General features: G+C 60.6%; 41 protein-coding genes, 1 pseudogene and 1 riboswitch. Of the genes and pseudogenes, 16 read left to right on the top strand and 26 right to left on the bottom strand.

Annotated elements, in window-relative coordinates:
- Positions 1-4: 4 nt before the first annotated feature.
- Positions 5-1,954, bottom strand: coding sequence for an ATP-dependent helicase (locus U9R61_RS05635; RefSeq protein ID WP_322487843.1), 1,950 nt, complete (start codon positions 1,952-1,954; stop codon positions 5-7).
- Between the two features lie 184 nt (positions 1,955-2,138).
- Here U9R61_RS05635 and U9R61_RS05630 point away from each other — a divergent pair, with 184 nt between their 5' ends.
- Both U9R61_RS05630 and U9R61_RS05625 read left to right on the top strand, forming a co-directional pair.
- Complete coding sequence (locus tag U9R61_RS05630; RefSeq protein ID WP_322487842.1) at positions 2,139-3,179, top strand: zinc-dependent alcohol dehydrogenase family protein; 1,041 nt, start codon at positions 2,139-2,141, stop codon at positions 3,177-3,179.
- Positions 3,180-3,261: 82 nt separating this feature from the next.
- Entirely contained in the window at positions 3,262-4,770 is a 1,509-nt protein-coding gene (locus tag U9R61_RS05625; RefSeq protein ID WP_322487841.1) for a hypothetical protein, read from the top strand.
- Here the strand turns inward: U9R61_RS05625 and U9R61_RS05620 are convergent.
- The 5 genes from U9R61_RS05620 to U9R61_RS05600 form a co-directional block, all read right to left on the bottom strand.
- On the bottom strand, positions 4,767-5,633 hold the full coding sequence (locus tag U9R61_RS05620; RefSeq protein ID WP_322487840.1) for an SDR family oxidoreductase: 867 nt from the start codon (positions 5,631-5,633) through the stop codon (positions 4,767-4,769). The two genes, U9R61_RS05625 and U9R61_RS05620, sit on opposite strands and share 4 nt — an antisense overlap.
- A 45-nt stretch (positions 5,634-5,678) precedes the next feature.
- A complete protein-coding gene (gene rnc, locus U9R61_RS05615; protein ID WP_322487839.1) occupies positions 5,679-6,401 on the bottom strand; it encodes a ribonuclease III in 723 nt (240 codons plus the stop codon).
- Between the two features lie 5 nt (positions 6,402-6,406).
- Positions 6,407-7,648, bottom strand: coding sequence for a beta-ketoacyl-ACP synthase II (gene fabF / locus U9R61_RS05610; RefSeq protein ID WP_322487838.1), 1,242 nt, complete (start codon positions 7,646-7,648; stop codon positions 6,407-6,409).
- A gap of 112 nt (positions 7,649-7,760) precedes the next feature.
- Positions 7,761-8,624 carry a fumarylacetoacetate hydrolase family protein gene (locus U9R61_RS05605; RefSeq protein WP_322487837.1) on the bottom strand — a complete coding sequence of 288 codons (864 nt, stop codon included), beginning with the start codon at positions 8,622-8,624 and terminating at the stop codon, positions 7,761-7,763.
- 151 nt (positions 8,625-8,775) lie between these two features.
- Complete coding sequence (locus U9R61_RS05600) at positions 8,776-9,870, bottom strand: site-2 protease family protein (RefSeq protein WP_322487836.1); 1,095 nt, start codon at positions 9,868-9,870, stop codon at positions 8,776-8,778.
- 630 nt (positions 9,871-10,500) lie between these two features.
- Here U9R61_RS05600 and U9R61_RS05595 point away from each other — a divergent pair.
- The 8 genes and pseudogenes from U9R61_RS05595 to U9R61_RS05560 all read left to right on the top strand — a co-directional run bounded on the left by U9R61_RS05595 (position 10,501) and on the right by U9R61_RS05560 (position 22,920).
- Positions 10,501-12,588, top strand: a complete 2,088-nt coding sequence (locus U9R61_RS05595; protein ID WP_322487835.1) for a carboxypeptidase-like regulatory domain-containing protein — start codon at positions 10,501-10,503, stop codon at positions 12,586-12,588.
- Between the two features lie 62 nt (positions 12,589-12,650).
- Positions 12,651-13,022, top strand: coding sequence for a hypothetical protein (locus tag U9R61_RS05590; RefSeq protein ID WP_322487834.1), 372 nt, complete (start codon positions 12,651-12,653; stop codon positions 13,020-13,022).
- Positions 13,000-13,209, top strand: coding sequence for a hypothetical protein (locus U9R61_RS05585; protein WP_322487833.1), 210 nt, complete (start codon positions 13,000-13,002; stop codon positions 13,207-13,209). The genes U9R61_RS05590 and U9R61_RS05585 overlap by 23 nt, the downstream gene beginning before the upstream one ends.
- A 495-nt stretch (positions 13,210-13,704) precedes the next feature.
- Complete coding sequence (locus U9R61_RS05580) at positions 13,705-14,667, top strand: GGDEF domain-containing protein (RefSeq protein WP_322487832.1); 963 nt, start codon at positions 13,705-13,707, stop codon at positions 14,665-14,667.
- 436 nt (positions 14,668-15,103) lie between these two features.
- Positions 15,104-16,777: a hypothetical protein gene (locus U9R61_RS05575; RefSeq protein ID WP_322487831.1), complete on the top strand. Its 1,674-nt coding sequence runs from the start codon at positions 15,104-15,106 to the stop codon at positions 16,775-16,777.
- A gap of 570 nt (positions 16,778-17,347) precedes the next feature.
- Positions 17,348-17,494, top strand: a pseudogene (locus U9R61_RS05570) (zinc-ribbon domain-containing protein); the annotation flags it as partial.
- A 50-nt stretch (positions 17,495-17,544) separates the two neighbouring features.
- Positions 17,545-18,996 (top strand): tetratricopeptide repeat protein, encoded by a 1,452-nt coding sequence (locus U9R61_RS05565; RefSeq protein ID WP_322487829.1) that lies wholly within the window; start codon positions 17,545-17,547, stop codon positions 18,994-18,996.
- A gap of 318 nt (positions 18,997-19,314) precedes the next feature.
- Positions 19,315-22,920 carry a substrate-binding domain-containing protein gene (locus U9R61_RS05560; protein ID WP_322487828.1) on the top strand — a complete coding sequence of 1,202 codons (3,606 nt, stop codon included), beginning with the start codon at positions 19,315-19,317 and terminating at the stop codon, positions 22,918-22,920.
- Here U9R61_RS05560 and bcp read toward each other — a convergent pair.
- Complete coding sequence (bcp, locus tag U9R61_RS05555; RefSeq protein ID WP_322487827.1) at positions 22,909-23,376, bottom strand: thioredoxin-dependent thiol peroxidase; 468 nt, start codon at positions 23,374-23,376, stop codon at positions 22,909-22,911. The two genes, U9R61_RS05560 and bcp, sit on opposite strands and share 12 nt — an antisense overlap.
- Before the next feature lie 492 nt (positions 23,377-23,868).
- On the opposite strand from bcp, the gene U9R61_RS05550 reads away from it, so the two are divergent.
- Complete coding sequence (locus U9R61_RS05550; protein WP_322487826.1) at positions 23,869-24,927, top strand: 2-dehydropantoate 2-reductase; 1,059 nt, start codon at positions 23,869-23,871, stop codon at positions 24,925-24,927.
- On the opposite strand, the gene U9R61_RS05545 is transcribed toward U9R61_RS05550, so the two are convergent.
- The 14 genes from U9R61_RS05545 to U9R61_RS05480 all read right to left on the bottom strand — a co-directional run bounded on the left by U9R61_RS05545 (position 24,899) and on the right by U9R61_RS05480 (position 39,991).
- On the bottom strand, positions 24,899-25,642 hold the full coding sequence (locus U9R61_RS05545) for a response regulator transcription factor (protein WP_322487825.1): 744 nt from the start codon (positions 25,640-25,642) through the stop codon (positions 24,899-24,901). The two genes, U9R61_RS05550 and U9R61_RS05545, sit on opposite strands and share 29 nt — an antisense overlap.
- Positions 25,605-26,234 carry a sulfite oxidase heme-binding subunit YedZ gene (locus tag U9R61_RS05540; protein WP_322487824.1) on the bottom strand — a complete coding sequence of 210 codons (630 nt, stop codon included), beginning with the start codon at positions 26,232-26,234 and terminating at the stop codon, positions 25,605-25,607. Before U9R61_RS05540 ends, U9R61_RS05545 begins: the two co-directional genes overlap by 38 nt.
- 722 nt (positions 26,235-26,956) lie before the next feature.
- Positions 26,957-27,331 (bottom strand): 2Fe-2S iron-sulfur cluster-binding protein, encoded by a 375-nt coding sequence (locus U9R61_RS05535; protein WP_322487823.1) that lies wholly within the window; start codon positions 27,329-27,331, stop codon positions 26,957-26,959.
- 183 nt (positions 27,332-27,514) lie between these two features.
- Positions 27,515-28,864 (bottom strand): CheR family methyltransferase, encoded by a 1,350-nt coding sequence (locus U9R61_RS05530; protein ID WP_322487822.1) that lies wholly within the window; start codon positions 28,862-28,864, stop codon positions 27,515-27,517.
- Between the two features lie 2 nt (positions 28,865-28,866).
- Positions 28,867-29,919: a chemotaxis-specific protein-glutamate methyltransferase CheB gene (gene cheB / locus U9R61_RS05525; RefSeq protein ID WP_322487821.1), complete on the bottom strand. Its 1,053-nt coding sequence runs from the start codon at positions 29,917-29,919 to the stop codon at positions 28,867-28,869.
- 7 nt (positions 29,920-29,926) lie between these two features.
- A complete protein-coding gene (locus U9R61_RS05520) occupies positions 29,927-30,370 on the bottom strand; it encodes a chemotaxis protein CheW (protein ID WP_322487820.1) in 444 nt (147 codons plus the stop codon).
- A 3-nt stretch (positions 30,371-30,373) separates the two neighbouring features.
- Entirely contained in the window at positions 30,374-30,742 is a 369-nt protein-coding gene (locus U9R61_RS05515) for a hypothetical protein (protein WP_322487819.1), read from the bottom strand.
- A gap of 8 nt (positions 30,743-30,750) precedes the next feature.
- Positions 30,751-33,006 (bottom strand): hybrid sensor histidine kinase/response regulator, encoded by a 2,256-nt coding sequence (locus U9R61_RS05510; RefSeq protein ID WP_322487818.1) that lies wholly within the window; start codon positions 33,004-33,006, stop codon positions 30,751-30,753.
- A 12-nt stretch (positions 33,007-33,018) separates the two neighbouring features.
- The gene (locus U9R61_RS05505) at positions 33,019-34,878 is read right to left on the bottom strand and encodes a methyl-accepting chemotaxis protein (protein WP_322487817.1); all 1,860 of its coding nucleotides are present in this window, start codon (positions 34,876-34,878) and stop codon (positions 33,019-33,021) included.
- 18 nt (positions 34,879-34,896) lie between these two features.
- Complete coding sequence (locus U9R61_RS05500; protein ID WP_322487816.1) at positions 34,897-35,286, bottom strand: response regulator; 390 nt, start codon at positions 35,284-35,286, stop codon at positions 34,897-34,899.
- A 34-nt stretch (positions 35,287-35,320) separates the two neighbouring features.
- Positions 35,321-35,851 carry a chemotaxis protein CheW gene (locus tag U9R61_RS05495; protein ID WP_322487815.1) on the bottom strand — a complete coding sequence of 177 codons (531 nt, stop codon included), beginning with the start codon at positions 35,849-35,851 and terminating at the stop codon, positions 35,321-35,323.
- A gap of 193 nt (positions 35,852-36,044) precedes the next feature.
- Positions 36,045-37,085 carry a selenide, water dikinase SelD gene (gene selD / locus U9R61_RS05490; RefSeq protein WP_322487814.1) on the bottom strand — a complete coding sequence of 347 codons (1,041 nt, stop codon included), beginning with the start codon at positions 37,083-37,085 and terminating at the stop codon, positions 36,045-36,047.
- Positions 37,086-37,196: 111 nt separating this feature from the next.
- On the bottom strand, positions 37,197-38,816 hold the full coding sequence (locus U9R61_RS05485) for a PAS domain S-box protein (RefSeq protein WP_322487813.1): 1,620 nt from the start codon (positions 38,814-38,816) through the stop codon (positions 37,197-37,199).
- Between the two features lie 713 nt (positions 38,817-39,529).
- On the bottom strand, positions 39,530-39,991 hold the full coding sequence (locus U9R61_RS05480) for a CBS domain-containing protein (RefSeq protein WP_322487812.1): 462 nt from the start codon (positions 39,989-39,991) through the stop codon (positions 39,530-39,532).
- Between the two features lie 546 nt (positions 39,992-40,537).
- Between U9R61_RS05480 and U9R61_RS05475 the strand changes: the two genes are divergently transcribed.
- From U9R61_RS05475 to U9R61_RS05455, 5 genes are read left to right on the top strand one after another with little or no spacing between them, the layout of a single operon-like run.
- Positions 40,538-41,524: a glutaminyl-peptide cyclotransferase gene (locus U9R61_RS05475; protein WP_322487811.1), complete on the top strand. Its 987-nt coding sequence runs from the start codon at positions 40,538-40,540 to the stop codon at positions 41,522-41,524.
- A gap of 46 nt (positions 41,525-41,570) precedes the next feature.
- Positions 41,571-42,284, top strand: a complete 714-nt coding sequence (locus U9R61_RS05470; RefSeq protein ID WP_322487810.1) for an FKBP-type peptidyl-prolyl cis-trans isomerase — start codon at positions 41,571-41,573, stop codon at positions 42,282-42,284.
- Positions 42,284-43,393 (top strand): o-succinylbenzoate synthase, encoded by a 1,110-nt coding sequence (gene menC / locus U9R61_RS05465; RefSeq protein WP_322487809.1) that lies wholly within the window; start codon positions 42,284-42,286, stop codon positions 43,391-43,393. Before U9R61_RS05470 ends, menC begins: the two co-directional genes overlap by 1 nt.
- Positions 43,394-43,407: 14 nt before the next feature.
- Entirely contained in the window at positions 43,408-44,067 is a 660-nt protein-coding gene (locus U9R61_RS05460) for a DUF4230 domain-containing protein (RefSeq protein ID WP_322487808.1), read from the top strand.
- 12 nt (positions 44,068-44,079) lie between these two features.
- Positions 44,080-44,733: a DUF4230 domain-containing protein gene (locus tag U9R61_RS05455; protein WP_322487807.1), complete on the top strand. Its 654-nt coding sequence runs from the start codon at positions 44,080-44,082 to the stop codon at positions 44,731-44,733.
- Positions 44,734-44,751: 18 nt separating this feature from the next.
- On the opposite strand, the gene carA is transcribed toward U9R61_RS05455, so the two are convergent.
- From carA to ribD, 5 genes are all read right to left on the bottom strand, one after another.
- Entirely contained in the window at positions 44,752-45,879 is a 1,128-nt protein-coding gene (gene carA / locus U9R61_RS05450) for a glutamine-hydrolyzing carbamoyl-phosphate synthase small subunit (RefSeq protein WP_322487806.1), read from the bottom strand.
- Between the two features lie 305 nt (positions 45,880-46,184).
- Complete coding sequence (gene ribE, locus U9R61_RS05445) at positions 46,185-46,688, bottom strand: 6,7-dimethyl-8-ribityllumazine synthase (RefSeq protein WP_322487805.1); 504 nt, start codon at positions 46,686-46,688, stop codon at positions 46,185-46,187.
- Positions 46,672-47,919, bottom strand: coding sequence for a bifunctional 3,4-dihydroxy-2-butanone-4-phosphate synthase/GTP cyclohydrolase II (locus tag U9R61_RS05440; RefSeq protein ID WP_322487804.1), 1,248 nt, complete (start codon positions 47,917-47,919; stop codon positions 46,672-46,674). The genes ribE and U9R61_RS05440 overlap by 17 nt, the downstream gene beginning before the upstream one ends.
- Positions 47,900-48,511 carry a riboflavin synthase gene (locus tag U9R61_RS05435; protein WP_322487803.1) on the bottom strand — a complete coding sequence of 204 codons (612 nt, stop codon included), beginning with the start codon at positions 48,509-48,511 and terminating at the stop codon, positions 47,900-47,902. The genes U9R61_RS05440 and U9R61_RS05435 overlap by 20 nt, the downstream gene beginning before the upstream one ends.
- A gap of 2 nt (positions 48,512-48,513) precedes the next feature.
- Complete coding sequence (gene ribD, locus U9R61_RS05430; protein ID WP_322487802.1) at positions 48,514-49,665, bottom strand: bifunctional diaminohydroxyphosphoribosylaminopyrimidine deaminase/5-amino-6-(5-phosphoribosylamino)uracil reductase RibD; 1,152 nt, start codon at positions 49,663-49,665, stop codon at positions 48,514-48,516.
- Between the two features lie 181 nt (positions 49,666-49,846).
- Positions 49,847-50,009, bottom strand: a riboswitch (FMN riboswitch).
- Positions 50,010-50,390: the final 381 nt, after the last annotated feature.

The raw sequence follows: 50,390 nt of genomic DNA, 5'->3' as shown, positions 1-50,390 counted from the left end.
GCCCCTACGGGGGCGTCGCGTGCGACGCCCCCGTTCGTTCGCGGCCAAAGGCAATAATTTCGTCGAGGAAGCGGGATGGTTTGAGGCGCTGGCCGCGGTTGCGGCTGGATGTCCACGATAGGTAGAGCCGTTCGGCGGCGCGGGTGATAGCGACATAGCATAACCGCCGCTCTTCCTCAAGGCTGGCCGGGTCGCCAAGGCTGCGTTCGTGGGGCAAGGTGCCTTCCTCTAACCCGACCACAAACACAAACGGCCATTCCAGCCCTTTGGCGGCGTGAATCGTGAGCAATTGCACCCGATCACGATCATCGTCGTCATCGTTGGTATTGGTCATCAGGGCCACTTCCTGCAAGAACGAGCTCAGCTCGGTATGCTCTTCAGCGGCGCGCAGCAACTCTTGCAGATGAGCGCGCGCTTCGGCCAATTCTTCGGCGTCGAACCGTTCGGCCAGAGCGGCCATATAGCCGCTCTGTTCCAATACATCGGCCAGCAGATGATCGGGCGGCATCGTGCCCGTCGCCAGCCGCCGCCAGCGTTGGAGCAGGGCAAACAGGCGGCGGGCGCCTTCGACCGCGCGCGGGCTAAGGCCGGGGATAGCGGCGGCGTGGCCGAGCGCCTCGCTGAGCGGGATCGCTTGGGCAGCGGCAAAGGCGGCGATGGTGGCTAGCGCCTGCCCGCCCAACCCGCGCGCTGGCACATTGGCAATCCGGGTAAGGCTCAGGCTATCGGCAGGATTGGCGATGCAGCGCAGATAAGCCAGCGCATCGCGCACTACGGCCCGGTCGAAAAAGCTGACCCCGCCGCGCACCACGTAGGGCAGGCGGGCATGGCGCAACGCCTGTTCGAGCGGGCGGCTCATGTGGCGGGTGCGGAAGAGCACCGCTACTTCGCGCAAGCGGCGGCCTTGCCGTTGCAGCTCGGCAATCGAACGGGCCACCTGCTCAGCCTCTTCGCGGCTATCCTTAGCTTCGCTGATCAACACACACCGCTCGGCGGCGACTGTCGCCGCGGCACGTAACTGCATGGGGGCCACGCTGCGGCTATGGCGAATAATGGCATAGGCCGCATCGAGGATCGGCTGGCGCGAGCGGTAATTGGTCGCCAGCTCGATCACCTGTGCGTCGGGAAAATCGGTGGCAAAGCGACTGATAATGCTGTGATCGGCATTGCGAAAACCGTAGATGCTCTGCATGGCATCGCCAACCACGAACAGCGAACGGGGACGGTTGGCGGTTGGGCGGGTGAGCAGCTCGATCAGGGCGTGCTGGCTGGGATCGGTATCTTGATACTCATCAACCAGCACGTGCGACCAGCGCTGCTGGTAGGTCGCCAACAGATCATGGTCTTCGCTGAGCAGGCGGTAGGCGGTGAGGATCAGGTCATCGAAATCGAGCGCATTGGCCTGTTCGAGAGCGCGCTGGTAGCGGCGGTAGCACGCGGCGACGAAGCGGTCGAGCGGATCGGCGGCGAAGCGGGCCATCAATCGTGGGGTGAGCATGCGACTCTTGGCGCGGGAAATCAGGCGCAGCATCTCATCGGCTTCAATCATACGCGGCGGCGTTTCGGTGACGCCGGCCAAGGCCTCGGCAGCCAATTGCAACTGTTCATCACCGGCGTAGATCGAGAACGATGCGGTATAGCCCTTCAGGCGGCCTTCAATCGACTCGCGCAGGATGCGGGTGCAGACGGCGTGAAAGGTGCCGCTGGCGAGGCCGCGAATGCGCGCGCCAAGCAGACCGCGCAGCCGCTCGCGCATCTCGCGCGCCGCCTTGTTGGTAAAGGTGACGGCCAATATCTGCGACGGCGACACGCCGTAATGGGTAATCAAATAGGCAATGCGCAACGTCAGCACGCGCGTCTTGCCGCTGCCGGCGCCAGCCTTGACCAGCACCGGCCCGATCGGCGCCGTCACGGCGGCGCGTTGCGCCGGATTAAGGTGGTTGAGCTGTTCCATAGACCATCCAATTCGCCAACCCGCAGGATCGCCAGCGGAGTATTATACCAGATGAGACAGGGCCAGGTGATGAAGTCCGCTTGAAGACGATAATGGTAGAATACGTGGCGTAGCTTGATCCGCAGTCTCTTGCTTCATCCCACGATGATGGCAAGTAACCCATCATTTGCAGAGGAGTAGCCTCATGCGCGCTGTTTACTACGAAGCCTTCGGCCAGATGCCTTGGATTGCCAATCTGCCTGATCCCGCGCCATCACCCGATGGAGTAGTGCTGGCGGTGCGCGCCACCGGTCTGTGCCGCAGCGATTGGCACGGCTGGATGGGGCACGATCCCGACATTAAGCTGCCGCATGTGCCGGGGCACGAACTGGCCGGCGAAGTGGTCGCAGTTGGCGAGCGCGTCACCCGTTGGCGGGTTGGCGATCGAGTGACGGCGCCCTTCGTCTGCGCCTGTGGCGTTTGCCCGCAGTGCCAAACCGGTCAGCAGCAGGTGTGCGATCACCAGTTTCAGCCGGGATTCACCCACTGGGGATCGTTCGCCGAATATGTTGCGCTTGATCGCGCCGATCTCAATCTGGTGCGCTTGCCTGATGAGATGAGCTTTGCTACTGCCGCCAGTCTCGGTTGTCGGTTCGCGACCGCGTTCCGTGCCGTGGTTGATCTGGGCCGGGTCAGCGCCGGCGAGTGGGTGGCGGTGTATGGCTGCGGCGGGGTTGGCTTGTCGGCGATTATGCTGGCCAGCGCGTTAGGCGGGCAAGTAATCGGGATCGATATTAATCCAGAGCGGTTAGAACTGGCGCGCGCGGTTGGCGCAACTGCGGTGGTTGATGCGATGGCTGAAGCTGATGTGGTGAGCGCGGTGCGCGATCTGAGCGGCGGCGGGGTGCATTTGTCGCTCGATGCGCTGGGCAGTCCAACCACCTGCGCTAACTCGATCGCCAGCTTGCGCAAACGGGGCCGCCATGTGCAAGTGGGGCTGTTGTTGGCCGCGCAACGCATGCCGCCGTTGCCGATGGATATTGTCGTGGCCCGCGAGCTGGTGATGATGGGCAGCCACGGGATGCAAGCCCACCGCTACGACGCCATGCTCGATTTGATCCAGTCGGGCAAGGTGCAACCGCAACGCTTGATCGGGCGCACGATCCGGCTGGACGAAGCGCCGGCGGCGCTGGTCGATCTCGACAGCTTTCGTGGGGCGGGGGTGACGGTGATTACCGAATTCTAACCGGTAGCGACCGCGGCGCATTTTGGTAATAGGCGCCGGGTACAATGATGAGCGTGACATCGCTCGTTCCAGTGGAGTAGGTATGCGCGAACATTCACCTCCGCAGCAGCTATCGTGGTCGAACTGGCACAAAGCGCTGATGGCGTTGGTGTGGTCGATCATTGTTGTGGTAAGTTTGCAGTCTTACACCGATCCCGACTTGTGGGGGCACTTACGCTTTGGTCTCGATGCTATCGCGAGCGGATCAATCACGAAGGTTGACCCCTATTCCTACCTAACGCAAGGTCATCCGTGGATTAACCACGAGTGGTTGATGGAAGTCACGATGGGGGTGGCATGGCTGGCCGGCAATGAACGCGGTCTGATTCTGCTACGGCTCATCGTCTATATGGCGACGCTGGCAATCGTGCTGTGGTGGTTGACCGGCGTGAAAAAGCTTTCGTTCATTCCCACCGTGATCGTTTGGCTCTGCGTGGTCGCTGCGACGATTGCATTTAATACGGTGGTACGCCCGCAACTCTTTACCTTTCTCCTGTTTGCGATCACGCTTATCATCATTGACCGGGCCGAGTATGGCTATTACCGCGGCTTGTGGTTGATGCCATTGGTCGTAGCAACGTGGGTGAATCTGCACGGCGGCTTTCTAGCTGGTTGCGGCGTGCTTGGGGTATGGACAATCGCCCATCTTGCGCTCAATCGCCATCGTTGGCTTCAGGTAGCGCCGCCGGTGGCGTTGAGCGCGTTGGCTACGCTGGCCAATCCCTACGGCTGGGATCTCTTGCGCTTTCTGTTGGAGACGGCTACCGGCGACCGGCCTGAAATTGCTGACTGGACGCCGCTTGCAGTACGGAGTTCGCTCGGTCTCGTCTACCTCGCAATTGTCGGTCTCGCACTGCTGAGCGTGTATTTTTCAACTTTACCGCGCCGCCCGGTATTGATCGGTCTGTTCGCGTTGGTGGCGGTGATGCCGCTGATGGCAGTGCGACATTTGCCGTTGATGGGGTTGGCATTCGCAATCTTTATCGGCGAGCATGTGGGTGTGGCATGGCATCAGATCATGCGGCAGCAACGCGACATCGCGATCCCGCGCCAACTGCAAGCCGTGCCGTGGGTCTTAGCCATTGTGGTCATAGCCAGCGGCATGTTTGGTTTTTCGTGGCGCTTTGCTTCTGGCATGAACATGCCGTACAACGCCATGATTTTGTTGCGCGAGAGCGATTTTCGCGGGAAGTTGATGAATGATTTTGGCTGGGGCCAGTTTTTGATCTGGCACCTTGGCCCAGCAGTGCAAGTGGGGATGGATGGCCGGCGTGAAACGGTCTATCCGCATCACATTTACGAACAATATCTCGACTTCCACACCGGCTTGAACGATTGGGAAGCGATTCTGCGTTACGCTCCGCCGGATGCTATCCTGATCCAGCGCGATTCACCGCCGGCCAATTTGCTCGCCCTTCACCCCGACTGGCAACAGATCTTCGCCGATGAGATCAGTGTGTTGTTCGTCAATACCTCATCGACGGCTGCACAGGCCCTAACTAGGTATGTGCAGCCGTTTGCGCCGCCAGCGGAAGTCGCCGTCTTTCCTTAATCGAGCGCCGGCAACCGGCCTATAGTGCGCAACACCTCGCGCGGGCCGCGCAGCCGGTATCCCAACCCAAGGGCGCGGCTGATGTCGAGCGCGCAGTTACGCGGGCGCGGGGTGGGGCTTTCGGCGCTGAACGCACCAGCGATACGGTTTGGGTCGAGGCCATACGCTTGGGCGAGCAGCCGGCCCCACTCGTAGCGGCTGATCGTCTCGGTGCCGGCCAGATTGATCACCCCGCGATAATCACTCTGCGCCAGATCGAGCAGCGCCGCTGCCAGATCATCAACGAACACGGGGCAGCGCAGCTCGTCGTAAAAGAGTTTCTCCGTCCGTTCGCCACGCGCTACGGCCAGTGCAAAGGCGCTGTGGCGGTCGAGCGGATCGAAGCCGTAGATGAGCGAGGTGCGTACAATCGCGGCTGCCGGATAGATCGCCTGCACCAGCGCTTCGGCCCGGGCCTTGGCCCGGCCATAATCAGTGATCGGGTTGGGCAGATCGGCTTCGGTGTAGGCGCCGGCTTTTTCGCCATCGAAAATCACGTCGCTCGACATGTGGATCAGGCGCGCGCCGATCTGCGCCGCGGCAGCAGCGATGTAGCCGGGGCCTTCGCCGGTGATCGCCATCAGGTCGGGTTCGTACTGGCGGAAGGCGGTGTGGATGATGGCAGCGGGTTGCACGGCAGTGATGAGGGCGCTCACTGCCGCCGGATCGCGCAGATCGAGCGGTTGCCAAATCACGCCGGGTTGGGCCGGCGGGGTGTGGCTATGAAAGGTAGCGACGACCGGGAGGCCACGCGCGCGGGCATGACGGATCAGTGCGCTGCCAAGATAGCCGGTGCCGCCGGTGATGAGGTAGGTGGTGTTCATCGTGAGTCGATTGATGAGAGCCGCACGCCGTGCGGCTATACTGGGCTAGGCCGTATCGTTGGGAGCCGCACGCTGTGCGGCTGTACACAATGCAGCAAGCGCGGCTTGGGCCGCGGCTTTTTTGGCCTCTTTTTTGCTGGGGCCGCTCCCGATATATTCTGTTCCTTCCACCAGCACGGCCATCACATATTCGCGCCGGTGGTCGGGGCCGCGCTCGTCGATCAGGCGATAAGCAGGCAAGCTCTTGTGGCGAGCTTGCACCAGCTCTTGCAAGGCGGTGGTCGGGTCGGTCACGCTCTGGCGGATTTTATCAATTCGTGCGCGCAAGAAGGGCACAATAAATTCAATCGCCGTTTCCAGCCCCTGATCGAGATAGATCGCGCCGATCAGCGCCTCGAACAGATCGGCCAGCAAGGCCGGACGCCGCCGCCCCACCGGATTATCTTCACCCCGCGAGAGATAGGCATACTGGCCGAGATTGAGCTGGGCAGTACACTCGGCCAGCCCTTTGGTGCTGACCAGCGCCGCCCGCCAATGAGTCAGCGTGGCTTCGTCTTGATCGGGAAAGTTGGTAAACAACCACGTCGTCGTAACAAAATGCAGCACCGAGTCACCGAGAAACTCCAACCGTTCGTTATCGGTCAGCTCGCGTAGCAGATGCGACTGCTCGTTCAAGAGCGAACGGTGGGTCAGCGCCGTCTGCAACAGCTTACGATCGCGAAAGGCGAGTCCGAGTTCCCGTTCGAGGGCGGCTAGCCGGTCGACCATCGTGATTACCCGTGATACTTACGGAAGGCAAGGCAGACATTGTGCCCGCCAAATCCAAACGAGTTGCTCAGAGCCACGTTAATTGTCGCCGGACGCGGCTGGTTGGACACATAGTCGAGATCGCATTCCGGGTCAGGCTGCTGCAAATTGATCGTCGCCGGCAAGAGATTGTGCTGCATGGCCAGTACCGTCACCACCGTCTCGATCGCACCGGCGGCGCCGAGCAGATGGCCAAACTGCGACTTGCTGGCGCTGACCGGCGGCGACTGCTCGCGCCCGCCAAAGACCTGCTTGATCGCGGCGGTTTCCACCGGATCACCGGCAGGGGTCGAGGTGGCGTGGGCATTGATGTAATCAACTTCGCTGGGAGCAATACCGCCCCGTTGCAGCGCGAGCCGGATAGCGCGGGCCACTCCCTCGCCGTCTTCGGCCAAGTTCGAGATGTGGTAAGCGTCGGAGGTAGCGCCATAGCCGGCCACTTCGGCCAGAATACGCGCGCCGCGGGCGCGGGCGAACTCAAGGTCTTCGAGAATAAGCACCGCTGCGCCTTCACCCATCACAAACCCATCACGTTCGGCGTCGAAGGGGCGGGAGGCATGCGCATAGTCTTCGTTGCGGGTCGAAAGGGCACGCATCGCGTTAAAGCCAGCCACCCCGATCGGGGTAATGCTGGCCTCGCTGCCGCCAACGATCATCGCCTTGGCCCAGCCGCGCCGGATCGTCTCGGCAGCCTCGCCCAGCGCGTGGGCCGAGCTAGCGCAGGCCGAGGTGACGCAGTAGCTTGGCCCGCGCGCACCGGTGACGATCGAGACCTGCCCGGCGGCGAGGTTGGTGATCATAGCTGGGATGAGGAACGGGCTGATACGGCCCGGTCCACGGCTGCGCAATACCTCCAACTGTTCTGAGAGCGTCGCGATGCCGCCGATGCCACTGGCAATAAAGACGCCGATCTCATCGCGGTTGGCGGGGGTAATCTCTAATTCGGCGTCGCGCAGCGCCTCTTTGGTGGCGGCCACAGCAAACTGGACAAAGCGGTCGGTGCGGCGGGCCTCTTTCCGATCCATATAGTTGGTTGGATCGAAGCCTTTGACTTCAGCGGCAAACCGGGTATCAAAACCGGTGGGATCAAACAGCGTGATCGGGCCGACGCCGCTACGCGCTGTGACAATCCCTTGCCAGAGTTCGGCTACGCTGAGGCCCAATGGGCTAATCGCCCCCATGCCGGTCACTACCACCCGTCGATCCATGGCCGCTCCTTGTTACGAATGTTTATCAAAAAACGATCACACCGGCGCGCATTATATCATGCTGCGCCGGTATAGTGGTAATGAAGCGCACCGCCGTGCGCCCCTCTATGGGTTACGCGACAACCTCATTGCGCAAGACGCCGATCCCGTCGATTTCGGCCTCCATCACGTCGCCGGCCTGCAACCACCGCTGCGGGGTCATGCCCATACCAACGCCGGCAGGGGTACCGGTGGCGATAATATCACCCGGTTCGAGCGTGATGCCGTGGCTGAAGGTGGCGATGCAGGTGGGAATATCGAAGATCATATCGCGCGTCACCGAGTTCTGCACCAGCTCGCCGTTGAGGCGCAGGCGAATGCCGAGCGCGTGGGGATCGGGAATCTCGTCGGCGGTGACGATCCACGGCCCCATGGGCGCGCTGCCGTCGAGACTCTTGCTATAGAAGAACTGATGATGGCGCGATTGCAGATCGCGCGCGCTAACATCGTTGAGAATGGTATAGCCAAAGATGTAATTGTAGGCTTCGCTGGCCGGAATATCGCGCCCGCGCTTCCCGATGATCACTGCCAGCTCCACTTCCCAGTCGCGCTGCGACGAGACATCGGCCATCAGCGGCACCGGCGCGTTGGGGTGATTAACGGCAGTGGGCATCTTGCTAAAGAAGACCGGATGTTGCGGCAATTTCTCTGGCAAGCCCTTCGCGCGCAGCGACTCGATCGCGTGGGCAGCGTAGTTCATGCCAAGACAGATGATATTCTTGCGCGGGCGCGGGATCGGGGCGCGCAATTCCACCGCCGCCAGCGCCGGGCCGCCGGCTGCCACCTCAACCACCTTCCGCGCCTCGGCCAGCAATTCCGGCCCGCCCTCGATCAACTCCAGCATCGACGCCGCCACCAGCGAGAGATCGATCACCTCGTCGCCGCGCAGCGCTCCTACCCGCTCAACCCCTTCGTACCGGTAGGTCAACAGCTTCATAGCTCCTCCAACATTGCACACTGCATCCTGTGCGGGCTATTGTACCGCAGCAGGCGTGGGGTGATGATAAACGCAGCGGGTGGAGCGAGCATAGCCATCTTGCCCCTCCTCGCTGGTGGCTAAAGGGTGAAGACACCCCATCGCTTACCGCTTAGGGGTTCATAACCGTCAGCGGCACCGGCATAAAGACCAGAATAAAGGTTACGATACCCAACCACGCCAACCAGCGCCACGGCCCGGTGAGCGGCGAGATTTCGTTGCGGAGCGGGCTGCGTTGCTGGCCGATCAGGGCAATCATCACTGCCCAAATAAACCATCCCGACCACAAAAATCCAAGGCCGAGCAACGCTACTGCGACTACCATGCTCATGATTCGGGCCGCACGCGGGCCGAACAGGGCAAAAAAGATATGGCCGCCATCGAGCTGGCCGGCAGGCAGCAGGTTGAGACCAGTGACCAGCAGGCCGGCCCAACCGGCCAAGGCCATCGGGTGCAGGTAGACATCCTCGCCGCCACTGGGCAAAAAGCGCCCGAAGATCAGAATCTTGATCGTAGCGTAGAGCAGCGAATTGCCTTCGGTAAAAGTGCCCGGCAAAGGTACGACCTGCTTCACTTCCGAAATGCTCAAGCCGATCATCAGCACTGGAATTGCCACCACCAATCCGGCCAGCGGCCCGGCAATCCCGATCGCGAGCAGCGCCCGCCGGTTCGGCACCAGATCCTTAATCGCGATAAACGCACCCATCGTACCGAGCAAAAAGAAAGGCATCGGAATAAAGAACGGATAGCTCACCGCCACCCGCTCGCGGCGGGCGACGAAAAAGTGCCCCAACTCGTGTGCGAGCAAGATCGCGAGCAGCGAGCCGCTGAAGCTGAGCGCGTGGCCCCAGTTAAAGACGATCTGACCGGTGCTCTCGATATACTCCTGCCCGCCAACCAGCATGGTTGAGACGATGGTCAGGACAAAGAGCAGCACGGCCAGCCACAAGCGCGAGGGTGGCACTTTAGGCGGGGTAGGGACAAAAAGAATAGCGGCACCGGCTGGATCGTGTTGAAACAACGGCGTATAACCGAGCGCCTGCGCCCGCGTCACAATCGTGTCGTGCGCCGCTTGCGCCTCAAGCAGCAGTTGGCCGCGGCAGCGCACCGCTCGCTGATCACCATTGATCAGGTCTTCGCTGGTATTCACGAGCATCACTTCAGCGGCCAGCATGCGGAGAGCAGAAGCGGAATCGAAGTCGAACATAGCAGTAGTATCCTTTGCAACGGTAACGTCGTGATTCATCATACCACAGGCGGGCAGCGCAGATAGCCTGCCAAGTCTAGCTGGCGGGAATGATGGCTGCGTTGGCGGCCATGGCGTATATACGTTACCCGAATGATATGGAAATGATATGGCCAGTGTGGCTGCTTCGTCGGTATTGCGTGAGAGCAGAGTCTCCTCGCAATGGGAAGAGGAGCGATCATGAGTGGTGATAAGCGCGAACATCTTGGCATTCACAAATGAGTTGTGCAATGCCACATCATTAAGTAAAAATTCTCACAATCTCCCAATTTTGTTAAAAATATATTCAAAATAAATTTGGTTGGCAAAAAAAACGCCCAATGGTACGTTTGTTGGTATGTTGACGATAAGACAAATTCGTGAAAGGCGAGAATAATGTATTAGTTCGACGACCTCTGTCACAACTTTCTTGCGTCTCACTCTGCAATTACGTGAATAGATCACTATTTCTATCGGTTTTATCGATGGAATAGTATCTTCTAATTATTCTTTTGTAATTGCCACCTACCCTCGTGTCTCGTGTAGTGCGCTGAGAGTATCGTATCAGGCGAACCCATACATGGGTTCCAACACAGACCGGGAGGTTTCCCCATGTCAGACCAAAAGCGAATCCGCCGCCTCGTCTTTGACATCCCGCTTGATGCAAGCGGGATCGAAGGGGTCACTGCTGAAACGCCGGTGAAGGTAGCGGTGGTGAGCGCCGGCAAAGTGCTGTATGCCAGTCTCGTCCGCTTTGATAAGCAGGGTCGGGGTGTAGCGCGTGTCGAAATCGGCGATGCACCGGACACGGTGCAGATCGTGGTTGGACCGCCCGATGCGGCTGATGATGAGTTGCCGTACCTGCAAACGATGAGCCGGACGGTATCGGTGCGCTTGTTGCAAGAGGGCAAGTTCAAGCTGGAACCGATTGCGATCTCGCCCTACTATTGGCACTGGTGGCGGCGGTGGTGCCACGAGTTTACCGTCACTGGCCGGGTGATTTGTGCCAATGGTCTGCCTGTGCCCGGAGCGCGGGTGTGTGCGTTCGATGTCGATTGGTGGTGGTGGTGGTCGAGCCGGCAACAGGTTGGGTGCGCTACCACTGACGCCGATGGCTCTTTCACGCTGACATTCCGGTGGTGTTGCGGTTGGTGGCCGTGGTGGTGGTGGCGACGGCGCTTCTGGCAACTTGATCCGGATCTGCTCGAACGTCTGCGCCCGGTGATCGAGCAAGTGCCCGATTTCCCCATTCCGATTCCTGATCCCCGCCCTTCGTTAGCGGTCTTTGCGCCGCTGTTGGCTCGCGATGGTCGCGCTGCCGCTATGCTGAGTCAGTCTTTCGACCCAGCCACCCTGCCGAAGTTGCGCGAACACTTGCTGGAGCGGTTGCCGCTCATTCCCGAACTCGAACAACTGCGGCTTTGGCCATGGGCGCCGTGGCAACCGTGGTGGGATTGCTCGCCTGATCTGATCTTTCGTGTGACGCAGGCCTGTCAAGGTGAAGAGCGGGTGATTGTCGATGAAACGATTGCCAATACGCGCTGGAATGTTCCGGCCAATCTGAGCGTCACCTTGGTGGCGAATGAATCGGCGTGCTGTATTGATGACCAACCGCCACCCGAAGGCAACTGTGTTGTGGTCGCCAATGTGTGCAGCAGTCTCACCGGTTCAATCGGCGGCAATCTCGGCGCGCCGGCGACGCCGGCAGGCTATCTCAATCCCGGTGTGGCTGCCATTCACGGCGATCGCCCCTTCGCCGGTACAGTGTTGATCGGCGGTCTGTTTGGCAGCGCAACCCAAGTCGATTTTTACGAGTTTGAATGGGCGACCAATCCAGCGGGGCCATGGCAGCCAATGCCCGCAGCAGCGGTGGGCAACTTTACGCGCACCTTCTGGGGACCGGCGTTGCCCGCCGGCCCTACCGGCTTTCACAATGTGCCGGTCGTCTTTACGCCGGTAAGCGGGCGGTTGGTGGCGCCGGCGCGCGCCTACTTCGAGGCTAACAATGGCCCCGGCACATGGGGGACGAGCCGCTTCTGGGTCAGCAACCGCGATCTGCTGCTGCCATGGCTGACGGCCAACACCTTTGGCGATGGAGTGTACTATGTACGGTTGGTTGGCTATCGCAATACGGGCACTGCCGTTAATCCGCAACTCGGTGCGCCGCAGATTTTGCCGATCTGCAATAGCGAGCGCGACAATTATCTCGTGCTAGCAATTGATAACAGCACGAGCGCGCTCGAACCGGCGGCTGATGTAGTCGCGGTGCGTATCAATGGCGCCGAGGCCAATCCATGCGCAAATATTGTCATTGGCAGCGATGGCATGCTGGAGATTGACTTCATCGCCTACGATGTCGATCACCATCTGGCCTTCTACACCCTCGAAGCCACGTATGGCAAGAACGGGCGGGTCAATCTGCTTGCCTGTCCGGGGGCAACGTTGACGCCGATCGCAGTGCCGCCAACCGTGCCGGCTGCCGATTTCGCCGGCCCCGACTATGGCGCAGCGCGCGCGCAAGGGGCAACAGCGCCGCACTGGCGCGGCGGCGGCCTGCGCTTGACCGTTCCTTTGGCATGTGCGTTCCCTGTGAAGTGCTGCTACCAGATCGAGTTGCGGGTCTACAAGCGCACGATCGTGAGCTGTAACTACGACTACCATCCGAACAAGCTCAGTTTTTACAGTCTGACCGTCGCGTAACACCGGCGAGCAGGGTTGGCCATGACTGTGCGGCCAACCCTGCTATCACTCGGACGATGTCTATGTCACCGATCACCTTGTTGATTGCCGTATGCGCCATCTGGCGGATCACCCATTTGCTGTATGCCGAAGATGGCCCGTGGGATGTGTTGGCGCGGCTGCGACAGTGGGCTGGCGTTGGCTTTTGGGGCCAATTGCTCGACTGTTTCTATTGCCTGAGCTTGTGGTGCGCTCTCCCGGTGGCGTTGTACTACGGTGCGACGTGGATCGAAACCGGTTTGTATTGGTTCGCCTTTTCTGGCGGTGCGATCATCCTCGAACGGTTGACTGCGCCGAAGCCGGTGGTCTATGAAATGCCATTCCAAGGAGGCAATGATGTCATGCTGCGGCAAGAACCGGACACTGAGCGGGATGAGCGGCGGAGCGCCGAGTGACCGCTCAACCGCGAATCGGCCCCGTTACGAGGTCTTTGTTGAGTATACGGGACGCACTGGGTTGGTTGTGATCGGCCCGGTTAGCGGGCGCTACTACCGGTTTACCTATCCCGGCGCGCGCTTGCCGGTTGATGCGCGCGACCGCGCTGCGCTCAGGCAGATCGACCATCTGCGCATCGTTGAATAGAAAGGCTGGGAAATACCAAGCCGCCAAGCGAGCAAAGGCGCAGAGGGTAAAACACCAAGGCGCAGAGAACGCAGAGAACGCAAAGAGGCTTGAACTGATTCTCTCCTCTGCGGGAGCAACCGGTTGCCCCCACCCCAGCCCTCCCCCGCTGGGGGAGGGAGCAGACAGCGCCCCTCTCCCGCCGTGAGGTGGGAGAGGGGGTTGGGGGGTTGGGGGGTTGGGGGGTTGGGGGGTTGGGGGGTGAGGGCGCAAAGGGCACAGAGGGGTTGGGCATAGGTAGCCACCTCTGCTTCCTTAATTACGAGCGACTTGGTATTCTGATAGGATATAATTGCTTATATTATCCTGCTTGTGGCATTGTCTTTCGGGTCATTCGTAATGTTTGTGCACAAACGAGCAGACGATCATAGTTTATGCATGTAGGCCATCAACGTCTTTGTGTCTTTTCGTGGCGATACAAAAGAATTGCATCAATCGCTTGAGTGAGAGGGAAGCATGCCTATCATCGCCGATGCGCTGCGCCGCGATCCAAACACCGGCGCCGCCAACCTGCTCGCCTTTGCCGAATGGCTAGCCCAACCCACCGTGCCGTGCGTCTTGATCGATATCCACCTCCCGCAACCGGCCACTGCAGCCAGCTTGCGCTGGTTGGCGTTATTGCTGCGCGAAGAGCTAGCCGGTACGCTGTACCAACCCAGCGACACGCAGTTTGTGATGGTCACGCCGCCTGACGAACCGGCGGCCAAGCCGGCCCAGATCGAGCGGCTGCGTAAGCTGTTTGAACGGCAGGCGCAACGGCTCAATCTCGCGGCACTCCCGCTCATCCGGCGGCACGAGATTCCCGCCGGCAGCAATCCGGCGACTATTGTGCGCCAACTCACTGCCGATATCGCTGATCAAGATGCGTTACTAAACCGGCTGATCATGCAACTGGCCGCTTTAGGGGCTACGCTCACCAACCAAGAACAATTCGATCTCGATCCAGTTACCGGCTTGCCCAACAGCATCGCCGCCCGTCGCCGGCTGGCTGAGTTGATGAGCAACGCGCTGGCCCAAAGCCATGCCTGTAGCATCTTGCTGATCAATGGCGACAATCTGCGTCGCTACAATGAATTGAGCTATGTCGCCGGCGATCAGATGATCCACGATCTCGCGACCATCCTACGCGAACAGTTGCGGCCTAGCGACCTATTGGCGCGTTGGGATGTTGGCGATCAGTTTCTGGTCGTGCTGCCGCAGACCGGCGTCAGCGGCGCGGCGGCGCTGGCCGAACGGTTGCGCCAGCGCGTGATCGAACGCTCGCAGCTCTGGCCGTTTCCAGTCACGATCTCGATTGGGGTGGCCTCGGCGCCCCAACATGTCCGTGACGCCGATACGGTGCTGCGTCTTGCCACTGCCGCCCTCGCACAAGCGAAGGCCGCTGGTAAGAACCGGGTGGTGGTGGGACGGACAGCATAACTCGCAGCCGGTGCAGCCAGTTTGACCGCTGTAAGATCGTCCGATTCGCGTTTTTTGCTCAGCGTGGGGAGGCACACCGTCTTAGTGTGTGTCCGTTTCCGATGGAAATCTCCGCCTAACGGCGCGTAAAGGTTTCCACACAGCGGCAGAGCCGCTCGACCTCGCCCCGCAATCATCTCCACCCACCTACATAGCATGTCTAAAATATCATTGACATCGGCGATCCCATCACCTAGAATCTAGTTATTTACACGATGCGCAGCAAGCTGATGTCGTGCTTGGTTTCGGGCTTTCGTCTGGCCCGGAAGGCGGCGCAATGTTGCTTCTCAACCCGGCGCCATTGCGCGGCGGATCGTTCTTGCGGTCGTGTCAACGCTAGCTTTCGGCCTGCTGAGCGTAACCGGATGGACTGGTATTGTCATTGAGTAGAGAGTGTATGAACATCATCCTGCCCAACCGCTTGCTCCGCTCGCTGTTCACGCTACTGACCAGTTTCGGGTTGTTGGCATGCTCGTTTGCTGCCCCGCCGCAGGACTCCCCAACTGCGCCGGCTTCCTCCCCGCTGGCGGCAAGCAGCGCCACCCGCGTTCCGGCTGAACCGCCGGTCCTGCCTACCGTGACTCCTGCTGCGCTTCCGCAACCGGCGCAGGGGACTATGCCGGCCTTCCCCGGCGCCGAGGGATTCGGCGCGCAGGCCACCGGCGGACGCGGCGGGCAGGTGATCTATGTGACCACACTCGAAGCCGATCCCAACGGCACCATCCCCGGATCGTTCAATTGGGCGTTGCGCCAAGAAGGCGCGCGCTACATCCTCTTCAAAGTGAGTGGCGTGATCGACGCTGCGGCCAACATTGTCCATGGCAACGTCACCATTGCCGGCCAAACCTCGCCGGGCGGGATTATTGTGCGCGGTTTGATCTGCGATGGTCACTACGAGCAAAACAATTGCGGCAACCTGATTGTCCGCCATCTGCGCTCGCGTCCGGCGGTACATCTTGACGGCAACCCGACGGCGCTCGATGATGCGTTGCGGCTCGATGGCGTCCACACGTTTATTATCGACCACAGTTCGTTCGCGAATGCCGCCGACGAGGTAGCCCAAATCAGTTGGGCCTCGTCAGGCACGATCCAGCGTTCGATTTTTGCCGAAACCGTTGGCGATCACGCCCCCTATGGCGGCGTATTGCTGAACTATTCCCATCCTGATTTGCCGCAAAATAACCTCTCTCTGCACCATAACCTCTGGTACCGGCTCGATGGCCGTCTGCCGGAAATTACCTGCGAAGCGTCAAACTATCCCGATCTACCGGGGCAATTCAGTGATTGTGCAGCTCACCCGCTCAATCTTGAACTTTCAAGCAATCTGTTGTGGGACCCCGGCATCAATATTTGGTACGGGCGTGATGTTAATGGTGATCCGGCCAACGGGCCATACCGGCTCAATCTAAACTGGGTAAACAACTATGCGGTGGCGCGCAGCGATTTCACCTACGGTTTGATGCTGTACGATGTGATCGCGGTGAGCGAGAATGCGCTCTATTTTTCCGGCAATCAGCTTAATCTCTATCCTGATTACCGCGATTATCAGTTAGCGTATTGTTGCAACGACTTCGACCAGAGCCATCCCAATACTGATTTCGGGGCAGCGCAGCGGCTCAATGCGCGCCATGATTTTCCGCCGATCTCGTACACGCCGGCTGATCAACTGATCGCCTATATGTTGGCTAACGCCGGCGCGTTTCCACGCGATGCCCAAGACCGGCGGTTTATGGCGGCGCTCGCGAGCGGCGTGATCGATCCGACCCCGCGCAATCAAGCCGGCGCGAACGATGCGCTGACGCTCGATTTCACCACGCCGCCCGCGCCGCCGGAAGATACCGACAACGATGGGATGCCGGATTGGTTTGAGCTGCAGTATGGCCTCAATCCAAACGCGCCCGATCACAATGACACGCGCCTCTCGGCGCTCTTTACCGGCCTCGAAGGTTACACCAATCTCGAATGTTATTTGAATTGGCTGGCCGATTCGTTAGTGACCGGCGCGCCGTTGCCGCCTACCGCGCGCACGACGAATCTGTTGTTGCCGGTGATGCTGAAGAGGTGGCCGTGATGGTGGAGGGGCCATCGTCAAGCCGCAACGTGAGTAGAGGTGCGGAGGATGGAATCACAGAGACTCAGAGGACGCAGAGGGGTTGGAATGAACACCCTCCTCCGTGTCCTCTGCGCGCTCGGCAGTACGCATGATATGCCCCTCATCCTCGCCCCTTTCGACTGGCGCTGGGGAGTGGCGATCATTGCGTTGGCTGAGTGGGTGTCCTTTCCGGCACCGCAACGCCTCCCCCTCTCCCGCCGTCAAGGTGGGAGAGGGGGCTAGGGGGTGAGGGCAACCGCAAAGACACAGACGACACAACGAGTTTGATGGTAGGGATACCGGAACGCTTATACCCGCCCTCTCCGCCTCCTCTGCGTCCTCGGCGGTAAACTAATACCCCAACAGGGCCGGAGGCGGGGCGTCACAGCCACCAAAAGACGCAACATCGACAATGTTTTCGCGCCTCTTGTGTCTTTTTGTGGCTATTCCTCTTCCCCAGCGACCGAAAACCGCCCCACCCCTGCCTTGTTCATGGTACAATACAATTCCGGCAACCAAACCCGTACCGTCCGGCAGGCGTCTATGGCGATGATCTTCTACCGCGATATGGAATTAATCTGCCGCAGTTGCGGCACTACCTTTATCTTCACCGCCGGCGAGCAGGAGTTCTACGCCGATAAAGGCTTCCTCAACGAGCCGACCCGCTGCCCCAAGTGCCGCAATCGCCGCGAGGCGCAGTCGGCGCGCCGCCGCCCTGAACCGCGCCCGGAAGACGATAACGACGAGTGATTGCGTGGCGTTGGCGACAGTTTGGCGCGTGGGTGACATTGGCGTTGGCGGCGGCGGCCGCCGTGCTCATTGCCCTGCGTCCCGACCCCTACGATGCGCTGCGCCGGGCCGATGCCCACTTTGCCGCCGGGCACTATCGCGCCGCGCTCGCTGCGTACACCGAACTGACCACGACTCTCAGCGATGCCGCCTTGCACCGGGGCATTGTCCTCACGGTGCGCGGCGAGGTTGATCCGGCCCGCCGGGCTTTGGTCGCGGCTATCAAAGCTGGGTTGCGCCCTCGCGACTACCAGCTCGCGGTGCTCTATCTTGGCCGCGTGGCGGCCATAGAAGGCGACATCGCCGCAGCGCGCCAAACATGGCAGTCGATGTCGCACTGCGATCCCGATCGCTGTGCGCAACGCGATCTGCTGCTGGCCGATGATGATCTGCATAATGGGCGGATTGAAGAGGCTTTGGCGGTGTATCGTGCTGTTGCGCTCGATGCGCTGCCCGCCAATTGGGCCGGCTTCGTGATCGGGCGACGGGCTATGTTGGCGGCACTGTTCGACCCTGCTGCAACCCCTGACCTCACCATACCGGCAACTTCCTTCCCGCCCGATCCCTTCGCCCAGCCGCTCTTGCCGCCTGCCTCCGATCCGGCCACTCTTGCTGCTGTATTCGCCGCTGAACCGGTGGCGCGTCCGCAGTTGCTCGGCCAATTGGCCCTCGACCTTGGTTATGACCGGCTGGCGCTGGCGTTTTTGGCGCAGGTTGATCCCGCCGGGCCGCACGGCTTGGCGGCGGCGATCTACCGCGCCTATGCCCATCTGCGGTTGGGTGATCGGCAGCAAGGGGTTGAACAACTGGAGCAATTGGCCGCCGCGCATCCTGATGATCCGCGCATTGGCCCCTTGCTGGCGCTGGCCTATCTCAACGGCGGTGATCTAGATGCGGCTGGCGAGCGGTTGCAACAGTTGCGCGCCGCCGGTCACGGCGGGCCGGCGCTAGCTTTGGCGCAGGCTGGCCTTGCGTTGGCCCAGCGTGATTTTGTCGCCGCCGCCGATGCGTATGAACAGGCGGTGATCGCGGCGCCGGTCGCCGAACGCGCCCGTTATGTGTTGTTGGTCGCTCGCTTTCATCTCGACAGCGGCTTTGAGCGTTGTACCAGCGGTTTGCAGGCGGTGCAGGCGGTGGTTAATGTGTTGCCCACCGATCCCGAAGCGCTGACGGTGCTGGCCGGTACCCGCTACTATTGCGGCGATACCGCCGGTGCGCAGGCTGCCGCCGCCGCTGCGCTGGCAGCCGGCGCTGGGGTTGAGGCGCGCTTTTACTACGGCCTGGCGCTGAACGCTACCGGTGATCGGGCCAATGGCCGGGCCGCGCTGGAGCTGGTTGCCGATCAGGCCCCAGCGAGTATGTGGCGGCAACGGGCCGAAACCGCGCTGGAGCTGATCGGCGGCCGGTAACGCCAAGGCGCAGAGGGGGCAACGGCGCAGAGGATGATACACGCAAAAGCGCGGTGGAGCCGGATGGCTGTCCGGCTCCGCAAAGGTGGTGTGATGGATGGTCTCATCAGTACGCGAATGTCTAACCTATGCATCGCGTTGCGGCTTGGCGTCGTTGGGTTTCCACGGCGGCGGCGAACCAGACGGCTGTCCGGCTCCGCAAAGGTGGTATGATAGATAGACCCATTAGCGCGCCCATGTGCCATCCATCGCGTTGCGCCTTGGCGTCGTTGCGTTCCATAACACCTTGCGTCTTCGCTTTCCAAAGGAATATGCCGTATGCGCACCACGTCTGCAACGATGCACCGTTCGCGCCACCCCACGGTGGGGGTGATTGCCGGTTGGCAATTCTACGGTACGGCGCTGACGCTGAGCTATCTAAGCCCAATCTACCACGGTATGCGTCACGCCGCCCACGAGTTAGGTTGCAACCTTCTGCTGGCCTGCGGGATGGGCGCTTCCGGCCAGATTAACGATCCGCCGCGTCCGGCGTGGCCGGCGGTGACCGATGATGCCGATTTTGTGCCGGTCGGGCCGTGGAACACCCATGGCTTGATTGTGATCAATCCGCTTCAGCGGCCCGAACGATCGCACCTGATCCAGTCGATCCGCGCCGCCGGCCACCCGATTGTGTTCGTTGGATCGGGCGAAGCTGGGCCAACTATTGTCGCCGACAATACCGGCGGAATCTTCGCCGCTCTCCGCCATTTGGTTGAGCATGGCCATCGCCAAATTGCCTTTATTGCCGGCAGCGAAACCGATCTCGACGGCGATTCGGGTGAACGTCTGCACGCCTTTGAGGCGGGGATGGCCCAATTCGGCTTGGCGGTCGATCCGCACTTGATCGTCTTTGGCCGTCACGTGTTTGCCGGCGGTTACGCGGCCATGCAGCAGTTGCTGGCGACTGGTCAACCCTTTACCGCGGTCTTGGTCAGCAACGATGAGTCGGCGCTGGGGGCAATTGCGGCGCTGCGCGCGATGGGCCGGCGCGTGCCGGACGATGTGGCGATTATTGGGTTTGATGACCGTCCCGAAGGGTTGCTGCACGAACCGGCCTTGACCACAATACAGATTCCACTCTTCCGGCTGGGTTATCAGGTCCTCGAACTGATGGTTCACCACCTGCGCGATCGCCAACCGCTGCCGGATTTGGTGCAGGTGCCGGCCCGGCTGGTGATCCGCGAGTCGTGCGGCTGTAGCCAGAGCGCGGTGCTGGCCGATGCGTTGGAAATGGCTGCCCATCACGCCGATCAACCGGACGCTGCCGATCGCGCTGCCGCGATTGCGCACTCGATGGGCGAGATGCTGAGTCTCAGATCGCGCGGCCTGACCCGTGATGAGGTGTACCGGCTGTGCCTCCGCCTTGTGAATGCCTTTACCCAAGCTGTGCAGCACGCCGATCCGGCCTCTATGCGCGCAGTGCTGGCGCAGACGCTCAAACAGGTGGCCGCTGCCGGCGATGACACCCACGAATGGCAAATCGCCCTTTCCTTCATTCGTGATGCGTTACCGAATCTGCTTGATCCGGCGTTCCACCCTTTTGCCCACGAACTGCTGGACGAAGCGCGGGTGACGATTAGCGCCGCGATGCGCTTTCAGCATTGGCATTACCTTAATTCCCAACAACAAACCAATAACCGCTTAGGCCGGTTGACTGCGCGCTTGTTGAACGCGCTAGCTGAGAGTGATATCTACGAGATTTTGGCCCGGCATTTGCCCGAACTGAACTTGCCGCTGCTCTGGATCGGCTTTTTTGAAGCCGAGGGTGATGATCCGGTCGCATGGTGCCGGTTGCGGGCCGTGACGGTGCCACAACAGCCAGTGATTCGCATTCGCAGCCGCGCTTTCCCACCGTCGCAATGGTTGCCGGCCCGCCACCCCTACCAACTCACCCTCATCCCCTTGACCGGCGCCGGTAGCGAGGCTGGCTTTATCGCCTTCGACACCTCGCGGCTTGACCTCTATGGTGCGATCGCACAACAGATCAGCGCCGCGCTCAATACGGCCCGCTTGTACCGGGCGGCGAACGAGGGCCGGCGGTTGGCCGAAGAGACCAACCAGCTTAAAAGTCGTTTCCTTTCGATGGTGAGCCACGAGTTGCAGACCCCGCTGAATTTGATTGTCGGCATGAGCGATCTGCTGTTGCGTGAGAGCGCTGCCGGCAAGCGCCAGTTGCCGGCGGCGATGCGCGCCGATCTGAAACGGATTTATGTCAATGCACGCCATTTGGGTCGCCTGATCAGCGATGTACTTGATCTGGCCAGCAGCGATGCCGGCCAGTTGCGTTTGGCTTGCGAGGTGGTCGATTTGGGGCAAGTGATGCGGGCGGTGGCCGAGGCCGGCCAGCAGATGGCTGCTGATAAACATCTGGCGTGGCACGACTCGATCCCTGCCGAGGGGCCGTGGGTGTGGGGCGATCGCACCCGGCTGCACCAGATCGGGCTGAATCTGGTGGTCAATGCGATCAAGTTCACTGCGCGCGGCAGCGTGAGCCTGACCGTCACCCCCGCCGCTGATGCCGTGACGGTCACGGTGCGCGATACCGGGGTTGGCCTGCCGCCGGAAGAGCAAGCGCGAATTTTCGATGAATTTCAGCGTTCGGAGCGCAGTGCGAGTCGCGGCTATGGCGGCATTGGCTTGGGGTTGGCGATTTGCAAGCGGCTGGTCGCGCTGCACGGCGGCGAGATCGGGGTGCGTTCGAGCGGCATCGAAGGCGAGGGATCCGAGTTCTTCTTCCGCTTGCCGGTGATTGCTGCACCGGCCCGCAAACGGCGGCGCAGCGCGCCGACTCTGCCGGCTTTGCCACGGGTGTTGTTGCTCTCGGTAGGGCCGGACGAGCGGCTGCAACGTTATCTCGAACAGCGCGGCTTTACGGTTGCCGCCTTCCCGATCGACGAGAGCGCGGCATGGCTGGCTGAACTGCTTAGCAAGAGCTATAGCGCCGTCGTGCTCAATACGACCCAAGGCGAACGGGCGTGGTGGGAGACGATCCGGGTGCTGAAAGCGAACCCGGCCACCCGCGATCTGCCGCTCTTGTGTTACGCGATGACCGAGCAGCACGGTACCGTGATGGAGTTCAACTACCTCACGAAGCCGATCGATCTGGCCGATCTCAGTCGCGCGCTCGACCAATACTGGCTGGCTGCCGGCCCAACCGAAAGCAATTCAACCATCCTGGTGGTTGATGACGATCCCGAGACGCTCGACCTGCATGCCCGTCTCATCCAAGCCCATAACGCCGCCATCGACGTCAAGCGCGCCCGTTTGGGCCGCGAGGCGCTTGCGATCTTGGCCCAGCAGAAGATCGATCTGGTGCTGCTCGATCTGATGATACCGGAAATGGATGGCTTTGCGGTGCTTGAGGCCATGCGCGCGCGCAAAGAGTGGCGCGATATTCAGGTGATCGTGATTACCGGGCGCATGCTGAGCGAAGCGGATATGGCCCGTCTCAATCAAGGGGTGACGGCGGTGCTCAGCAAAGGCATGTTCAGCGCCAGTGAAACCCTCACCCACCTACAGGCCGCGCTCGAACGGCGGCGGCGGCTGAGTGATCAGGCGCAGATGCTGGTGCGCAAGGCGATGGCGTACATCCACAGCCACTACGACCACCCGATCACCCGGCAAGATATCGCTCATTACGTCGGCATGAGCGAAGACTACCTCACCCACTGTTTCCGGCAAGAACTCGGTGCCACGCCGGTCGAGTATCTCAACCGCTATCGGGTGTTGCAAGCGCGCCGGTTGCTGCTCGAAAGCGACAAGAGCATTACCAATATCGCGCTCGAAGTCGGCTTTTCGAGCAGCAGCTATTTTAGCCGGGTGTTTCGCAAAGAGGTCGGCCAAACGCCGGAAGAGTATCGCCGGGGCGGGGCATCACTGCCCTAACGCCGCCAGTGCCCGTTTGACACTATCGGCGGGGCTGACTTTCACCTCGGCCTGCGCAATCCGGCCTTCTTCGTCGATCACAAAATGCGAGCGGATGATGCCCATGTACTTCTTGCCCATCATCGACTTCTCGCCCCACACGCCATACGCTTCAGCCACGCTGTGCTGCTCGTCGGCGAGCAAGATAAACGGCAAGTTGTGCTTAGTCTTAAACTTTGCGTGCGATTTCGTGCTGTCGGGGCTAATCCCGATCACGACGGCGTTCTTCTCTTCGATCACCGGGTAAGCATCGCGAAAACCGCACGCCTGCGACGTGCAGCCGGGGGTGTCGTCCTTGGGGTAGAAATAGAGAATCACTCGCTTGCCGCGAAACTGGCTGAGCGAGACCAGCTCGCCAGCTTCGTTCGGCAGGGCAAAATCAGGCGCAAGATCGCCAACCTGTGGAGGGGTTGCCATACCGTTGTGGTTCCTTCACTCAAATGCGGATCCAACACCTTACATGGTAGCACGAATCGGCGTGCCGCTCGTTTATTTTCCGCTATACTACAGCTTTGGTAAAAGGGTGGACTTGGCGTAGTGGGGTGAGGAATGGCGAAAATCATTACGCGAGAGCGTAGCCGCCGAACCATTCTGGCATGCGGCAGTCAAACTACTGCACGCCATACGAGAGCTATACGCCAATACTCGGCAGCATCACCAGCGCGCGCAATGGCCTGCATATCAGTGCGAGGGGGCGCAGCCCCCGAAGCAATCTCCCGCGTCAGCGAGGACAATGCCTGCGGGAATTGATATGCCAACACCAACGTATACCATTCTGGAGTGCGGCAGTTTGACTGCCACACTCCACGCGAGAGCTGTACTCCAATACTTGGCAGCATCACCGGATAGCGAGCGGAACTGAGGGCCTGAACCCATTCCTATCGCATCAAACCCTAGCTGGAGGCATTCATGGCTATTGTCATCGTCGGCGGCGGCGCGATCGGGTTGCTCGTGCTCTCGCGCTTGGCGCAGGCCGCCAATCTGCCGTCGGTCGCCCTGCTGACCCGTCCCAACGGCGCGGCGGCATTGCGCGCCAATCCGCTCGTTGTGAGCGGGATCGGCACGTGTGAGTTGACCAACCTAACGGTAGCCGGCGCGGTGACCGAGCTGCCGCCGGCATTTCAGTCGCCGGCACTCGCGATCTTGTGTGTGAAGGGGTACGATACCGAAGGCGCGATTCCTACTTTGCGCGCGCTCAATCCGGCGACGATTCTCACCTTGCAAAACGGGATTGGCAACGAAGAGACGCTCGCTGCCGCGTTCGGCGCCGACCGGATCGTTTCCGGCGCAATTACCACTTCGGTGGACGCGACCGGCCCCACGACCATTACGGTCACGAAAGCAGGTGGCATTGGCTTAGCGCCGGTGGGTGCGGCGAGCGATCTGACGCGGGCCGAGACGGCCTTGTCTGCCGCTGGTTTTGCGGTGCGGCGCTACCCCGATTATCGGGCGCTGAAGTGGTCGAAGGCGCTGCTCAATATGCTGGGCAATGCTACTGCCGCTATCCTCGGCTGGCCGGTCGATCAGGTGTACGCCAACCGCCGCCTGATCGCACTCGAACGGGCGGCGGTGCGTGAAGCGCTGGCGGTGATGCAGGCCATGGGGGTAAAGCCGGTCAATCTACCGCGCTACCCGGCGGCACTGCTCGCCTTTGGTATCCGGTGGTTGCCGCCGGCGCTGCTCGACCCGATCCTACGCCAGCGCGTGGCGGGCGGGCGCGGCGGCAAAGATCCGTCGCTATTGCGCGATCTGCGCGCTGGACGCACCCGTTCCGAGGGTGAATTTCTCTACGGCGCGGTGGTCGCCGCCGCGGCGGCGCATGGCCTTGCCGCGCCGGTCAATGCCGGGTTATGGCAGGTATTGAGCGGGATTGCCCGCGGCGAATTGGCGTGGGAGGATTACCGCGGCCAACCCGAACGGCTGTTGGCCGTGTGCAGCGCTACACCACCGGCGCATCGGCGGGATTGATCCGGCGCGCGCCGGGGAAATCGACAAACCGGTACCCAACGCCGCGTTCGGTCAAAATGTACTTGGGGTTGGCCGGATCCTCTTCGATCTTTTGGCGCAGATAGGTGATGTAGAGGCGCAGATAATGGCTCTCGTCGCGGTATTCCGGCCCCCACACCTTGCTCAACAGCATCTCGTGGGTTAGCACATAGCCGGCATTCTGCACCAGATGGTAGAGCAGCCGGTACTCGGTTGGGCGCAGATTGACCCGCTTGCCATCAACCAGCACCTCGCGGCGAGCAAAATCGATGCTGAGCCGGTCATCAACCTTGACCAGCGTCTGCGGGATGGGCGGCTGGGTGTAGTGGCGGCGCAACACGGCCCGGATGCGGCTGACCAGCTCGCGCTGGCTAAAGGGTTTACCGACATAATCGTCAGCGCCGAGTTCGAGGCCGCGCACCCGGTCTTCTTCCTCATCTTTGGCGGTGAGAATGATGACCGGCACCTGCGAAAAGCTGCGGATGCGGCGCAGCGCCTCAAACCCGTCCATCACCGGCATCATCACGTCCAGCAACACGATGTCGGGCATCTCTTCGCGCACCTTCTCGACCGCTTCGCGGCCATTGGTGGCGGTCGTGACCCGCATCCCTTCCAGCTCAAGATTCATGCGCATGAAGGTAATCATGCGCGGCTCATCATCAACGACGAGTACGAGTCTGTCTTTGAGTTCGCTCATAGCGCCATTGTACCACGCGCTGCCAGCTTTGCCTAGCGGGGAAGCGGGCTAACAGCAGCACAGCCAGCACTACACCGGCCAGCAACGCCGGACGAGGGTCTTTGCTTAGCCAGAGGTAATGGGCCACCGCCAGCGCCGCGGCCAGATAGACCAGCCGGTGCAGTCGCCGCCACCACTGCTTGAGCCGCCGTTGCCAGCCGACGGTTGAGGTGATCGCTAGCGGTACGAGCAGCAGAAAAGCGAGGAAGCCGGCGATAATGTAGCGTTTTTCGATTACCGCTTGCCTGATCAGGTCAAGGTCAAGACCGTAATCCAGCGCGGCAAAGATGGCGAGGTGCAGGCTGGCGTAACCAAAACTGTAGAGACCGAGCGGCTTACGCCAGCGCATCACCGGCTTCCAACCCAACCAGCGGTTCAACGGCGTACACGCCAGCAACGCTAAGAGCAGCGCCAGCGCGAACCACCCTGTACGCTGGGTGAGGTATTGGATGGGGTTGGCCGTCAGCCGGTTGCCCAGCGCATCACCGATCAGCAACGCGAGCGGCAGCAGTCCGATCAGATGGGGTGCGAGGCGGGTAAATGGAGCTGTCATAGTATGTTAGTTAGCATATAGAAGGTTTTTCGGCGTATCCTTTTCTCTCGCACCCCTCCCACTTCTCTCCCACTGACGTTGAAGGGCGGACAGAACATGTGGTCGGTCACTCCCGTTGATCGCTGTGCGATGCCTCAACGCTCAGCGCTGCACTCCCCTCTCCTGCGCCAGTGGGAGAGGAGCTGGGGGTGAGGGCACTGCGCCGAATAGCCACAAAGAGACACAAAAGGCGCAAAAATATCATGCTGTTGTGCGTTTTGTGTCTTTTCATGGCTATTCCACCCGCACAGCAGGCTTCGTCACTATCGAGATGGCGGCAATACATTCTCACCCCCAACCCTTCCCCCGCTGGGGGAGGGGGAAGGGTGTACCGTCGAGGGCGCGGAGGGTGATCAACATTTCCCACATCTTTGCGCCCTCTACGCCCTTCGCGGCTTTGCGTTTCACCCCTTTGCGCCCTCCGGGATGAGGAGCAGGGAACCCGGCCCTAAAGGGCCGGGCTACGCTTACGAAGCCCACTGCGCGGGCTAATCCCCTATCCCCCACCCCCGGCCCCTCCACCGCTAGGGGAGGGGCGCGCCGAGGATGGTTCATGCTAAACCTCTTTGCGCCCTCTGTGTCCTCGGCGGCTTTGCGTTTCACCCCTTTGCGCCCTCTGCGTCCTTCGCGGAGCCGGACAGCCGTCCGGCTCTACAGCGCAACGGTCGCCCTTACACGCAGGCTTAGCCCTGCGCTAACGTCGCCGGCGGATAGGTCGCCGGATCAGGGGTAACGGTTGGCTCCGGCGCCGGGCCGGTATCAGTCCAGCCTTGGCTCTCAAGGGTCATTGGCACTTCGGCAATGACCATATCACGATCGCACACGATCTGGCAGGCGAGCCGATATTGGCCAAGCAGGCCACGCTCACTGAGCTTAGCGTACTCGGCGGCAGTCATCTCGTCAGGTTCACCGGCGGCAAATGCCACCCGGCAGGTCGTACAGCGAGCATAGCCGCCACAGCGATGGCCAATCGCAATCCCGGCTTGCTCGATCGCTAACACTAAACGAGTGCCGGGTTCGACAGTGATGGTACGGTCGCCAATTGTGACAGTGGGCATGATCCCTCCGGAAGCAAAACGCTTAACAATAGTAGTATATATTCAAACTACCATCGGTTTAGAATGGCGTCAATACCGGCGTGCGATTGATCACGCCAGCCATGCTCTTGCTTGGGGTTGGCCGGATAGGGTAAGGGGAAGTGAAACGAACAATTTCACACGAAGGAATGCCACAAACGCCACTCATCCACCGATTTGCTGCAACAAGAGGTTGAGATACGAACGCACCTCAGCGGCAGTGCCATCGTGGAAGGGATCAACGATGTGATCAGCGGGAAGCTGATCGAGGATCGTCGCCGCTTGTCGCAATGCGCGGCGAGCAGGGTCAGGTTGGCTCTGCCGCACGAAGATGCCGGCCATGCCGAGCAAGCCCATCACAAAGTGCGGATCAAGGTAGACACTCCGGCGATAATCGGCCAACGCCTCATCAAGGGCGCCGTGATGTTCGGCGATTTGGGCTTGCAGGTAGTAGGCCGGCGCAAACAACGGATACGCTTTCAGCACTGCTTGCACGTAGGTTTGGGCAGTGGGCCAATCACCGCGATCGGCAGCAGCGCGCGCCTGCTGTAACAACTCATCAGATGATGGCGGTGGCGGCGTCGGTTTCGTAGCTGGGATCACGGGGCGAGACGGGGCCGGCAAGGGTGGCGGAGCGGGTTTGGATGACACCGGCGGCACAATGGTGGTGGCCGGCGTAAACGGCGACGCATGCAACGGTTTGCGATAGAGCACCGTGCCGGGCGCATTGTGGGTTTCAAACTGGCGGTAGAGTTCGATATTCGGTTCGGCATGGCCAACGACCAGCCAGCCGCCGGGAGTCAGGGCATCGTACATGCGCTGGACGATCTGTTGGGTGGTAGGTTCGTCGAAATAGATCAACACATTGCGGCAGAAGATAATATCAAAGGCAATAATGCCCGACTGCGGCAAAGGGTAGCTCGGCTCGATGAGGTTGAGTTGAGCGAAGACGACATCGCGCTTAATCTCATCGCGTAAGCGCCAGCGCCCACTTTCAGGAATGAAGTAACGCTCGCGCACCCCATCAGGCGTCTCGCGAAACGACCAATTGCCGTAGAGCGCCTCGCGGGCGCGTTCGAGAAAGCGGAGGTTGATATCGGTAGCTAGAATGCTGATCTGCCATGGCGGATCGGCAGGCAACGCCTCGCGGAGCGTGATCGCCAACGAATACGGTTCCTCGCCAGTAGCGCAGCCGGCGCTCCACAGCCGCAGATACCGCACCATGCTGCGCCGCTGGATCAGATCGGGCAGGATGACTTCGCGCAAGGCGGCAAACTGGGCGGCATTGCGAAAAAAGTAGGTCTCGCCAATCGTGAGTTCGGCGATCACTTCGTTCCAGGCGGTGGGCGAGCGTTCGATCAATGCCAGCAATTGGCCCGGATCAGCCACACCGAGCTGTTGGACGGCGCGTTGCAACCCGTAGGCCAAATCGGCCCGGCGCTGAGGCGGGTAGTGCAGACCGGCCCGCTCACGCACGAGGGCGGCAAAGCGTTGGTAGAGATCGTCGCTCAGCATAGTCAGTCCTTATTCTGAGCCGGAGCGAGCAGCGCAGCAATTGAGAGACCCAAGCGTTCGAGCGGCAATTCGTGGCGCACCGCGCCTAGTGCCTTAGCCGCTTTGGGCATTCCGTACACGACGCATGACGCCTCATCTTGGCCGAAGGTAATGCCACCGGCAGCGGCCAATTCAGCCAAGCCACGCGCGCCGTCTTCACCCATCCCGGTCATGATCACGCCAATCGCCCGGCTCCCATAGTGGCGGGCAACACTGGCGAACAGATAATCGCTGCTGGGACAATAGTGATCAGCATCGGTGCCGGCAAGCACGCCAACCCTGCCTGGTTGGCTAATTACGAGATGCAGATTATCGTCCGGCAGATAGACGTGGCCGGGGATCAGCGGCAGCTCTTCGCTAACCACATGCACCGGTTGCGGCGCTACACTGCCCAGCCAGCCGGCGAGGGCCTGTGCGAAACCAACTGCCACGTGCTGGGCAATGACGACCGGCGCCGGCAACCGCGGGCCGAGGTCGGTGAGCAAGGTTTGCAAAGCGGCTGGGCCGCCGGTTGACGAAGCAATCGCCACGAGTTCAATACTAGTATTGGCGGTGCGCGGCATGCGCACCGGTGTCGGGCGGGGCGGATGGCGAGTGACCACCTTCACCCCAGCCATGAGGCGCAGGGTACGAATCAAATGTTCACGGTCGGTGATGCTGGCCGGATCAACCGGCCCGGCCGGTTTGCGCACCACAGCCAACGCACCGGCAGCCAGCGCCGCCATTGCCCGCTGTTCGGCATTGCCGGCACTTGAGCTAAACAACACGATCGGGGTTGGCTGATGCTGCATAATTTGGCGCGTCGCCTCATAGCCATCAAACACCGGCAAATGAATATCCATTGCCACAATGTTGGGGCGGAGGCGAAGCGTCGATTGCACTGCTTCTTGGCCATTGGTTGCCGTACCAACCACCACGAGATCCGGCGTAGCCTCAAGGTAGGCTCGTAACAACTGCAACTGGCTCGGCGAATCTTCGACGAGCAACACCCGAATCGGCGCAGCATGTGATTTCATAACGCTCCTAAGCAACCCGTGCCGGTGCAGCAACTACCTGCGCGTACATCGTTAATGCCTCTGGATCAAGTACCGGTATGATACCATCATGAGTACGAAGCGATGCTGCCAGCACGTTACTGCCGAGCGCCAGCGGGATGAGATCGGCAGGCTGCGCTTGATAGACCCCAAACACCTCATCAACCAGCAAGCCGAGTTGCGGTTGATCGACATCAACTCCCAGAATCATCACCATGCTGTTCAGATGGATATTCACCGGCTGTTCAAGCAAATAGTGCCCGATCAGCACCGGGATCAGCCGGCCGTGGAAATCAAGCAGACCAGCGATAGCCGGCGGCGCGCCGGCAACCGGGGTGACGGCCGGCAACCGCACCACCTGTTGCACGACTCGCAGAGCGAGAGCAAACATCTGATTGCCGGCGCGGAAGGTGACAAAGGTATGTGACATCATAAGCTATCCTGCGCGAATCTTCATCGCCAGATGGCAACCAATCGGCGACTGCTTCACCTCCACTTCATCAACCAGCGTATATGCCGTTTGTACGGCAGGTTGGCGAGCCACCCGGTGATACGCCTCAATCTCCGTATCGCATTCGACCACCAGCGCGTGACGCCGATCGCCATCATCACAGTGAATGGTAATCGTGCTGCTGCTAAATTGATGGATCAACGCGCGCACGACTTCGCTCACCGCGGCGGTCACGCGCGCCTGTTGCGACGGCGTGAGCGCCATCGTCCGCGCATACTGGCGCAACATCTGGCGGAGGAAGATAAGGTCAGCATCGCTGCTGACGGTGATTTGTTGCTTTTGGACGTGGTTCATAGCTCATCTCAGAGCAAGCGCGCGATAGTTGCCAGTAGCGCCTGTTGGTCAAAGGCACGCTTAACAATATATGCATCGGCACCTGCTGCCAGCCCGCGTTCCCGGTCGGTTGGGCTATCGAGTGACGTCACCAACACTACCGGCAAGTGGCGGAGTTGCGGCTCCAAACGAATGCGCTCCGTCAATTCAAAGCCGTTGAGACGCGGCATATCAACATCGCTCAACACTAATTGGCAGCCGCCGTTGGCCTGTGCTGCGTGCAATTGGTCAAGCGCTTCTTGGCCGTTGGTGGCTAACAGCACCCGATAGCCGGCGGCCTCAAGAATGTTCTTTTCCAACGTGCGCGTCGTGATAGAGTCGTCCACCACAAGGATGGCCGGCGCTTGCGCTGAAGCGACCGTTTTGTCGGGCAAAGCTACGGTAAGGCGAGTCGCCATTGCGGCCCGGATCATATCAACCGGATCCAGAATCGGGGCCACGCTGCCATCGACAAGGATCGCCGCGCCACTTACGAACTGTACCCGCTGTAACGGGGCCGGCAAGCGATGCACAACTAATTCCAGCTCTTCACTGATCGCGTCCACAAGGCAAGCGATTTGCCGCTCGTTCACACCGAGGATCAGCGCCGGCTTAGCTTCATCCAGATCAATCGCGCTCTCGCTGTTCATCCCCAACAACTGCCCCAATGGAATCAGCGGTAATGGCCGTCCTTCCATCACCAACACTGCACGCCCTTCCAACATGCGCACCCGTTCGCGATTGGCCGACACGATCCGTTGCAAACTATCCAGCGGGATGGCAAAGGTATGCCGCGCGACGTGGATCAGCAGACCATGGGAACGTTGCAAGGTCAGCGGCAAGCTGAGCATAAACGTGGCGCCTTGACCAAGCGTAGTCTCAACCCGAATTTGCCCACCCATCCGTTCAGCGCTCGTGCGCACCACATCAAGCCCCACCCCACGCCCTGATAATGCGCTGACGCTGCTCTTGGTCGAAAAGCCGGGGACGAAGATCAGGTCGAGCAGAACCGTTTGATCAACCGTCTCTTGCTCACGAGTTAACAACCCGCTGGCAATAGCTTGTTGGCGCACCCGTTCCAGATCAATCCCGGCGCCATCATCACTCAGCGTAATGACCAGCCGGTCACCAGTAGCAGCCGCAACGAGCTTCACCAGCCCGGCAGGAGGCTTGCCCTGCGCCTGCCGCACCTCAGGCGGCTCGATACCGTGATCAACAGCATTCCGCAGCAGGTGCAAACAAATCTCGCGCACCTGTTCAAGGACTTGCCGATCCGCTTCGGCGCCGCCGTCATCGATCACAAATTCAACCTCTTTGCCGGCGCTCCGGGCCAACTCGCGCACGTGCAAACGCAACGGCCCGACAATCCCGCTAAGCGGCGCCATCCGGGTGTGTTGGACATAGGCTTGCAACCGGCCACTGATCGCGCTCAGGCGGTCGTGGTCTTCGCGGGCGCGGGCAGCAATGCGACTGATCGCTGAGTTGAGCGCATCGATGAGCGCATTGGCCTGCTCCAAGGTTGTTATGAGGGATTGGGTGTCTTCGCCATCGGTTTTGCCAGAGGCGTGGGGCGCAGCACGGCGCTGCATACGGCGCACTACTGGCGCTGCACGCCGCCACGTGCGCCGCCACCGTTCAAATTGGGGCGCTAATGCTTGCAGATCGCGCGCCAACTGCCGTGAGCGTAACGTGCTGGTCAGCAATTCACCGACTTCATGCATCAGGTTATCGAGAATGGCGACATCAACTCTGATGCTCGTTTCCGCTGGCGTAGCCGGCGCCGCAACGGCGCGCGCAGGTATTGTCGGAACCGGTTCGGGAGCCGGCGGAGCATCTGGATCAGCATGCGTGATGGCGGCCAATTGGGCTAACAATTCGGCAAACGCCGCTTCATCAGCCACCACGCCGGGCACGGCCTGATCCATCAATGCGCCGATTAGATCAAGCGCATGGTAGATCACATCGCAAATCTCAGCCGTTAAGGTTACGCGTTGCTGGCGGAGCGCCGCAAAAACGTTCTCAATCTGATGGGCAATCTGCTCAACCGAGCGCACCCCGGCAGCGCGCGCGCCACCCTTTAAGCTGTGCGCGGCCCGGAACAGTTGGTCGATCTGTTCACGTTGCGGCGACTGTTCCAGCGCGCGCTCAAGGTCGAGTAAGATGTCAACAATGGTCTGGCGATGTTCGGCCTGTTCGGCGCGAAAGACGGCCAGCACCTGCGCTTGAATATCGTCATTCGAGAGCATAGCGACCTCGCGCTACAACCGGTAGACAGCGACCGTCTGCTGCAACTTCTGCGCCAACGTGTGCAGGTCTTGCGCCGCGCGCTCGGCTTGGCGGGTCGAAGCCAGCGCCTGCGCCGTCGCCTGCTGGATGTTGCTCATCGCCTGCCCGATCTGCTCCATCCCCACCATCTGCTGCTGCGCCGCCGCTGCCATCTGGATGTTCGCCTGCGCCCCGGTTTCCACCTCGCTCGCAATCCGGTGGATGAGCTGCCCCGCCTGCGCCGCCAACTTCACCCCTTGCTCCACCCCCTTCGCCCCCTCTTCCGTCACCATCACCGCCGCGTTCGTCGCCTTCTGGATCTCGGCCAAGATGTCGCGCACCTGTTGCGCCGCCGCCTTCGACCGTTCCGCCAATTCCCGCACGTGTTGCGCCACCACCGCAAAGCTCTTCCCTTGCTCGCCCGCCCGCGCCGCCTCGATCGCCGCGTTCAGCGCCAGCAAGTTGCTCTGGTCGGCCAGCTCGCTCACCGTCGTCATGATCACCCCGATGGCCTGTGTCTGCTCGGCCAGCCCCAAAATCGTCTGCGCGATCGTCTCCACCCGGCTGCGGATCTGGTTCATCCCGTTGATCGTCTCTTCCACCGCCTGCGCCCCTTGGCGCGCGATCTCCAGCGCATTCTGGCTGTCGCTTGCCACTTGCGACGCCTGCTTGGCCGTCTGCACCGAAATCGCCTTCACCTCATCGATGGTCGTCGCGGTCTGGGTCAGCGCAGCCGACTGCTCGGCAGCCGACGACGCCTGCTGGGTGGTGGCGGCCAAAATCTCGGCGGCGGCAGTGGCAATATCGGCGTTGGCGTGCTGCACTTGGCCGGCAATCGCCCGCAAGCCCTCAACCATCGCATTGAGCTGCTGGCCGAGGATGGTCAAATCGTCGTTGGCGCCGTTGACCGGCAAGCGCACCGCCAGATTGCCGCGGGCGACTTCAGTGGCAAAGACGCCATACTCGCGCACCACCTGTTCGAGGTACTCTTTCGCCACCTTGGTGGTGCTGGCCGCGCGCAGCTCTTCGTTCGCCCGGCGCTGCTCTTCCAGTTGCTGGCGGATAGTATTGGACATCTGGCTAAAGGCCGTGGCGAGTCGGCCCACCTCGTCTTGGCCGTCGGGCAAGGCATAGTGCTCATGGAGCTTGCCGCCGGCCATCTGGGTCGCCGCCCGCGTCACCATCCCCAGCCGCCGATCAATCCCGCCGGCGATAAAGAACGTCAGGAGGGTGCCAAGCACAATCGCTGCAAACGTGCCGCCAATCAACACCGTTTGCAGATTATTCAGCGCTTCTTCCGAAGCAGCCACAACTTGGTTAAGCGATTGATACTCTTGATCAGCCAATTGATTCAAGAGATCGCTAATGCGCAAGAAACGATTGCGCCCAATTCGGCTCGCTACGCCCTGTACCACTTGATCGAGCGACGCTTCGCCGCGTACCACCGCATACCGCAGATCGATCAAGGGTTGGGCCGCTTCACTCTTCCACAATCCCAATTCCTGATCAATTTCCTCAATCAAAGCGTATTCGGCGGTTTGTCGCGGAACCAGTTGTTTGAGTTCGCTCAAGAGGGTTGCGTAGCGTTTTTGACCATTTTCATACTTTTCGAGAAAGGTCGGATCACCGGTAATCAAAAACCCGCGCTCGCCCGACTCCGTCATAAAGAGGCTAGCTTCCATCTGACGGGTATGTTCAATGATGGTATACGCCTCCCGCAATCCGTCTTCGCGTTGCGCTGCGGTCAGCATTGCCTGATAAGAAACGATAGCCACAGCTACCATGCCAATCAAAATAAGGCCAACGATCATAAAGATTTTATTGCGCAAACTGATCGAATTGAGGAATGCCATAACCGGCTCCTTCTAGCATTACGAATGAGAATGCTGCGCCAATGCCATGGCTTGCGCGACAACCGGCAACAACTCGCTAGCTGCATCGTCTTTGTATAGATAATCGTCAGCGCCGAGATCAATGGCGCGCTGCACACTATGAATCTGATCGCGGTGGGTCAGCATCACCACCGGGATCCCTTTGGTAGTGCGATCGCGCTTGAGCCGGCTCAGTACCTGAAAGCCGTCCAACCCCGGCAGATCGATATCGAGCAAAATCATGCGCGGCTTCAGCACACTCGCCGCCCGCCAGCCTTCCATCCCGGTACCAGCGACTTGCACCCGATAGCCGGCCTGTTCCAGCATCAGCCGGAACTGCAAGGCTTGGCTAGGGCTGTCTTCAATGAGGAGGATATCGAACGTGGTCATAGGATGCTCCTCAATCAGATGGGTAATAGATGCGTTAATCAGTCGAGGTTGCCAGCCTCGGATCGCCAAGCAGGCCATCAGGATCGAGATGGAGGGCTAATTGATCGTCAACGCCGCGCACCCAGCCGGCGCTGCGACCGGCAATCGCCGTCGGCGTGGGATGGAGCGTGATATGCTCCGGCTGGATCGACACCACCTGATCAACCAGCAACGCTACTTCCATCCCATCAGCGCTGACGATCAGCAGATGCATCGTGGATTGCGGCGGCGTTGTGGGCAAACCAAGCAAGGGGCGTAAGTCGAGACAGACCAGCAGCCGCCCATGCACGTTGACCAAGCCAAGGACGGCTGGATGGACGGCAGGCAGTGGCGCGACGGTCGCACAGCGGATCACTTCGCGGGTCGCGGTGGCCGGTAGTGCGTACTGTTCGTTGCCAAGCGTAAACCGGAGCACCAATTCGCGGGTGGCCGCTTCGGCAACTTGATCAGAGCGGGCCAAGCTACGGGCGCGTTCGTGGAGGATCGCACGGGCAGCGGGGTCGGAGAGTAAGACTGCGAGATCCATAGACGGCCTCATTGCCGGCTACAAGACTGACAGTGCCGGTAAAAAATAACAAACCTGTTATCTAGAGTTTTACAACGTATTCATCTTAGCACCGTTATGATCCGGCAACGCAAGATGTTATTTATGAAAGCAATTATACTGCTGTGCTATTACGGCAACATTACGAAGCTTTCACATTTGAACGATCACATGATCATTCAATCACAATCCCTGCACCAGCGACCACCTCACCGATCTCCCAGAGCGGTTGGCCGGCGGCGGTACACAGGGCTTGCAGGGTAGCGGCAGCGGTAGGGGGAGCGGCGATCAGCAGACCGCCAGAGGTTTGCGGGTCGGCGAGCAGGAGTTGTTGAGCGGGGGAAACAGTGGGAGCAAAAGCGGTAAAAGCAGCGGCAAAATCGAGGTTGCGGCGCAGACCACCGGGAACCATGCCGGCCTCAGCGTAGCCCAAGGCACCGGGTAACGCTGGCACAGCGGCAGCGTTGATGCGGAGACCAACCTTGCTCTGGCGGGCAATCTCGGCAGCATGGCCGAGCAGGCCGTAGCCGGTGACATCGGTGGCGGCATGCACCTCAACCTGAGCCATCAACTCGGCAATGTGGCGATTGAGGGTCAGCATCGAAGCCGTGGCTGCCGCAAGGTCTTCCGCCGCGACCGCATTGCGCTTCACGGCAGTCGTGATCAGGCCGGTGCCGAGCGGTTTGCTCAACAACAGCCGGTCACCCGGCTGCGCGCCGGCTTTGGCGATGATCCGGCGCGGATCGACCAGGCCGGTGACGCACAAGCCATACTTCGGCTCGCGGTCGGTGACGGTATGGCCGCCGACAACCACAGCGCCGGCTTCCGCGGCTTTGTCGATGCCACCCTGCAAGATCGCTGCCGTCACCGTTTGATCAAGGTCATCGGGGAAGGCAGCGATAGCGAGGGCAATAACTGGCCGTCCGCCCATCGCGTAGACATCGCTGAGGGCGTTAGCGGCAGCAATAGCGCCGTAGGTGTAGGGATCATCGACGATCGGCGGGAAGAAATCGACCGTCTGCACCAGCGCCAGCTCGCTATTCAACTGGTAGACTGCCGCGTCATCGCTTTCGGCCAAGCCAACCAGCACCTGCGGGTTGGCCGGCACGTGGAGCGCAGCCAGCACCGAAGCAAGGGCTCCCGGCCCTAGCTTCGCCGCTCAGCCGGCGCAGGCAGCCAAGTTGGTGAGGCGGATGCGTTCGCGTTCGTCAGTCATACGTCGGATACCTCGTGCGTGAGCCGCTAGTTTCATGGTAAACGCAAAGGCGCAAAGATGCAAAATCAGATGCGGTAGTTGGACTGCCGCACTCCATATATCCATCACGAATCAACGCTTCACCAATACCTTCCGGCCATTCATGTGCTGCGGCACTTGCCGGCGGCTAAGCGCGAAAGCTATTCCCTCTTGCAAGGTAGTTTTGGTCACGAGATCGTAAAACTCCACCCCGATATGAACGAGGGTCTGGGCAATTTCGGGGCTTATGCCGGTCAGCACCACCTGCGCGCCGAGCAAACTGGCGGCCTGCGCCGCGCGGATCAGCGCACCGGCGACTTGGGTATCCACTACTTTGACGCCGGTAATATCGATAATCGCCACCGTTGCCCGATAATGATTAATCCCCTCCAGTAACGTCTCCATAACCTGCTGGGCCCGGGTCGAGTCGATTGTCCCGATCAAGGGCATCGCCACCACACCGGCGGCAATCGGCAACAACGGCGTGCTCAACTCGCGCAAAATCGCTTGCTGGGCTTGGATCACCTGCTCTTGCAGCACCAGCCGCTGCCGCTCCGCTTCAGTGCGCAGTTGTTCGGTTATATCTTGATTAATCGACGCATAGCCAACAATGTGGCCATTACGGTTGCGCAACGCCGGTGCCGAGCACTGTGCCGTGATGATCGTCCCATCGCGGTGGAGATAGCGTACGGTGGTGCGGGCAATGCCGGCCCGCTGCGGCTGGCGCATCGCCGCTTCGAGACGGGGACGATCATCGGGATGGATAAGATCGAGCCAAGCCCTGCCGGTCAAGGTTCCGTAACCGAGCATCGCGGCAAAGGCCGGATTAGCGTAGGTAATGGTGAGATCGGTATCGGTGATGCCAATCCCATCAAGCGCATTTTCAACTAACAAACGGAAGGTACGCAGGCCCTCTTCCTGATGGTGTAATTCGGTAATATCTTCATAAAACCCCAGCACGCCAATGGTTTCACCACCGCGCCGCAGCGGCAACTTCGCCGTGCGCAGCCAGATCACCGAACCATCACCGCGGGTCAAGGTCTCTTCGATGTTCAACTTGGGGCCGGTATTCATAATTGCGCGGTCGCTATGCTGGTAGATCGGCGCCTTCTTATGCCACGGCAGATCGAAATCGGTCTTGCCGATAATCTGCTTGAAACTGGTGAGACCGGCATCGTTCAACACCCGCCGGTTGCAGCCGAGAAACCGCGATTCCTTATCCTTCCAAAACACTCCAATCGGCAGACTGTCAATCACGGTATAGAGCATCTCACGCTTTTCGTGCAATTCTTGGCGCAACCGCTCTTGCTGGGAGATGTCATGGCCGATGGAGGTAAAGTGGATCGGATGGCCCTGCTCATCGTAGTGGATCGTCACCGACCACAGAAACGTGAAGATAACGCCGTTACGATGCACAATCCGATTCTCAAGCTCAGCCGTGCGCAGCCCCTGCTGCACCCACTTACGCACCTGCTGCTGCAAGCGTTCGCGGTCAGCGGGACAGGTCAGTTCCAGCACGGTCTTGCCAACACATTCCGCGGGTGAATAGCCGAGGTAGCGCTGAGCTGCCGCGTTCGCATACGTGATCATACCGTGCGCATCGGTTTCGGTGACGAGCAGCGCTGCCCCATCCAGCGCAGTTTGGAGACGTTGCAGACGGGCGATATCCGGGTAGCTTCCCTCGGCGGCGGCAACTGAAGGATCGGCGGGCATGGGCGACCTCCGGCGAGTGTCAGGCGTCGGAAACACACGGACTGCATAGTGGCAGACCGGTTGCGATATACAAACATTATGACTGAGAAGTCAGGGATCGTCAATCGGATGAATTAACGATTTCTTAACGGAAGGAATGAGATATCTACCCCCGCCGCACCACCGTAAACGCTGCCCACAGCGCCGGGTGCGCGTAGACTAGATCGGACCGTAGCAACTGTTGGCAAGAGCACAACGCTTCCGGCGGGGGTTAGCCGGCATTGAGGGCCTGATAGAAATGATGCATAAAAACGGCGGTCGCCTCATCGTTAATCTGCCGGTGTCGTCATCAAAAGGGAAAGACTGCATAGAGCGATTCCGGTTAGTGGGATAAGGTAACAGCCAATGTTTGCTGTGACAGTTGGTGAAGTTATCTGGGCGATGGTATCTTACTCGAAAGTATTAAGATTTGGTCAATTCCAGTTTAAGCTAATCTCAAAAATGAGAGTTATTTTGTTGCGCGTAGCGCGGTGAAGCAATCCCCTACGAGCACGAACTGAACCCACTCAGGCATTGCTTGCGCTCCAGCGGGAGATTGCTTCGGGCGCTCCGCGCCCTCGCAATGACAAAAGGGCGTAGCCCTTCGCAATGACAAAAGGGCCAAGCGAACGCGAGGTATCAACAAGGGGTAGGGCTATGCCCCACCCCTGCCGGGTGCTTCATGGACATTCACCTTAAAACCGGGGGTGCGTTTCGAGTTGTTGCACCAGCGCCTCGAATAGATCGCTCTCGGTGATGATGCCGATCACCCGATGTTGATCGTCAACCACCGGCAAGCCACCGATCTTGTTCTCGATCATGAGCAAGGCTGACTCGCGGAGACCAGTCTCTGGCGTGACCGCGATCGGGTTCTCGGTCATGACTTCGTAGACCTTCACATTCCGCAACGCCTGCGCAATATCGACCGGATCAAGCCCGGCGACTCGCATGACATCGGCGCCGCGAATGTCGCCTTGCGTGATGATACCGCGTAGTTCTCCGGTATCAACCACGACCGGCAAGCGCCGGATATCATGCTCGCGCATCAATGCCAACGCCTCGCTCAGCGGCGCGGCGAGATTGATGGTGATGGCCGGGGTGCGCATCCAATAGCGGATCTCTTGCTCGGCTGGAACAGCCTTTGGTTTGTTCGTCATGGTGCGCCTCCTTGCGCTGATGAGTAAGGTGAATCCTGTTTTCATTGTAGCAGCGATTGCGCGCGCGCATAATGAAAAGTTGCCGTCATTGCGGTAATCATGCGACAACCGGATCGTGTGATACTGATGCAGAGGGAACGTTTCCCCATCCCCAATTACCCATCGGCCCGCCGTTCGTGCCGCCGTAGTACGGCGACAGTGATGCAGAGAATATCGCTATTGAGACTTACTATTGACACTTATGTGGAATGCAGAACCGAGCTGAAGCAATGCTCTGCTATGGAGTGCGGCAGTGATACTGCCGCACTCCATCATGGCTGGCCCGCTATTTTCGCCGCTGTAGCACAGCGGAACCTGTGGAACTAATCCTCTGCTATGGAGTACGGCAGTATCACTGCCACATTCCATCATGGCTGGCCCGCCGTTCGCTTCACCGTAGCATAGCAGCAATGTACTTCCGCGCGCCAGCGCAAGAGCGATTCGCCGTTCGGCGTATCCGGTTAATGGTGGTACAATACCTCTGCCAGTTCAATGTGAGGTGTGAGTATGCGGTTCCGCTGGGTATTCTGGTTGGCAGAATTGTGGTTGTTGGCGGCTTGCGTTAACTCACCCGTTAACACGCCTTCGCCAACGCCAACCAGTGCGGTGGTGTCGATCCCGCTGGCGGTGGCGCCAGCCCAAGCGGCTACATCAACCCCAACCCCGGCTACGGTATCCATTCCGCTCGTCGACTCATCGGACGCCGCTCCGGCGCAGTCACCACCGTTGTTGCCGTACCGCGTGGTCGCTGAGTATCCGCACGATTCCCGCACATGGACGCAAGGCTTGATCGTGGCCGGGCCGGGCCGGCTGTACGAGGGCACCGGCGATTACGCCAATTCGTCGCTGCGCGAGGTCGATCTGGCGACCGGCCAAGTGCTGCGCAGCGTTAATCTTGGGGATCCAACGTTATATGGCGAGGGGATTGCCCAGATTGGTGACCGGATTTTTCAGATCACGTGGCAGAATGGCCTTGGTCTCATCTACGACGCCGCCACTTTTGAGCGGATTAGCACCTTTACCTACCCCACACCGCCGGCGATAATGCCGCGTGAGGGGTGGGGCTTGACCTACGACGGTACCAATCTGATCATGAGTGACGGCACTGCCACGCTGTATTTCATCGATCCGGAGGCAACCGTCGCCGGTGGCCAACTAGCCGTTGTGCGCACGGTCACAGTCACGATTGATGGCCAGCCGCGCGACCGGCTGAATGAGCTGGAGTATATCAACGGCGTGATCTTTGCCAATGTCTGGTATAGCGATCAGATTGTGCTGATCGATCCAGCCAACGGCTACGTGATCGGTGCGCTCGATATGAGCGGATTGCTCTCGCCTGCCGAACGCGCAACGGCTGATGTCTTGAACGGCATCGCCTACGATCCGGCCAGCGGCCAGATCTTCGTCACCGGCAAGTATTGGCCGCGCTTGTTTGCCATTACGCTTGATCGGAACATCTACCTGCCGCTGATCTCCGTCCCAGATGGTCAGTAGCGCTTTATTTTTGGCCCGCATGGGCCTCAACAGACAGGAGTAGACGATGACCACCCCTAGCGGCTTACAGTATGTCGAAGTGCAGGCCGGTCACGGCGAGCAGCCGCAACCCGGTTCAGTCGTGGCGGTGCATTACCGCGGGATGCTCGCCGATGGTTCGGTGTTCGATAGTTCTTACGAGCGGGGGGAGCCGATCCGCTTTCCGCTTGGCGTCGGGATGGTCATTCCCGGTTGGGATGAGGGGATCGGGCTGATGCGGGTGGGTGGCAAGGCGCGGCTGATCATTCCGCCCCATCTCGGCTATGGCGCGATGGGGTACCCGCCGGTCATCTCGCCGAACGCGACCCTCACCTTTGATGTCGAGCTGGTCGAAATCATGCCCGGCCCGCCGGATGCGCCGCAGGATTTGCCTGCCGATCGCTATACCACCAGCCCCAGCGGCCTAAAGTATGCCGATCTGGCGGTCGGCGACGGCGCGACAGCGACCGCTGGCCACACGGTGACGGTGCATTATACCGGTTGGCTGACCGACGGCAGTATGTTCGATAGTTCGCTCAACCGCGGCGAGCCGTTTGAGTTTCCGCTCGGCGCGGGACGGGTGATTCGCGGTTGGGATGAAGGCGTGGCCGGGATGCGCGAGGGCGGGAAGCGGCAGTTGGTGATTCCGGCAGCCTTGGCCTACGGCAGCCGCGGCGCGGGTGGCGTGATCCCGCCGGGGGCAACCCTGATTTTTGAAGTGGAGTTGTTGGAGGTGCATTGATGCGGATCGAAGCCATCGAGTTGCGGCGCATCAAGCTGCCGTACCGGTCGCCGTTTGAGACGAGCGGCTGGCGCGAAGAGGCCAATCATTCGGTGATCGTGACTTTGCACAGCGAGGGTGCGATCGGCTGGGGTGAAGCGCCGGTCGGCGCCGGGCCATGGTACAACGAAGAGACGCAAGCAACGGCGTGGGTGATGATGCGCGAGATTCTGGCCCCGATGCTGTTGGGGCGCGATCTCAGCCGGCCCGAAGAAGTGGACGCGATCTTTGCCCGTGTGCGCGGCAACCGCATGGCGCGGGCCGGTCTCGAATTCGCAGCGTGGGATCTGTTTGGCCGCGCGCGCGGCGCGAGCCTAAGCGCAATGCTCGGCGGCACCCGGCAACGGGTTGAAGTCGGCGTTAGCGTTGGCGTTCAACCCTCGATCGAAGCTCTGCTTGAGGTGGTCGAAGGCTATGTCAGCGCCGGCTATCAGCGGGTGAAGCTCAAGATCAAGCCGGGTTGGGATGTGGAGCCAACGCGGACAGTGCGCGAACGCTGGCCCGATCTGCGCTTGCAGGTTGACGCCAACAGCATCTATACCCTTGACCAAGCGCCGCAATTGGCTAAACTCGATGAGTTTGAGCTATTGTTGATTGAACAGCCATTAGCTCACGACGACATCATCGATCACGCCAAATTGCAGCGCCAACTGCGCACGCCGATTTGCTTAGACGAGAGCATCGTCTCGCCCGATCATGCTCGCTGGGCAATAGAGCTGCGCGCTTGCGGCGTGATCAATATCAAGCCGTCGCGGGTTGGCGGCTTCACCCCTGCTCGCCAGATTCACGACATGGCCCAAGCCGCTGGCATTCCGGTCTGGTGCGGCGGCATGCTCGAAACCGGCATTGGTCGCGCCGCCAACGTCGGGTTGGCCAGCCTGCCCAACTTTAGCCTGCCTGGCGACATCAGCGCCAACGACCGCTACTTCCATCAAGATATCGTCACCAACCCGTTTACGCTCAACCCCGACAGCACGCTGACAGTGCCGAGCGGGCCGGGCAGCGGGGCCGAAGTCGATCTGGAACGGTTGCAGGCAGTGACAACGGATTATGTAATGTTGAAAGCCTAGCGTTCGAGCCGGCAATGGAGCAACGAACGGTTAATTGGATCATCAGCGGCGTGATTGCCGTCACGCTGGCTGGCTTGCTGCTGTTCATCAACCGCGGATGGATCCAGCCAACGCCGGCGGTCACGCCGCTCACGCCTGAGCCGTGGCCGTCCGCGCCGCCGACCTTCACACCCTTACCTCCCACCGCACCGCCGGCAGCGCCAACCCTCATTCCCCTGCCTGATCTGCGCCGGATCGATCCGGCCATTGGCTTATCGATCAAGTTTCCGGTCACGACCGTCACCACAGTGAGCGGCGCGCAGAGCTTCTTTGGCCGCGATGTGATTACGCTGAAGGTGACGGCTGAGGTACGCTTGACGGTTGACCTAAGCCGGGCGCAGATCCAGCGCGAGGGAAATACCCTGACGATCCGTTTGCCGCGCGCGGCCATCGACGGCGAACCCAACCCGATCGAGATTGAGGTGATCGGTGAATCGCGGCGCTGGATCGGATCGCAGATCACGGCGGCCCAGAATCAAGCCCTTGCGCAGGCGCGGGCCGAGATTCGCCAGCGCGTGGCGAACGATCCTGAGTTGATCAGCATCGCGAGCGAAGTCAGCTATCGTCGCCTCGAACGGTGGCTGATCGACGAGCTGGGGTTTAGCCGGGTCGTGATCGAACCGCTGTCGTCGTAACCGGAGGCAAGTGTGCGTACGCTGAAGTTGGTCTGGAATGGGTTAGCGATTGCAGCGGTGCTGTTTTTGGTCTGGAGCGTCGTGCAAGCGTTCCAGCAAGCCTCGGCATCTCCCACATCAGTCACAACTACTGTTGGCCCGCAGCTTATCGAGGCGGTGCGACGGGTCAACAAGCAAATTTTCATTGAGCATTACGCTGGGGTGGAAGTGCGCCATCTCGATGCGCCGGCAGGGTGGGCGTCGTTCTTGCGCAATCTAGGGGTGCGACAAGAGTTTCTGGTGTTAATCCGCGGGCGAGTGCCGGCGGGGATCGACCTCAGCCAACTGCGGCCCGAAGACATCTGGGTGAGCAGCGATGGCCGGCGGGCGCAGATAACACTCCCGCCGCCGCAAGTCTTTGCCGATCAGGTATCGCTCGATCTCGCCAACAGCCGGATCATCGAGAACACCGACTTCTGCCCCGGCTTTATCTGCCCGCAAACCAGCCTCGAAAGCTTCTTCCAATCGGTCGATGCCGAAGCCAAAGCGGCGCTGGTCGAAGCCGCGATCGAAACCGGCATTCTCTCACAAGCCGCTCGCGACGCCGAAGCCTACTACACCCAGTTGCTCAACAGCCTCGGCATCGCTGAGGTGCGCGTAATCGTGCGCGGGTACAGTGCGCCCTAAGCGGCAAGCATAGTGTGGCTACGCCCGCCGCCACGCCGCCATCATCGCCGTAAACTGGCCGAACAGATAGGTCGCGTCGTGCGGCCCCGGCCCGGCTTCGGGGTGATACTGCACGCTAAAGCAGTGCAGTTCGGGATAGCTAAACCCCTCCAGTGTCTGATCATTCAGATTGATATGGGTCAGCTCCACCCCTGCCGGCAACGAGTCAGGATCGACGGCAAAGCCGTGGTTCTGCGAGGTAATCTCGACCCGTCCGGTCGGCAAATAGCGCACCGGATGGTTCGCGCCGTGATGGCCGAACGGCAGCTTGTAGGTGCGCCCTCCCAAAGCCAGCCCCATCAGTTGGTGGCCGAGGCAGATACCAAAGATGGGCCGCTTGCCCAACAGGGCGCGCAAATTGGTCACCGCGTAGGTCGCCGCCGCCGGATCACCCGGCCCATTCGAGAAGAAGATACCGTCGGGCTGCAACGCCAGCACATCATCGGGTGAAGTCGTTGCTGGCACCACCGTCACCCGGCAGCCGTGATCGACCAGCCGGCGCAAGATAGTGCGCTTGAGGCCAAAATCATACGCTACCACGTGATAGGTCAGCTCTTGGGCCGGGCCATTCGGGTAGGGCGGCGTAAACGGCACGCTATTCGTCACCCAATGGTACGGTTCGGGGCAGGTCACCACCTGCGTCAGGTCTTGCCCCTCCATCGGCGGCGCGGCGCGGCACTTCGCCAGCAGCGACTCAATCGACTCGCCGGTAGTCGAAATAATCCCGCGCATCGCGCCGGCAGTGCGGATATGGCGAGTGAGCGCGCGCGTATCCACATCGCTAATCGCGACAATGCCGTAGTCGCGCAGCAACTGGGCCAGACTACCTCGCGCGCGCCACGAGCTGTAGTGCTCGCTGTAACTACGGACGATAAAGCCAGCCACTTGGGGCTGGATCGATTCGGGGTCAAAGTCGTTAACGCCGGTATTGCCGATATGCGGCGCAGTCATCGTCACCAACTGGCCGCAGTAGGAAGGATCGGTCAAAATCTCTTGATACCCGGTCATACCGGTGTGAAACACCACCTCGCCGATGCGTTCGCCGGGAGCGCCAAACGAGCGACCGGGGAAGACGCGGCCATCTTCGAGGACAAGCACTGCATCCATTGTCGTGTTCTCGTGGTGGGGCACGGGCCGTTGGCCGTTGCCTGCCGGATCATCGGCGGTATTGTAACATAAGCGGAAGGGTTCGCCACAGCGGCTGGCGGGATGTTGCTGCCCGCAGAGGAACGCTGAGGAATGGGCGCGAGTGCGCGTCTTCCGGCGGGAAGAGTGCGACTCCCGCCCCCAGCGGGGGAGGGCTGGGGTGGGGGATCCCCCAAACCCCCTGCGCCTTTGTCCCATTTGCGCTTTTGCGTTTTACCCCTCTGCGCCTTTGCGGAGCCGGACAGCCGTCCGGCTCTACAGCGCCTTTATGGTGCCAGACAACCGTCAAGCTCCCGCAGCAGATTAGCCATCTCGATAGCAGCCAACGCCGCCTCGGCGCCGCGATTCCCAGCCTTGGTACCGGCCCGTTCAATCGCCTGCTCAATAGTCTCGGTGGTCAGCACGCCAAACACGATCGGCACCTCAGTCGCCAACGCCGCGGCAGCAATCCCGCCGGCAGCTTGCCCCGCCACATACTCGAAATGGCTCGTCGCGCCGCGAATGACCACGCCAAGACAGATCACCGCATCATAATCCGGGCGATCGCCGGTGGCACGCTTGCGTTGCGCCATCCGCTTCGCCACGAGCGGCAGTTCAAACGCCCCCGGCACCCAAGCCAGATCGATGTCATCGTGGGAGACGCCATGCCGGGTGAGCGTATCCATCGCGCCTCGCAGTAACTCGCGCCCAATCGTGTCGTTGAAACGCGAGATCACGATCCCGAATCGCAAACCGGTACCGACCAGACGGCCTTCAAACGTGACACCCATTGTTGCCTCCAAACACATTCTCCGTATCATAATCAGGGAGCAGATGCCCCAATTTCGCCCGCTTCGCCGCCAAATAACGCCGGTTTGCGCCGGTTGGCGGAATGTGCAGCGGAATCCGCTCGCGCATCACCACTCCATACCGTTCCAGACCGGCGATCTTGGCCGGATTATTCGTCAGTAAGCGCACCTCTTCCATGCCGAGACACCGTAGCATTTGGGCCGCAACGCCATAATCGCGCGCATCAACCGGCAAACCCAAGTGGCGATTGGCTTCGACCGTATCGAACCCGTGATCTTGCAGGGCATAGGCGCGCAACTTGTTGAGCAAGCCAATGCCGCGCCCTTCTTGGCGCAGATAGAGAATGGCCCCGTAACCTGCCTTGGCAATCTGCCGTTGCGCCGCGGCCAACTGCGCGCCGCAATCGCACCGCTGCGAGCCGAGCGCATCGCCAGTCAGGCATTCGGAATGCAACCGCACGAGCGGCGGACGTCCGTTAGCCGCACCGTAGATCAAGGCGAGATGGGTTTCAGCCGTGAAAATGTGCTCAAACGCGATCAAACGAAACGTGCCATACGCCGTCGGCAAGCTCGTTTCGGCTACTTGGCGTACAACCGTTTCAGTGCGGTAACGATAAGCGATGAGGCTGGCGATCGACAAGATTGAGAGACCGTGATGAGCAGCAAACACTTCAAGGTCGGGCAGGCGCGCCATCGTGCCGTCAGGGTTCATGATTTCGCAAATCACCGCTGCCGGGTACAACCCAGCCAGTCGCGCCAGATCAAGGGAAGCCTCGGTCTGGCCGGGCCGTACCAACACCCCGCCGGCAGCGGCGCGAAGGGGAAAGACGTGGCCGGGCCGGGCGAGGTCTTCGGGCCGGGTAGCCGGATCAATCAGGGTACGGATGGTGGTGGCGCGATCAAACGCCGAGATGCCGGTTGTCACCCCACGCCGCGCTTCGACTGAAACGGTGAAGGCGGTACCGAAACGAGTGGTATTCTCGGTGGGAGGAACCATCAGCGGAATCCGCAGTTCGTCGAGCCGCTCGCCGGTCATCGCGACGCAGATCAGGCCGCGCCCTTCCCGCGCCATAAAGTTAATCGCCTGTGGCATGGCGTATTCAGCGGCAATCGCCAGATCACCCTCGTTCTCACGGTCTTCATCATCAACGATAATCACAAACTTACCGGCCCGAACATCGGCAATAGCGGTTTCAACGCTCGCGAATGGCATACGGCGCCTCCCCAAGGAACTTCTCCACATACTTGGCTAACACATCCACTTCGAGATTGACCCGACTGCCCACCGGCTTGCGCGGCAAGGTAATGTGCTGTTGGGTGTAAGCAACCAACATACATGTGAACGCATCGGGCAGCCCATCCACCACCGTGAGACTCGTGCCGTCAACCGCGATGTAGCCTTTCGGCACGATATAGCGCAGCAAGGCCGGCTCAGCCTCAACCGTCACCCAGAGCGAATCGCCTTCTGGGTGGAACGACCGGATCACACCGGTGCCATCAACATGGCCCTGCACAAAATGGCCGCCAATCCGACCATTGGCCGCCAGCGAGCGTTCCAGATTGACCCCATCACCGGGGTGCACCTCGCCAAGGTTCGTCCGGCGCAGCGTCTCTGGCGAGAGCCCAACCGTAAAGCTGCGGTCGGTCAGGGCCGTAACCGTAAGACACGCGCCATTCACGGCAATGCTGTGACCCAAAGCAGTTCCTTCCAGCACCGTCGCGGCTTGCACCGTCAACGACCAACCGCCTTCAACTTGGCTTAACTGTTCGACGATCCCGATCTCTTCGATAATGCCGGTAAACATCGTTACACCTCTGGATAGATCACATCGGCCTGAATCCACACATCAGGCGCTGACGAGGCATCGGTTACGATCCGCTCAAGCCGGAGCAGCTCTATACGCACTGCCTGCGCCAGCGTCGTACAACCCAACCCTCCCACCGGCCCCGGCGCGTCGCGGCCACCGATGATCACGGGTGCGATAAAGGCCCACACCCGATCCACCAAGCGAGCCGCAAAGAGTGCGCCAAGCAGTTCGCTTCCCCCCTCGACCAAGAGGCTGGTAAAGCCGCGGCGACCTATTTCCGCCAGCAACGCCGGCAAGCTTACCTGGCCCTGTTCATCGGCGGGCAACACCCATACCTCAATCCCACGCGCCGCCAAGGCGCAACGATGATCGGCAGGCGCTTGCTCTGTTGTCGCCAACACCGTCTGGCCGGGCAACGCCGGATCGAACACCTTGGCGGAAAGCGGCGCCCGCCCGCGACTGTCGGCAATGATGCGTACTGGATGGCGAATATCGCGCGACGCACCCGGCTGATCGCCGGCCAAGCGCGTGGTCAGCGAGGGGTTATCGGCCATCACCGTTCCCGCCCCCACGAGCACGGCATCAGTGACGTTCCGCAGCGCATGCACCCGCTGGCGCGATGCAAGATTGCTGATCCAGCGCGACTGGCCGGTGACGGTGGCGATCTTGCCATCGAGGCTCATCGCGAACTTGGCGGTCACGAACGGCTGGCCAGTGGTAATATGCTTGAAATAAGCGCGATTGAGTTGGCAGGCATCGTCAGCGCAAAGACCGTGATGCACCCGAATGCCGGCGGCGGCGAGTTGGGCATGGCCTTTGCCATTCACCCGCGGGTTTGGGTCGCCGATAGCGTAATACACCTCAGCAATACCGGCGGTAATCAGCGCATCAGTGCAAGGTGGGGTCCGGCCATAGTGCGCGCACGGTTCCAGCGAGACATACATCGTCGCTCCGCGCGCGGCTTCACCAGCAGCGCGCAAAGCCTCAATCTCGGCATGGGGTGCGCCAGCCCGATGGTGATAGCCTTCACCGACGATGCGCCCATTGTTCACAATGACGGCCCCGACCATGGGGTTTGGACTAGTGCGGCCTTCCGCCTGCCGCGCAAGTTCGAGCGCGCGGCGCATGTAGTTTAGGTGTTGCGCAGACATAACGAAGCCCCCAAGGAACGTTCTGGCGAACCTTGTTCCTTCGGGGCAGCGTGAATCAGAACGTCCGGCAGACGAGTAACTGCCGCGTTCAATCAAAAACCCCGAACAAACGATATGTTCGGGGCATGCCAATCATGCGCAACATAGCCCTACGAAAAGCGCGTAGAACAGTACGTTGCAGCGAACCCTTCTTTCATCCCGACTATACGGTCGGCCCCGGAATTTCACCGGATCGTGCAGATTGCCGATCAAGACAACCCGCTCGTGGGCTATACCACCGATCAGGAATTGCCTGCTGTTCACGCACTGGCGAACCTCAGACTCACCCTGCCCCGAAGGTTGCGTATTGAGTTGTTCCTCTATTGTACACCAACTAGCGAGCATGCGCAGCAAGCGTGCCAGCAACAAAGCGATACAGCCGTTGGGATAGAAACGTCCCCAGACCCTATATGCACTTTGCGTCTTTTTTTACCGCAGAGGGCGCTGAGGACACATAGGGATCGGGGCGCTTGTCCGTCTTCATAGCTCCGACAGCGCTCTCTAGCGGGAATCGTGAGCCTCCCTCACTCTAGCGGGGGGAGGGGAGGCTGGGAGGCTTGCGAGGGTTGGTATTTCATCGGATCGCCTCCTGCTGCGAGAACCGGTGCTCGGTGGTCATCGGTGCGGACGGGTGATCCCGCGCGCGAGGGCGGGGTACGAGTGGAAGGTGAGTTTAAACGCAGAAT

This window comes from Chloroflexus sp., from assembly GCF_034431535.1.
Lineage (GTDB): Bacteria > Chloroflexota > Chloroflexia > Chloroflexales > Chloroflexaceae > Chloroflexus.
This window is presented reverse-complemented; position numbering and strand designations above follow the sequence as displayed.

Bases quoted from the DNA above. Each gene is read 5' to 3' on its own strand.
- U9R61_RS05635 (WP_322487843.1), bottom strand. From the start codon at position 1,954: ATGGAACAGCTCAACCACCTTAATCCGGCGCAACGCGCCGCCGTGACG.
- U9R61_RS05630 (WP_322487842.1), top strand. From the start codon at position 2,139: ATGCGCGCTGTTTACTACGAAGCCTTCGGCCAGATGCCTTGGATTGCC.
- U9R61_RS05625 (WP_322487841.1), top strand. From the start codon at position 3,262: ATGCGCGAACATTCACCTCCGCAGCAGCTATCGTGGTCGAACTGGCAC.
- U9R61_RS05620 (WP_322487840.1), bottom strand. From the start codon at position 5,633: ATGAACACCACCTACCTCATCACCGGCGGCACCGGCTATCTTGGCAGC.
- rnc (WP_322487839.1), bottom strand. From the start codon at position 6,401: ATGGTCGACCGGCTAGCCGCCCTCGAACGGGAACTCGGACTCGCCTTT.
- fabF (WP_322487838.1), bottom strand. From the start codon at position 7,648: ATGGATCGACGGGTGGTAGTGACCGGCATGGGGGCGATTAGCCCATTG.
- U9R61_RS05605 (WP_322487837.1), bottom strand. From the start codon at position 8,624: ATGAAGCTGTTGACCTACCGGTACGAAGGGGTTGAGCGGGTAGGAGCG.
- U9R61_RS05600 (WP_322487836.1), bottom strand. From the start codon at position 9,870: ATGTTCGACTTCGATTCCGCTTCTGCTCTCCGCATGCTGGCCGCTGAA.
- U9R61_RS05595 (WP_322487835.1), top strand. From the start codon at position 10,501: ATGTCAGACCAAAAGCGAATCCGCCGCCTCGTCTTTGACATCCCGCTT.
- U9R61_RS05590 (WP_322487834.1), top strand. From the start codon at position 12,651: ATGTCACCGATCACCTTGTTGATTGCCGTATGCGCCATCTGGCGGATC.
- U9R61_RS05585 (WP_322487833.1), top strand. From the start codon at position 13,000: ATGAGCGGCGGAGCGCCGAGTGACCGCTCAACCGCGAATCGGCCCCGT.
- U9R61_RS05580 (WP_322487832.1), top strand. From the start codon at position 13,705: ATGCCTATCATCGCCGATGCGCTGCGCCGCGATCCAAACACCGGCGCC.
- U9R61_RS05575 (WP_322487831.1), top strand. From the start codon at position 15,104: ATGAACATCATCCTGCCCAACCGCTTGCTCCGCTCGCTGTTCACGCTA.
- U9R61_RS05560 (WP_322487828.1), top strand. From the start codon at position 19,315: ATGCGCACCACGTCTGCAACGATGCACCGTTCGCGCCACCCCACGGTG.
- bcp (WP_322487827.1), bottom strand. From the start codon at position 23,376: ATGGCAACCCCTCCACAGGTTGGCGATCTTGCGCCTGATTTTGCCCTG.
- U9R61_RS05550 (WP_322487826.1), top strand. From the start codon at position 23,869: ATGGCTATTGTCATCGTCGGCGGCGGCGCGATCGGGTTGCTCGTGCTC.
- U9R61_RS05545 (WP_322487825.1), bottom strand. From the start codon at position 25,642: ATGAGCGAACTCAAAGACAGACTCGTACTCGTCGTTGATGATGAGCCG.
- U9R61_RS05540 (WP_322487824.1), bottom strand. From the start codon at position 26,234: ATGACAGCTCCATTTACCCGCCTCGCACCCCATCTGATCGGACTGCTG.
- U9R61_RS05535 (WP_322487823.1), bottom strand. From the start codon at position 27,331: ATGCCCACTGTCACAATTGGCGACCGTACCATCACTGTCGAACCCGGC.
- U9R61_RS05530 (WP_322487822.1), bottom strand. From the start codon at position 28,864: ATGCTGAGCGACGATCTCTACCAACGCTTTGCCGCCCTCGTGCGTGAG.
- cheB (WP_322487821.1), bottom strand. From the start codon at position 29,919: ATGAAATCACATGCTGCGCCGATTCGGGTGTTGCTCGTCGAAGATTCG.
- U9R61_RS05520 (WP_322487820.1), bottom strand. From the start codon at position 30,370: ATGATGTCACATACCTTTGTCACCTTCCGCGCCGGCAATCAGATGTTT.
- U9R61_RS05515 (WP_322487819.1), bottom strand. From the start codon at position 30,742: ATGAACCACGTCCAAAAGCAACAAATCACCGTCAGCAGCGATGCTGAC.
- U9R61_RS05510 (WP_322487818.1), bottom strand. From the start codon at position 33,006: ATGCTCTCGAATGACGATATTCAAGCGCAGGTGCTGGCCGTCTTTCGC.
- U9R61_RS05505 (WP_322487817.1), bottom strand. From the start codon at position 34,878: ATGGCATTCCTCAATTCGATCAGTTTGCGCAATAAAATCTTTATGATC.
- U9R61_RS05500 (WP_322487816.1), bottom strand. From the start codon at position 35,286: ATGACCACGTTCGATATCCTCCTCATTGAAGACAGCCCTAGCCAAGCC.
- U9R61_RS05495 (WP_322487815.1), bottom strand. From the start codon at position 35,851: ATGGATCTCGCAGTCTTACTCTCCGACCCCGCTGCCCGTGCGATCCTC.
- U9R61_RS05485 (WP_322487813.1), bottom strand. From the start codon at position 38,816: ATGCCCGCCGATCCTTCAGTTGCCGCCGCCGAGGGAAGCTACCCGGAT.
- U9R61_RS05480 (WP_322487812.1), bottom strand. From the start codon at position 39,991: ATGACGAACAAACCAAAGGCTGTTCCAGCCGAGCAAGAGATCCGCTAT.
- U9R61_RS05475 (WP_322487811.1), top strand. From the start codon at position 40,538: ATGCGGTTCCGCTGGGTATTCTGGTTGGCAGAATTGTGGTTGTTGGCG.
- U9R61_RS05470 (WP_322487810.1), top strand. From the start codon at position 41,571: ATGACCACCCCTAGCGGCTTACAGTATGTCGAAGTGCAGGCCGGTCAC.
- menC (WP_322487809.1), top strand. From the start codon at position 42,284: ATGCGGATCGAAGCCATCGAGTTGCGGCGCATCAAGCTGCCGTACCGG.
- U9R61_RS05460 (WP_322487808.1), top strand. From the start codon at position 43,408: ATGGAGCAACGAACGGTTAATTGGATCATCAGCGGCGTGATTGCCGTC.
- carA (WP_322487806.1), bottom strand. From the start codon at position 45,879: ATGGATGCAGTGCTTGTCCTCGAAGATGGCCGCGTCTTCCCCGGTCGC.
- ribE (WP_322487805.1), bottom strand. From the start codon at position 46,688: ATGGGTGTCACGTTTGAAGGCCGTCTGGTCGGTACCGGTTTGCGATTC.
- U9R61_RS05440 (WP_322487804.1), bottom strand. From the start codon at position 47,919: ATGCCATTCGCGAGCGTTGAAACCGCTATTGCCGATGTTCGGGCCGGT.
- U9R61_RS05435 (WP_322487803.1), bottom strand. From the start codon at position 48,511: ATGTTTACCGGCATTATCGAAGAGATCGGGATCGTCGAACAGTTAAGC.
- ribD (WP_322487802.1), bottom strand. From the start codon at position 49,665: ATGTCTGCGCAACACCTAAACTACATGCGCCGCGCGCTCGAACTTGCG.